Source organism: Rhizobium sophoriradicis, from assembly GCF_003939025.1.
In the GTDB taxonomy this organism is placed as follows: Bacteria; Pseudomonadota; Alphaproteobacteria; order Rhizobiales; family Rhizobiaceae; genus Rhizobium; species Rhizobium sophoriradicis.
The window spans coordinates 112,469-168,119 of the sequence record NZ_RQIH01000013.1 but is presented as its reverse complement, the minus strand read 5'-3'; the positions used below and the strand labels follow the sequence as shown (position 1 = coordinate 168,119).

Below are 55,651 nucleotides of genomic sequence, written 5' to 3'. Positions count from 1 at the left end.
AGCCGATGCTGCTGCGCGACGTCAAGGGTGATCACTTCGAACTCGGTACACCCGAGCGGATCGATCTTTCCACCATGGATGTGGTGCTGCTGCGCCAGGATCCGCCTTTTGACATGGCCTATATCACCTCGACGCATCTGCTCGAGCGCATCCACCCGAAGACGCTCGTCGTCAACGATCCCGCCTGGGTGCGCAATTCGCCGGAGAAGATCTTCGTCACCGAATTCTCCGACCTGATGCCGAAGACGCTCATCACCAAGGATCCGTCCGAAATCCGCCGCTTCCGCGACGAGATGGGCGATATCATCCTGAAGCCGCTCTACGGCAATGGCGGCGCCGGGGTCTTCCATTCGACCCGCGACGACCGCAATCTCTCCTCGCTGCTCGAAATGTTCGGCCAGATGTTCCGCGAGCCCTTCATCGCCCAGCAATATCTGCCCGACGTGCGCAAGGGCGACAAGCGCATCATCCTGGTCGACGGCGAATTCGCCGGCGCCATCAACCGCGTCCCGGCCGAGCACGACAGCCGCTCCAACATGCATGTCGGCGGCCGCGCCGAGGCGACCGAGCTGACGCCGCGCGAAAAGGAAATCTGCGAACGCATCGGCCCGGCGCTCAGGGAACGCGGCTTCCTGCTCGTCGGCATCGACGTGATCGGCGATTATATGACCGAGATCAACGTCACCTCGCCCACAGGCATCCGTGAGGTCAAAAAATTCGGCGGCGCCGATATTGCAGCCCTGCTATGGGATGCAATCGAGCGCAAGCGCGGCTGAAGCTGCGACTCCAGCCCCACCTCTGCTGTGATCGGCTACAACCCCGGTCACAGCCTATATCCAAATACGTTCCTTCATTGTTCTTGTTTTATTCACGCTTCCATGCCAGATTGCAACCGCTGGCCCTGAAGGGTTGCGGGCGGTATAAGAGTTTGGGGCAGGGGACGGGCATATGGTCGCGCGTGTCAGTACGGTGGCATTCCAGGGCATAGAAGGCGTGCCGGTCGAGGTTCAAGTCATGATCGCGCCCGGCAAGATCGGCATGCAGATCGTCGGCCTGCCCGACAAGGCGGTGGCCGAAAGCCGCGAGCGGGTGCAGGCCGCGCTTCACGCCTCCGGCCTGGCGCTGCCGGCCAAGCGGGTGACCGTCAATCTGGCGCCCGCCGATCTGCCGAAAGAAGGTTCGCATTTCGATCTGCCGATCGCACTCGCGCTGATGGCCGCGCTCGGCGCCATTCCCGCCGATGCGCTGTCGGAATATGTCGTGGTCGGCGAGCTCAACCTCGACGGCACGATCGCCGCCATCGCCGGCGCGCTGCCGGCTGCGATCGGCGCCAATGCGCTCGGCAAGGGGCTGATCTGCCCGGCCGAAAGCGGCGCCGAGGCCGCTTGGGCCGGCGCCGACGTCAATATCCTCGCCCCGCGCAGCCTGATTGCCCTTGCCAATCATTTCCGCGGCACCCAGGTGCTGTCGAGGCCGGAGGCGTCGATCCGCGCCAATGCCGCCAACCTGCCGGATCTTGCCGAGATCAAAGGCCAGGAAAGTGCCAAGCGCGCCCTCGAGGTCGCAGCCGCCGGCGGCCATAATCTCCTGATGGTCGGCCCTCCCGGCTCCGGCAAGTCGATGCTGGCGGCAAGGCTGCCGTCGATCCTGCCGCCGCTTTCGGCGGCCGAACTGCTTGAGGTCTCGATGGTGCATTCGATCGCCGGTGAGCTCTCCGGCGGCAAGCTTTCCGACCGCCGGCCCTTCCGCACCCCGCATCATTCCGCCACCATGGCCGCCCTCGTCGGCGGCGGCCTGCGCGCCCGTCCCGGCGAAGCCTCGCTTGCCCATCACGGCGTGCTCTTTCTCGACGAATTTCCGGAATTCACGCCGCAGGCGCTGGACGCGCTACGCCAGCCGCTCGAAGGCGGCGAATGCGTCATTGCCCGCGCCAATCACCGCGTCTCCTATCCCGCGAAATTCCAGCTGATCGCCGCGATGAACCCCTGCCGCTGCGGCATGGCCGGCGAGCCTGGCCACACCTGCGCCCGCGGTCCGCGCTGCATGAGCGATTACCAGGCCCGCATCTCCGGCCCGCTGATGGACCGCATCGATATCCGCATCGACGTGCCGGCCGTCTCCGCCGCTGACCTCATCCGGCCGATGGCGGCTGAGGCCAGCGCCGACGTCGCCCGCCGCGTCGCCCGCGCCCGCGAACGCCAGCAGGAACGCTTCGAGGCGGCCGGCGCCAAGGGCATCGGCACCAATGCCCGCTGCTCCACCGCGATGATCGAGAGGTTCGCCGAACCCGACACCGGCGGCCTGCAGCTGCTGCGCGACGCTGCCGAAAAAATGAAATTCTCCGCCCGCGGCTACCACCGCGTCCTCAAGGTCGCCCGCACGCTTGCCGATCTCGACGACAAACCGACGGTCGGCCGCCTGCATCTGGCTGAGGCAATCTCCTACAGGATCGCGGGGGAGAGGTTGACGGCGGCGGCATAGCCAAATAGGGGCGCCGAAAGGTCCTAGACTTTGTAGGATTGATGATCGGAAGGCTTCCGGTAGAGACAGCACGAAACCCTAGAACAGCGCCGTGGAAAGATAGCGTCTGGCCTTGCTGCTTCGGTGTTTGTGGGAGAATCTTGTGTTTTATAAGTTGCGCACCTTCAACTCGCGCATCTGAATGCCATAATCGTCCTAGTTGATTTTAGGTGCGCCGATGGCTGAAACTACTTTCCCTGATGAATTTCCGGAAGGCGCCAAGCACGGTAAGTTAACCCGCCGTGCCTTGAATTCCATAAGTGGGCTCATACCGCTTGCGGGCGGCTTGATCTCGGCTGCTGCCTCAGCGTGGGGTGAGCACGAACAAGGCCGAATGAATGATTTTTTTCGGCATTGGGTCGAAATGCTTCGTGCTGAGATGGAGGAAAAGCAAAAGACGATTGTTGAGATTATGCAGCGGCTTGATCTTCGTGATGAGCAGATCGCCGATCGAATTCAATCACCTGATTTCCAGTCGCTTCTTCGCAAATCCTTCCGAGAATGGGCTGGCGCTGAGAGCGATGAAAAGCGATCGATGGTGAGGAACTTACTCGCGAATGCTGCGTCTTCGACCGTGTGCAGCGATGACGTCGTTCGTCTATTTCTCGATTGGATTAAGAGCTTGTCCGACCTTCATCTCGCGGTGATTGGGAAGATCTACAATCAAAGCGGCATTACTCGAGGTGGCATATGGGAAAGTCTAGGAAGGGGTCCAGTAAGAGAGGATTCTCCCGAGGCCGACTTGTTTCGGCTGCTGATCCGAGATCTCTCGACCGGTGGGATCATCAGGCAACATCGCGAAACGGATTACGCTGGTAATTTCCTCAAGAGTACACGCCCCAAGAGCCGGCCGGGCACAGCTAGTAACTTACAGAAGTCGGCCTTTGACGACAGTGAGAGCTACGAACTTACCGCACTCGGCGATCAATTTGTGCACTATGCCATGACTGACTTACCTATCAAGCTCACTTACACGCCAGAGGATTCGGAGGAGGTTTAATGATACATTTTCATCTGGAGCGTTGAAAATGTGCCGGCTTCGCAGTCGGTAGATGCGGGATGGAACGCATTATTTCAGAGGGGGCGGACCTCCAATATCTCGAGGAGGATATAAAGAAAATTATTAATCGAGATAGGTCACAGTTTTTGTCCGTGATAGGCTTCGTCAATGGCACATCAACGGCGGTGGTTTGCAAAACCCTTCGCATCACAGAAGCTTGAGTAATCAGCCGCCTGATCCAATCTGGCGGCATCGAAAGTCGATCTTCGTTCGTAATTTTCAGACTTATGTGAGTTGTCCCGTCGTTTTTACGCAGACGTTGTCAGACGCTGGTTGGCTCAGGTCGCGCCCGAGTCCCCCATCGCAAATCCAGACGACAAAGCGATCGGAACCTCAGATGACCAAATCAGAGAACATCGGATCAGTATCCATATATTTTCACGGTGAGGATCTTAATCCAGAGAATCTGACGCAGTTTTTAGGTGTCGAACCTGACGCCCAGTGGAAAACTGGCGACGAAAGATTGTTGGCAAGTGGTGCGACGGCGCGAGCCCGAACCGGTATGTGGACGCTGTCCGCTCCGCTTAGGAGTTACGACGTGAGTGAAGCGCTTGCAAAACTGGTAGGCACCCTTGGAAAAAACTTCCAAAATGTCCTGTCAGTGCCCGGAGTGGAGAGCGGTTATGCTGATATTTTCATATGCATTAGCCGAGCACAGTCGGATGCAGGTTACACGTTGAAGCTTCTCAATTCCCATATGTCGTCAATTTCCCAAGCGGGACTAGACACGCAATTGACGGTATCGGTCGATGAGGATTGACCGCCTGGTCATAGAGCTCAGATCACTGAGTAAGGAAGGACTTGTGTACCCCGACGGTGTTCCGGTAACCTCGCTCTTCACTTGGCGTCCTCCTCGGCCTTGTGCCGAGGATCTGCTACGTTTGGCCGGCGCAGGTGCTCGGGCAGGGCAACGCTATCCGCTCCGCGCCCAATAATTGCCTCCTCACCCTCTCCCCGTTAAAAACGGCGCGAGGGACGTGCCATGCGAGACATTTGTGAGGACCGAGAGTCCGCAGCATGTCCCCTTCGCCCCCGCCAGCGGGGAGAGGTGCCGGCAGGCGGATGAAGGGGCTCTCACCGATCTCCGGTGGGGATCTTAGCTCCCGAGCCCCTCAAACAGCGCCGTCGACAGATACCGCTCCGCAAAGGACGGGATGATCACCACGATATTCTTCCCCGCATTCTCCGGCCGGCTGCCGACCTTGATCGCTGCGGTCAGTGCCGCACCCGAGGAGATGCCGACCGGCACACCTTCCAGCCTTGCGACCAAGCGGGCTTGTTCGAAGGCCTCGTCGTTGGTCACGGTGACGACTTCGTCGTAGATGCCGGTGTCGAGGATTTTCGGCGCGAAACCGGCGCCGATGCCCTGGATTTTGTGCGGGCCGGGATTGCCGCCGGAGAGGATCGGGGAATCGGCGGGCTCGACGGCGATGATCTGGATTTCGGGCTTATGGCTTTTCAGCACCTGGCCGACGCCGGTGATGGTGCCGCCGGTGCCGATGCCGCAGACGAGGATGTCGACTGTGCCGTCGGTGTCGTTCCAGATTTCCTCGGCGGTCGTCTTGCGGTGAATTTCGGGATTGGCGGGGTTTTCGAACTGCTGCGGAATGATGGCGTCGGGAAGCGACTCCGCCAGTTCCTCGGCCTTGGCAATCGCGCCCTTCATGCCCTTGGCGCCCTCGGTCAGCACCAGCTCGGCGCCGAGCAGCGCCAGCATCTTGCGGCGCTCGACCGACATGGTTTCCGGCATGGTGAGGATCAGCCGGTAGCCCTTGGCGGCGGCGGCAAAGGCGAGGGCGATGCCGGTGTTGCCGGAGGTCGGCTCGATCAGCACCGACTTGCCGGGAGTGATCCTGCCCTGCGCTTCCAGGCTTTCGATCATCGCCACGCCGATGCGGTCCTTGACCGAGGCGATCGGATTGAAGAATTCAAGCTTGCCGATCAGATTGGCCACCACGCCCTTTTCCCGCGCCAGCTTGTCGAAGCGCACGAGCGGCGTGTTGCCGATGGTCTCGGTGATCGAGGAGTAGATGCGGCCGCGGCCGGGCTTGTGCGACATGGGTGCCTCCCTTTGGACTTCGGTCCCTGAAATCGAAAGGAGAATAGGGGCAAAGGCCGAATGAGGCCAGCCCGCGTTGATGCCGGCGGAGCCGGACGCGGAGAAAAAAAGCTTTGAAAACCGTTTCTTGGCGGATGTTTATTTCAGGCCGCCCGCGTGGCAATGAAGGCGGCCGTGCCGGCCAGGATGCCGGCCGCAACCCGGTTCAGCGTCTGCAGGGCGCGCGGTTGTTTCAGCATCGTGCGGGCCCGCGAGGCGAGCAGCATATAGGGCACGAGCACGGCAAGCAGCACGACGAAGGTGACGGCAAGCAGCATCGCATAGTCGCTGAGGCTGATATTGCCGATATCGATCAGCGTCGGCGCCAGCGCGACATAGAAGAGCATGGTCTTCGGATTGCCGAGCGTTACCAGCAGGCCGGAAAGGAAGGACAGGCCGATATTGCTGGATTTCTTCGCGGCGATGTCCTGCGGCAGCAGCCCCGCCGTCCAGAGCTTCCAGGCGATATAGGCGAGATAGAGGGCACCGGCGATCTTGATGATGAGGAAGACCTCGGTGAAGGTCTGCGCCACGAAGGCAAGGCCGAGAATGACGGCGGTGAGATAGGTCATATCGCCGAGCACCAGGCCGAGACCCATGAAGAAGGTCTCGCGGAAATTCGAACCGAGCGCGCGGGCGACGATGGCGGTAATCCCGGGTCCGGGAATGGCGGCTGCGATGAACAGCGCTCCGGCATAGGCAAGCAAGGCGGCAAGGCTCATGGGTGGGCTCCTTCTTCCCAGCTGTTTTATATCCGCCAAGCCGTGCCAATCAATCGGCCGGCGTTGATGGGTCCATCACCAGAAGAAATGCCTGCCGCCCTGTGCCTGTCCCGCTGCCGTCAGCCTTGAAGTGCCCGCGGTCGCAGCCAGCGCGGCGTCCAGCCGAGGTTCATGCCGGCGGCAGCCAAAAGAATGATGGCGGCGCCCGCGATCTGCATCGGCTGCAGCGCGTGGCCGAAGGCCAGCCGGTCGACAAGGATCGCGGCGATTGGATAGAGGAAGGACAAGGCCCCGGTCAGATGGGTAGGCAGCCGCTGGATGGCGCCGTAGAGCAGAACATACATCAGCCCGGTATGGACGACGCCGATGGAAACGAGGATTGCCCAGCTTCCGGCATCCGCGGGCGGCTGCGAAAAATCCGTCATCGGCGCCAGCATCAGCATGCCGGTTGCGACCTGGATCAGCGCGATCAGATGCGGCGGCGTGCCCTTCAGCCACTTCGCGGCAAGCGCTGCGAGCGCGTAGAAGAAGGCGGCGCCCAGCGCCATCAGGATGCCGAGGCCGTAGCTTTCGAACGTATCGCCGCTTCCGCCCGGTTTTGCCTGGACGATCGCTATCATGCCGGCAAAGGCGAGCGTCAGCCAGAACAGCTTGGCGGCGGTGATCTTCTCGCCGAGAAACAGCGCGCCGAGCACCAGCAGCATGAAGGGCTGGGTGTTATAGACGGTGGTAGCGATCGAAATCGTCGCATGCGAGTAGGAGGCGAAGAGCAGCAACCAGTTCAACACGATGGCGATGCCGCCGAAGACGGCGAGGCCGAAGGCGCGCAGCGTAATGATCCGGGGCCGCAGCAGCCCGAGAACGCCGCAGATGACAAGGAGGGTGAGCGCCCCGAACAGGCAGCGCCAGAAAACCACGCTGCTGACCGGCTGGCCCGACATGACGACGAACCAGCCGATCGTCCCCGAGATCAGCATCGCTGCCGTCATTTCCGCCGTGCCTCTTTTGATGTCGCCGCTCATGATCGCCTCCGTTTTGGTGAAATGATAATATTGCGGCGGCAAGCAAAATTATATAAAGATAGGAATGAACTTCGGCGACTTAGCCTAATAATAAAAGGAAAAGTTAAGCTCATGCCTAACGATGCCCAGCCGCTTGATGAAATCGATCAGGCCATTCTCGAAGCGCTGGCCGGCAATGCCCGGATCTCGCTGAAGGAGCTGGCACAGCAGGTGGGACTTTCCTCGCCGAGTGCTGCCGAGCGTCTGCGCCGGCTGGAGGAGCGCGGCGTCATCAAGGCCTTCACCATCGATCTCGATCCCGCCGCCGTTGGTTATCCCCTGCAGGCGATCGTCCGCGTGCGGCCGCTGCCGGGGCAGCTGCATATCGTCGAGCGGCTCATCCAGGAGATTCCCGAAATCGTCGAATGCGACAAGGTGACCGGCGAGGATTGTTTTATCGCCCGCCTGGTCATCCGCTCGATGGCGGAACTCGACGGCCTCCTGGACAGGGTCGCCGAACGCGCCGAGACCAACACCGCGATGATCAAAGCCTCGCCGGTCAAGCGCCGCCTGCCGCCGCTGTCACGCGGAAAGTAGATCGCGAAATGGTTAGAAATCGGCCATCGGCGAGAGCATCGCCGGAAAATGCGGGGCGTCGTCGCCGAGCCCGCGCAGCATCAGCACCGTGCCGCTTCCAGACGGCTGCGGAGCGCCCGTCCAGTCGAGCTTGTCGGGACGGAAAAGCACCTCGACGGCGGCGGAAGCGATATCGAGTCCACCGAGGATTTCGGCAAGCGGCGGGATCTCCGTCGCCACGACATCGAGCAGGCTGAAGCAGCCCTCATCCATCTTCCACGCGATGATCGCCTGCTGGTCTTCCAGGAAGCTGACGCGGATATCGGGATCAAGCTGAGTATTGATAAGAAACATCGCCGCATTGGCCGTCACCGCAAGCGTCGTCGAAACCGGGCTTCGTCTTTCCAGTAGCGATCGCAGCAGGGCAAGATCATCCGTGTCGGTCGGCGCAAGCAACCGGGCGGGGCCGGCTGAAATCGAAGGGGCGGGTGCTCTTCCCCAGTATCGATGCTGCGCTATCGCGTGAAAACCGTACGGCTCATAAAGCGACGGCTTGTCGGTATAGAGGAGAATGGTTTCGAAGCCTTGCCGCTCGCACCAGTCGAGCGCCTTCACCGTCAGATCCCGATAAAGCCCGCGGCCGCGCCACTCAGGCCGCACCGCGCCCGATTGCAGCCCGGCGGCATGGACGATCCTGCCGTTGAGGACGAAGGGCAGCGCAAAGGCCGAGAGATTGGCCGCAAGCTCGCCGCCGGCGTCAAACCAGCCGAACGGCATGCTGCTCGGATCGGGGCCGCCAAGCTGTTGCAGCGGGCCGATATCGAGGCCGAAAATATCCTGGAGCAGACGAACCAACGCGGCCCAACCGGCGGGGTCGCCGAAATACTCCTGCCGGAAGGTGAGGCCTGCACTGTCGAGGCGCCTCGTCATCACACGCCGGTGGAGCCGAAGCCGCCGGCGCCGCGCGCGGTTTCGCTTGCCGCCGTGATCTCGGCCACCCGTGCCTGGGTCACCGGCGCGATCACCATCTGGGCGATGCGCATGCCGCGCTCGATGACAAAGGGTTCTTCGCCGAGATTGGCGAGCAGCACCTTCACCTCACCGCGATAGTCGCTGTCGACGGTGCCGGGTGAGTTGAGGCAGGTAATGCCGTGCTTGAAGGCAAGGCCGGAGCGTGGCCGCACCTGGCCCTCGAAACCCTCGGGGATCTCGAAAATGAAGCCGGTCGGCACCAGCGCCCGTTTGCCGGGGGCAAGCGTCAGCGGCGCATCGCCGTCGACGGCGGCGCGCAGGTCCATGCCGGCCGCCCCCTTGCTTTCATAGGCGGGCAGGTCAAGGCCTTCGCCACTGGCCAGGCGGATCAGGTTCAGCGTCGGGCTGATATCGTGATGAATGGTCATGGCCCATTAGTTTGCGCCCGCAGCGCCGAGGTCAATTGCAATGCCGGGCTTTAATCGTTAGATACGCGGCAATTCCACAGGATTCATAATATGGCCGAAAGTCTCGCCGAGGCGGTCTCCCGCCGCCGCACATTCGCTATTATCGCCCACCCGGACGCGGGCAAGACGACCCTCACCGAAAAGCTGCTGCTGTTCGGCGGCGCCATTCAGTTGGCTGGCGAAGTCAAGGCGAAGAAGGACCGCATGCAGACGCGCTCCGACTGGATGAAGATCGAGCGCGAGCGCGGCATCTCCGTCGTCACCTCGGTGATGACCTTCGAATATAACGACAATGTCTTCAACATCCTCGACACGCCCGGCCACGAGGATTTCGCCGACGACACCTATCGCACGCTGACGGCTGTCGATGCCGCCGTCATGGTCATCGACGCCGCCAAGGGCATCGAGCCGCGCACGCTCAAACTCTTCGAAGTCTGCCGCATGCGCGATATCCCGATCATCACCTTCATCAACAAGATGGACCGCGAAAGCCGCGATCCTTTCGAGATCCTCGACGAGGTGGAAGAGAAGCTGGCGCTGGATACGGCGCCGATCACCTGGCCGATCGGCCGCTCGAAAACCTTCTGCGGCTCCTATCATCTCGCCAACAGCACCGCCCGCGGTTCCGACACCGAAGTCGAGACGACGCCGGTCAACGGCCCGCGGACGGTCGCCGACAGGCTGCCGGAAAACGAGCGCCAGGCCTTCATCGATGAGACCGAGCTCGCCATCGAGGCCTGCCGTCCCTTCGACCGCGAATCCTTCCTGGAAGGGCATATGACGCCGGTCTTCTTCGGCTCGGCGCTGCGCAATTTCGGCGTTCGTGATCTCATCAACGCGCTCGGCGCGTTCGCGCCGCCGCCGCGTGACCAGGTCGCCGACACCAGGACCGTGCACGCGACCGACGACAAGATGACGGCCTTCGTCTTCAAGATCCAGGCCAATATGGATCCCAACCATCGTGACCGCATCGCCTTTGCCCGCATCTGCTCCGGCAAGCTCGAGCGCGGCATGAAGGCGAGGCTCGCCCGCACCGGCAAGCAACTCGGCCTGACGGCGCCGCAATTCTTCTTCGCCTCGCAGCGCCAGCTCGCCGACACCGCCTATGCCGGCGATGTCGTCGGCATTCCCAATCACGGGACGCTGCGCATCGGCGATACGCTGACCGAAGGCGAATCGCTGGTCTTCCAGGGCGTGCCGAACTTCTCGCCGGAAATTTTGCGCCGCGTGCGTCTTGAAGACGCGATGAAGGCAAAGAAGCTCAAGGAAGCCCTGCAGCAGATGGCCGAGGAAGGCGTCGTCCAGCTGTTCTCGCCGGAAGACGGCTCGCCGGCGATCGTCGGCGTCGTCGGCGCCCTGCAGCTCGACGTCCTGAAGGAGCGGCTGATGGCCGAATACGGCCTGCCGGTCTCCTTCGAAATGTCGCGTTTCTCCGTCTGCCGCTGGATCTCCGCCGATCAGCCGGCCGATCTCGAAAAATTCCTCACCGTCAAACGCGGCGATATCGCCCGCGATCTCGACGGCGATCCCGTCTTCCTCGCCCAGGATGCCTTCTCGCTGCGTTATGAGGCGGAGCGCTACCCGGCGATCAGGATGGTCGCCATCAAGGAATATCACGCCGCCAAGGCGGCGTGATCATCATCCGGTCAGCCGTTCCGCCAGGAAATCGACGACGGCGCGCACCGCCGGCAGCTGGCCGCGCCGATGCGGCATCAGGATCGTCGTCTCGATGCTGCCGGCCGTCCATTCCGGCAGCACCCGCACCAGCCGCCCTTCGGCCAGCGCCTTCCGGCAGACCGATGTCGGCAGGCAGGTAATGCCGAGCCCGGCCGCTGCCGCTTCCATCAGCACATAGGGCTCATCCGCCGCCATCACGGACTGCAGCGTGACGAGAGCCTCGTCGCCACCGTCGGAAAAGAGCCGCCACTGGTCTTCCGTCAGGCTGGTCATGATCGTGGCATGCTCCGCCAGCTCCTCGGGCCGGCGCGGTTGCCCATGGGCGCTGAGATAGTCCGGCGAGGCGAGGATATGGAATTGGTGGCTGGCGAGCCTGCGCTGCACCAGCGCCGAATCCGGCAGCGGCGCGCGATGACTGCGCAGCGCGATATCGAAACCTTCCTGCACGATGTCGACGAAACGGTCGGTCACATGCACCGAAAGCCGAAGCTTCGGATAGCGCGCCGTCAGCGCCGGCAGATGCTCCGTCAAGGTGAACTGCGCCGTCGGCACCGAGGCCGTCAGGCGAACGCTGCCGGCCGGTTCAGCCAGATGCCGCCGCACGATGCCCTCGGCCATCTCAGCCTCGATGATCGAGGCCTGGGCATGCTGAAAGAATTCGCGCCCGAGATCGGTCAGCGCGAAGCTGCGAGACGTGCGCTGGATCAGCCGCACGCCGAGGCGCCGCTCCAGCTCCGCGACCCGCTTGCTGACCGTCGATTTCGGCATGCCGAGATGTCTCGCGGCGGCGGTAAAACTGCCGCTGTCGACGGCCTGGACGAAGAGATGCAGATCGTTGAGGTTGAAAAGCGCCATTGCTATCTTCCAGATATGTGGACATTGCGACGCAATTATAGCCTCTACCGTATGATCGGCCACGTCTTCACATTGATCCTGTCTAAACAGGTTCAATTTTGAAAGGAACGACTGATGTCACCCATATTGTTTTACGGCGTCCCTCAGGGCTGCTCCTTCGGCTCGATCGTCGCGCTGGAATGGTCGGGCCTGCCTTATCGGCTCTGCCGCGTCGAGATGCCGGAGGTGGTCTCCACCGATGAATACAAGCAGATCAATACAGTCGGCGAGACGCCGTCGCTGCTGCTCGAGGATGGCAGGACGATCAGCGAAAGCATGGCGATCCTCAATCATATCGGCGCCCGTGCGATCGGCAGCGGTCTGGGCTTTGCCCAGGGGTCGGAGGATTTCGATCGTCAGAACCAGATGCTCGCCTTCCTCAACACCAGTTTCTTCGCAGCCTTCGGCCCGCTCTGGTATGCGTTGGAACATCCAATGGAGCCACAGGACGAGCAGGCGCTGACGGCCTACGGCACCGCCGCGGTCGAAAAGGCGCATCACACGCTGGAGCATCTGCTTGCTGGCCGCGAATGGCTTGTCGGCAACGGCCCGAGCCTGGCCGATGCCTATTTCGTCGGCATCGCCCGCTGGAACGATTTTCACAAGGTGGTCGACCGACGCCAGTTTCCCGGCCTACATCGCCTCCATGAGCGCATGCAGCAGGAGCCGGCCGTGCGTTTCGCCCATGCGATCGAGCATCGGCAGGAAGCGAAAAGCAGCGGCGCTTTCCTCGGTGAAGTCGATCTGGCCGAAGCTCTCGGCCTATTGAAGCAGGCGGCCTGAATCGTGTGGCCATCGCAGCTTCGGGTGCGATGGCCCTGGCCCTCAGCCGGCGGCGACGATCTCGATTTCGACGAGCCAGTCGTCGCGCAGCGTTTCGACGATGATCGCGGTGGTCGGCACGGCGCGGCCGCCAAGCGCCCGGAGGCGGGCGTTCTGGTTTGCCTCCATAAAGGCGCCGTCGCGGAGATAACTCGTCAGCCGCACGATATTGTCGACTGTCATTTCGGCGGAGGCGAGGATCGTGCGCAGGTTGGCCCAGACAAGCGCCAACTGACCGTCCAGATCGGCCGCCGCCATTCCCGCTTTATCGAGACCCATCGTACCGCTGACGAAGAGCAGCCGGCTGGGCTGCTTGACCTCCAGCGCATGGATGTAGTCAGGGCTTGCCGGATAGATCCCGGTCATTGGATTGCGCCCGATCATTTCCATGATCTCTATTCCTCCGAATAGTCTGTTGAAGAATGCCAGTATCGGTGATTATTCTTCGACAGAAAGGGGGATCTGCCGAATGAGGAAAAATACCGAGGATCTTCGGCAGAGGCGTGCTCAGCAGCCGGTCATCGACGTATTCGACCGAAGAATATTAGCCGCGCTCGCCGCCGACAGCAGCCAGAGCTACGCCAGGCTTGGCGAAGCGGTCGGCCTGTCGGCGCCGGCCGTGCACGAGCGTGTGCGCCGGCTCAAGCAATCGGGCGCCATCAAGGGTGTTCATGCTGCGCTGGATGGCGCAGCTTTGGGTAAGCCGTTGCTTGCCTTTGTGCATGTGGAGGCGGCCGGATGGGGCAAGAGCGAGCGCTTGATGCAGGTCCTGCGTTTCCCAGAGGTCGAGGAAATGCATTCGGTCGCCGGCGACGCCAGCGTTCTCTTCAAGGTCCGCACTGCCAGCCCGCAGGCATTGGAGGCATTTCTGGCGCAGATCCATGCCGTTCCAGGTGTCACCGGCACCCGCAGCTATATCGCCCTCTCCACCTATCTGGAGCGTCCAGTCCAGGCCGGCGTTACCGACAGCTGGCCAGATCTGCCGGCACAGGAATAGCTGGCGGCATTTCCCCGCCGGTGCCCCTCAATCCTCGCCTGCAGCTATTTTTCCCGCATCGCCCGGCGGAAGTTCTGGGTGATCGGCTCGGCCAGATAGGAAAGAACGGTGCGGGCACCCGTCCGGATCAATGCCTCGCTCGACATGCCGGGCATGAGCTTGCGGCCCTCCAGCTTGGTAAGTTCGCTCTTGTCGATCAGCACGGTTGCGGCGAAATAGGGCGCCCCGCTGCGTTCTTCCACCATCCGGTCGGCCGAGACGATCTCGACGACGCCCTCGAGGGGCGGCAGGTTGTAACGGGCAAAGGCCGGGAAGCTGACGCGTGCGCGCTGTCCGGGCGCAATCGTCTCGACATCCTCCGGCCGGACCATGGCCTCGACCACGAGCTGTTGTCCGAGCGGCACGACCGTCATCAACGTCTCACCGGGTTTGACGACGCCGCCTGTTGTGTGGACCTTCAGGTCCATGACGATGCCGTCAACGGGTGCGACGACATTGGTGCGGGCAAGCACGTCCTTGGCAGCCCGCTCTTCCTGCCTGAGATCGACCAGTTCCGCCTCGACCTTGCTCAGCTCTTCGACCGCCTCGTGCAGCCGTAAGGTGCTGAGATTGAGGATTTGCATGTCGATCTCGGCCATGGCGCTCCTGGCGCGGGCGATTGCCGCGACATTGGTCGCGCGTTCCCCCTCGACCTCCCGCTGCTGCCGTCTGAGCAGCAGCCACCGCTCGCGGGTGACAAGGCCGCGTTTGAGGAGACTTTCAAGGTCCTTGGTTTCCCCCTCGAACACCTCGATCTGCCTGTCCTCGGTGACGATCAGCTCCTGCAGTCCCGTGATCTCTTCCTGGGTCTGACGCCGGCGCTGGCTGAGGATTTCCCGCTCGTCCTGCAGATTGTGGTGCTTCGCCGCAAAGACATCGCGCTGGGCCGCCACCGCGTCCATTGCCGACTTGGTCGGGTTTGCCAGCAAGGCCGAATCGAACTCGATCTCGGCCTTGTCGTCCCGCTCGGCCCGCAGGCGCGCGGCCAGCGCCTCACGCGTTGCGATCCGGTTCTGGAGCAGGTCGAGCTTCGTCCTCGCCTGCGTGCCGTCGAGCTGGATGAGCACCTTGCCCGCCTTGACGATATCGCCATTGGCGGCGTTCAGATCGGCGATGATGCCGCCCTCCAGATGCTGGATAAGCTTGCGGTCGCCGGCCACCTTGATGACACCAGGCGCCACCGCGGCGCTGTCCAGCGGCGCGAGCATCGCCCAGCCCCCGGCCATGCCGAAGAACAGGAAGATGATCGCGAAGCCTGTGACCGTTACGCCTGTGAGACGCAGGGGGACTGGGGCAGCGGGCGGCGAAACCGGTAACGGGACGACCTTCATGTCCGTCATGGCTGTTTCGTTCCTTGCTGCTTCGCCACGATCGTCGGCATCTGTGCGACCTTGCGGACGCGTGCGGCGAGTTCATTGAAGACATGGTCGCGCGGACCGAACAGGTCCTGCTGGCCGCGGTTGAGGACCAGTATCTTGTCGACGGTTTCCATGATGTTCGGTCGGTGCGCGATCAGGATAACGGTCGTGCCCGCCGCTTTGACCGTGCCGAGCGCTGCGATCAAGGCCTCCTCACCCTCTCGGTCGAGGTTCGAGTTGGGCTCGTCCAGGATAATGAGCGCCGGATCGCCGTAGAGCGCTCGCGCCAGGCCGATGCGCTGGCGCTGTCCGCCCGACAGCACCGCGCCGGATTCGCCGATCTCGGTCAGATAACCCCTCGGCAGCCCTTTGATCAGATCGTGGACGCCCGCCAGCCGCGCTGCCTTGACCGCCTTGTCGAAGACCACGGGGCTGACCGTCGCGAAGCGGCAGATATTTTCGCAGACATTCCCGGCGAAAAGCTCGATGTCCTGGGGCAGGTAGCCGACATGATGACCGCGGTCCTCCGCCGCCCATTGGGCGACATCCATGCCATCGAGCAAGGCCCGCCCGCCGGAAGGGCGCCAGGCCCCGGCCAGTATGCGTGCCAGGCTGGTCTTGCCGGCCCCGCTCTGGCCGATCAAAGCCATGGATTCACCCGGCTCGAGACGGAAGTTGATCCCTTTCAGAATATGTTCGCCGCCCTGTCGGGCAAGCACGATATTGTCGGCCTCGAACCGGCCTGTCGGTCGCGGCAGTGCCAGAACCGGCGTGGCCTCGGGGTGCTGGCCGGCGACGGCGGTGAGACGCCGGTAGGCGGCACGCGCGCCGACCGTCGCCTTCCACGTGCCGATTGCCTGCTCGACCGGCGATAGCGCGCGGCCCATCAGGATGGAGGCGGAGACCATGATCCCCGGGGAAGCCTCGTTGCGCAGGACGAGATAGGCTCCGAGGCCTAATATCCCTATTTGCAGAGCCAGCCGGTGGCAACGGGCAATGGCCGAGATGATGCCGCCGCGGTTGGCGGCGATGACCTGGCCCCTGTTTGCCTCGTCCTGCTGCACCTTCCAGCCCTCGAGCAGCGGCTTCAGCATGCCCATTGCCTGCACGACCTCGGCGTTGCGGATCGCTGCCTCGGCCTGGGTGTAGGCCCGCGACTGTGCGCTGGTCGCCTCGGTCAACGGCTTGCGGGTCAGCCATTCGTTGAGCAGGGCCAGCGCAAACAGCACCGCCCCGCCCGACAGCGCCAGCCAGCCCAGCCAGGGATGCATGAAGAATATGGCGGCGAAAAACAGCGGCGCCCAAGGCGCATCGAGGATCGGGAAGATGCTCGGGCTGGTGAAGAAATTCCGGACCTGATCGAGGTCGCGCAGCGGGCGGGCATTGGCTTGGCCGGGCGCCGAGGCGGCGTATTCCACCGATGCCGTCAGCAGAACGGGCGCCAGCCGCGCGTTCATCCACGCTCCGACGGTTGCCAGAAGGCGACCGCGCACCACCTCCAGCCCCGCCATGGCCGCAAGTGCGCCTGCCGCCATCAGCGATAACATCAGCAGCGTCTCGAGGCTGTGGCTGGACAAGACGCGGTGATAAACCTGCAGCATGTAAAGCGCCCCGGTCAGCATCAGCACGTTGATGCCGCCGCTGAACCAGATAAGCGGCCGGATAGCCCGTCTAGCTTCTTTCATCACCACCTGAAGCGCCGGGGGCGGCTGGTTGTTCTTCATCTATTTTATCTCTGGTACTTGAGATGACGCGTCATGCGAAGGCGGGGGCAGCTTTGCTGCCCCCGCTGATCAGGTGTTACGTGACGTCGACGAGGATGTGTTGCATCACCGTCTGGTCGCCGTCCGCGTCGACCACCTGGAAGGCGAAGTCGAGGTTGGCATCCGGCGCCTGCGTCACAGTCGAGGTGAAGCCGAGGTCGGTGATCTTCAGCACGTCGTTGTCGGTAGCGTCGAAGTTCACCAGAGCGCCGGTCGCATTGCTGCCGCCGCCGGCGCCGGTCGTCCTCACCAGGTCGATAGCGGTATTGTTGCCGGTGATCCCGTTGCCCGACTGCATGATCTGCACGCCCTGCATCACGTAGTCTTCGCCGGCCGCGTTGTAGTCGTTCTGCTCGACGATCACCAGGCCGTCATTATTGTCGAGCGTGAACTCGCTGTTGTAGGGAGCCGGGACCTGGCCAGTCTTGTAGATGTCGGCGTTCGACACATACATGGCCCGCGTGATCGTGGCATTGTCGTCGCCGTTGCCGGCGATGTTGTCGGCGCCGTTCACATCGATGAGGTTGAGGATCAGCATCAGATCCTCGCTGTTGCCGATGCCGTCGAACTTGATGGCCATTGCCCCGGCAGTCGCCGTCGGTGTGGTGGCTTCGGTGGCGATGCCGACATTGCTGTTGAAGAACCGCAAGGTTAGCAGTTCGTCTTTCTGGATCGTGTCACCGGCGACACCGTTGGTGCTCTGTGTTGCAGAGACCCAGGTCTCATTATTGTTGCTCACCATGTCGTGAATGATGCCGGGGGTGAAGGTGGTGTCAGTGGACGAGCCCTCGCCATTGCTCGTCAGGCCGAACGGGTTGGCCTTGTTGACCAGGTTGCCGGTGAATTGCACGTAGAAGTCTTCATCGGCAGGCGTAGTCGAATCATCCGCCTGCAGCCGTTCCAGCACGACCTGCGGATGGCCGGTATTGCTCGTCGGCTCCTTGGAGAGGAGCTCGCTGGTGTGCAGAATGTCGAAGCTGAAGCCTTCCAGCGGGTCGGTCAAGTTGATGGTATAGGTGTCGGCGGCCTTGTCGAAGACGAGGGTGCCGCCCGCCGTGCCCGCCTGGACGCCGGCCGCCGGATCCCTGTCGTAGGTGAAAGTGAAGTTGAACGTCGCGGAGGTGAGGCTCTCCGACGCCAGCGTTACATTGGAAGTGAGGAGATTGCCTCCGCCGCCGCCGATGATTGTGCCCGTCAGTCCGATCTGAACGCCGCCCGTCACGCCATCCTGGTCGACAAAGTCGGACCCGCCACCAGTGTAGAATGCAGCCGGGTGGACATCCGCGCCGATATTATAGCCGAAGGCGCCGCTGGCCGAGGCGTTGAGCAGATTCGCCAGGGTCTCGTGCTGGATACCTGCGGCAACGGGGTCGCCGTCAAACGGCACCGAGATCGTCGGCCCGTCATCCTCGAAGTTGAGATTCTGGCCGATATTGCGGGTGGCCGAGGCGGGATCGCCGTCACCGTCGGTGATGGTTGCCGTCAGCGTGACGAGGTCGGCGGCTGCCAAGGTTCGGCTGTCGTCCGGATTGCTGGTATTGGCATGGACGACCGCCCGTGCCTGGTCGAGGCTGACGACGCCGGCAGCGCTGACGCTGACGGTGAAGACAACAGGCCCGCCGGCTCCGGCCCGCCCGACCACATTGCTGCCCTCCTTGAAGAGCAGTACGGACGCGCCGGTTTCGGTATCGGTAAGGCCGCTGACATTGGTGTTCACGTTGACGCCGAGCGCATAGGTGGTGGTGGCGCCGTCGGCCCCCGGAGTCGAGATGAAGGCGGTCGCGAAGTTGCCGGTGGCGTTGGTCGCCAGATCGGTCTCGTCGACTGTCACTTGCGGTGCAGTGCCGTTTGCGTTGATTGACGGTCCGTCATCCTCGAAGTTAAGGTTCTGGCCGATATTGCGGGTGGCCGAGGCGGGATCGCCGTCACCGTCCGTGATGGTTGCGGTCAGGGTGACAAGGTCGGCAGCTGCCAAGGTTCGGCTGTCGTCCGGATTGCTGGTATTGGCATGGACGACCGCCCGTGCCTGGTCGAGGGTGACGACGCCGGCAGTGCTGACGCTGACGGTGAAGACAACAGGTCCACCGGCTCCGGCGCGCCCGACCACATTGCCGCCTTCGAGGAAGAGCAGCACGGACTGGCCGGTTGCGGTATCGGTGAGGCCGCTGACATTGGTGACCTGGCTGATGCCGAGCGCATAGGTGAAGGTGGCTCCGTCAGCGCCGGGAGTCGGGGTGAAGGCGGTCGCGAAGTTGCCGGTGGCGTTGGTCGCCAGGTCGGTCTCGTCGACTGTCACCTGCGGTGCAGTGCCAACTGCCGTGATCGCCGGCCCGTCATCGTCGAAGTTGATGAAGGATCCGACTTCTTCATTGTAGGCGTTGGTGGTCTGCTGTGCGTAATGGATCTCGGTGATGTCGAGCCCTTCGGTCGCATCGATTGCCTCCACATGAAGCCGATCCATCTGGCTGCTCGTGGTGAAATCGACGGTGGTGATGTTGTCGAGCCCGGTGATGGTCACGACATTCCCGGTCCCGCTGAGCCCGGTTACGGTGACGTTGCCGCCTGCTGTGGCATAGGTGCCATCAGCGGTGATGGTGGTCAAGGCTGACGCACCCGTCAATGTGAGGCTGGTGATGTTCACGGGAGTGGTCGGGCTGCCGTTAAAAAAGTCCGAGCCCTGCTCGTTTCCCTGAACGTCAAAAGCGCTGATCTTGATGTCCACCCGTTCAGTCGGAGTAGACGGCGTGATCTGGTTGATGATGAAGCCGGCCTGCAGGATGTTGTCGAGGTGGCTGCCATATGCGATGTCGGCGCCATCACCGGCGCTGGGCGTGGTGCCGCCTGTCACAAAATCGACTTGCAGCACTTCACGTCCCAAAGGTTGATTTTGCCCATCGGTATCCGGGTTGATGCTCTGGTTATCGACACCAAAACCTTGCTCACTCACGTTGCACTCGCTGTTGACCAGCGCGCTGTTCGGGTCGAGTTGGCTCGATCTTACGAGCCCCGTCACCAGCAACTGTTTGGAAGCGTCATCAGGCGAACTGAGTAAGTTGAACTGATTGCTGCCGGAATGGGCATCGTCGCCGGTAAAGCTGATGTTGCTGGTCCCAGCGACCGACGCAAACACTTTATTGGTCAGATCGATGCGGTCGTCGGCACTGGTCGGATCGAGATGGAACAACGGCACGTACTGGACGGTGTACAGGTCGGCCTTGGTGGCGGTGGTGCCGATCAGCCCGAGCGAGAAGGCGAGAGCCCCGGTCTCGGCGGGCTCTGCACTCGGGTCGGAGGTCCCAATGACACCGATCACGACGTTTGCATGCGTCGGGTCCTGGAACAGCCAGACATAATTGCCATCGACCGTGCGAATGCCGCTGTTGACGCCGACCGTGGTGGAAAACGGGGTCCCGGACGCGCTCTGCGTGAGAATCACCTTCGTGATGGTCTCCCCTGCACTCGCCGAGGCGACTACGAAGTCGGACTGGTAGGCGACTTCAGGTGAGGCTAGCCCGCCTGAGCCATCGCGGCCCAACATATATTGCAGAGTTGTGTTGGTGCTATGCGGCGCAAGCGACGGATTGATATCGTCGTCCTGCGCATTGGGGGTCTCGTCGATGACGAGGTCCTGGGTTGTGATGTCGAGTGCCATGGAAATTCTCCCTCAAAATTGCATAGGGATACACGCCTGGGTGGCGAGACATTCCAGGTTTTCCCCTTGCGCGTTGAACCTGCCGGCTCTCGACTGGCGACCTATTTCGTCGCGGGAGCCCGGCGCTTCTCAATTGGGGGTAGTAGGGCTAAAGTCGCAACTGTACTCGGACCAAAGCCTATACATTGAGGCTGTCATACAACAACTCAAAGTTTATTTCCGAAGAGATGCAAGAATGAGTCATAGAAATTCGGAGAATCGCATCTTGCGTTCTTCACAAATCCCCCTCTATGCTGTATATACTACAAATTGATTTAAAGTGCACTTAGCCAGTTCGAGCTAAGGGAGGGAGTCTGCTTCGAATTTTGCCTTTTTCAGTTTCTTCGCCAGCGAATACATTCGCATTCCCTACCTCACTGAGTACAAGCGGCAGGCCCGCGGCGCCGGGATAGTCGCGCTCGGTACTGTTCTGGGCGAAAAACGAAAAGGACGAGCGTGCAGACTTGCGAACTGGCTCATCGTTGTGCCACACGTTCGGAGAACAGCGAGCGGCCGATGGAGCTCCTGCCGCTTCAGAAGGTTGAGGAGAATACATTTAGCCGCGCGTGAAGCCGGCTCTTTTGAAAGTCCGAATTGCGAGCCGGCAGCGCTTGCGGCCGGCTGCGCAGATCCATCCCGATCGCGCCCGGCACAAGCAGCTATATTGCCTTGTCCATTTAGCCGGAGTGCCGATACCGACCGGCGTTGCCGATCGCCAGCCGCAGAGTCTCCGAAGTAACCGGGCTTCCCCATTTTTTCTGCGTAAGACGAAAATGCTATCCCCTTTTGAATTCCGAACACAAACGCTGCGCACGAGTTGCTCTAGTCCTCGCCGTCGAACCGCGGCAGCGGCTCGATATTCCGCACCCAGGGCAGGGCCGATCGGCACCATATTTGTTTCTTGGGCGTCAGGTCCCGCCGCTGGTCGATGCTGCCGAGGCGGATGCCGATCGTGCTGTCTTCGCCGTCGGTGCGATAGAGCGGCGATCCGCAATTTGGACAGAAGAATTGCCGGCTGAGGCCGCCGCTGTCGCCATATTTCATGTAGCCGCGAGGTTCGCCCTTAATCAGCGCGAAGCTTTCCGACCGCGCCGGTGCGGTGACGCGATAGGCCGAGCCCGTCAGTCGTTGGCAATCGGTGCAATGGCAGATCGACACCCGCTCCGGATCGATTTCCGCCTGATAGCGGATCGCTCCGCAATGGCATCCTCCTGATATATGCATCGGCATTCCTCAATCGGCCGGCGGGCCAGCCGGGCGGGTGGCATAGAAAGCTTTCGCATCCGCCGTGAAGGCGGCCCGCTGGTCGGCTTTCGTATAGAACATGTGGCCGCCGCGATAGAGTTCCAGCCCGACGCGGCCATTGGCGAGCGAAGGCGGCAGATGATCGACGACATAGCGGCTGACGCTGTAAGGCGTCACCAGGTCGCTGTAGCCGTGCGCGATCAGCAGATGGAAGGCCGAGTTGGCGGCGAGCAATTGCCTGATGTCGTCGGTGGCGCTCGCCTGCAGGCGCGATCCGCCGCCGCGCCCGCTGCCCCATCCCCAGCGCCGGCTGATATCGCTGTCGAGCAGCGTGTAGGTCAGCTCCGTTTTGAAGCCGAGCTCGTTGCGGGCATAGTCGGCGAAGGCCCCGCCATAGGCGCGGGTGAAGCCGTCGAGAATGGCGTCGTCGCCGCGGTCGTAGTCCGATTCCGGGTAAGGATCGGGTGCCGCAAAGGAAGCGTCGTAGGGGCTCATCACTGCGCCGCTGCCTCCGTCGGAATGTTTGACGAAGGAATTGCCGAGGAAGCCGCGGTTGCGCGCGACGATATCCTCGGGAATGCCGGTCAGCTCGGCGATCCTGCCATAGAAGGCGGCCGCCTTGGCGCCTGTCGGCGGCGGCCCGGCCAGCGTCGTCAGGTAATCGCCGAGCGCGAAGGTCTCGGCCTCGCGCTGCGTCTCTTCGTCGAAGGCATTGTGCCGGTCGAGTTCGGCCGCCGCCAGCGACGGCAGCTCGAGTGCGGCGCCGAGCGCGAACTGATCGGCATCGAACATCAGCTGGCTTTCGAGGAGTGGTGAAAGCATCACCGCGCCGGCGACGATGATGCCCTGGCTTTCCTGCAGCACGGCGGCGACCTTGGCGGCGCGGAAGCCGCCATAGCTTTCGCCGAGAAGATATTTCGGCGAGTTCGAGCGGTTGTTGTGGGCGATATAGAGCGCGATCGCCTTGGCGATGCTCTGGGCGTCGGAATTGACGTTGTAATAGTTGGAAGCGTCGTCGGCCTTGACCGTCCGGCTCCAGCCGGTGCCGATCGGATCGATCAGTACGAGATCGGTGAAATCGAGCCAGCTTTGAGGGTTGTCGACCAGCTTCGCATTGGCGCCGTCGCGGCCCTCAGGCCCGAAATCGAGAACCTTGGGTCCGACCAGCCCAAGATGCAGGAAGGCTGAGGCGGCGCCTGGCCCGCCGTTGAAGGCAAAGGTGAGCGGCCGATCCGGTCCGCGATCCCTTGCGACATAGGCGGTGTAAAAGATCGCGCTGGTCGGCGCCCCGTCCTGGCCGAAGAGATCGAGCGTGCCGGCGGTCGCGGCATAGGCGATCTTCCGATCGCCGATCGTCAGCTCGTGTTCCGTGACCGAATCGGGCGGCAGCAGCTTCAGCACGCCGTCGCGCGCCTCGCTCTGGATATTGCCCCGGCCTTCACGGCTCTCCTGCGCCGGCGAAAGGCCAGGGGCGAGAAGCGCCGCAAGCGCGGCTAGCAGAAACAGGCTTCCTATGCGCACGGTCTCTCCTCCGCGGTGCCGAATGCAGGCTGAGAAATAGCGTAGCATCGGCGACCGGCGACCGGCATCAAGAGATGGTGATGGGCGAGTGAGCGGCTCGGCTCAGCCGGTATTCGCCACTGCGCGGACATTCACCTCGACTGACCGGCCGGCCATCCAGCCGTTGATTGCAGCCCCCAGGCCGAGCGCGACGAAAAGGACAGCGCACCAGGAAAAGCTGCCGGTCCAGCCGCGGATCAGGCCGACAATGAGCGGCCCGATGGCTGCGAGGAGGTAACCGACGCATTGCGCCATGCCGGAGAGATGGGCGGCGATATCGGGATCGCGCGAGCGCAGCACGATCGTCGTCATCGCCGCAGCGATCAGCCCGCCCTGGCCGATGCCCTGCAGCACCGCCCAGAGCCAGACGGTCGACAGCGGCGCGAAGAGCAGGCCGAGCAGGGCGGTGACGGCAACGCCGCAGAGGCTGGCATTGATCAGCCGCTGGTCTTTGCCGCGCACGGCGATATGCGGCACAACAAGGCAGGATGCGGCCTGCACCATTACCGAGAGCGAAACGATCGCCCCGGCAGTGACGCCGTCAAGCCCGCGTTCACGTAAGATGGGAACCAGCCAACCGAAGACGCAATAGGCAAGCGCCGATTGCAGGCCCATGAACAGCGTCACCTGCCAGGCAAGCCGGTCCCGCCAGAGGCCTTCGACACGAAAGCCGTTTCGCCTTGCATGGCGGCTGCTGCGCAGCACCTGCGGCAGCCAGATCAGCCCGACGGCGAGCGCCGGCAGCGCCCAGACCGCGAGCGCGCCGGCAAGCGAGCCGCCGAGAGCGTGCTCGACCGGCAGCGTCAGCCCGGCGGCACCTGCCGCACCTGCGCAGAGCGCCATTGTATAGAAGCCGGTCATCAGCGCGGCGCGCCCGGCGAAATCCCGTTTCACCAAGCCCGGCAGCAGCACGTTGCCGACGGCGATGCAGGCGCCGGCCAGCGCCGTGCCGATGAAGAGCAGCGGCACGGAGGAAAGCCCGCGCAATGCGGTGCCAAGAGCCAGAAGCAGCACAACGCCGAGCAGCGTACGCTCCGAGCCGAAGCGCTGGGCAAGGCGCGGCGCCAGCGGCGAGAAGGCCCCGAGGCAGACGACCGGCAGCGTCGTCAGCAGGCTGGCGCCGAGCGCTGTGAGACCAAGTTCCGAGCGGATTTCGGGCAGAAGCGCCGAGGCGCTCGAGAAGACCGGCCGCAGGTTGAAGGCGATCAGCACGAGGCTGGCGCCGAGCAGGAAACGATCTGCGGCACCGCCCACCGGTGTCGCCTGCGGCGGCGGCAGGCTGCCGGCTTCGGCGTCTACGAGCAGTTCGTCGGCCGGGTCGAGCGTGGCGGCGAGATCGTTGGAAGGCGCATTCATGACAGGATCATCCGGTCGAGGGCGGCAAGAACCGGCGCCATGAAGCGGCGGACCGCTGCGTCCGCCGTGTCGGGATTGCCGGTTGCGATGGCGTCGACGATATCGGCATGCGCCTGCATATCCGGTTCGGGAATATCCGTCCCCAGCGTCGCCGCGATGGTTTCGGCGATCGAGGCCGAGAAGAAATCATAGATCTCGACCATCGCCCGGTTGCCCGACGCGGCAATGACAGCCTTATGGAAGGCGAGGTCGCGCTCGATGAAGCCAGCCTTGTCGCCGCCGTCGTAGGTGCCGCGCTCGGAAAGCAGCCGGCGAAGCTCCGCTACCGTCTCCGGCGTCTTGCGGATCGCCGTCAGCCGGGCCGCCTCGACGTCGAGCGCCAGGCGCGCCTCGAACTGGTCTCGCAGGCTGGCGCGCCGGGCCATCGTCAGCGGCCGGCCGGCATCGCGGGTCGAGCGGACATAGGTGCCCGAACCCTGCCGCGTTTCGAGATAACCCTGGGAGACGAGAACGCGTACCGCTTCGCGCACCGTGCCGCGGCTGACGGAGAGCATGGCCGACAGTGAGGCTTCATTCGGCAATTTATCGCCGACCGCCCAGCGTTTGCTGAGGATGTCACTGCGGATCGCCTCGATCGCCTCATCGGCGAGAGTTGTCCTGCTGATCGCACGCATGTTGTTACTCATAAAGTCATCGGATGACTTTATGAGTAACAACATTTATCCATATCGTCAAAGCGATCGGGCAATAAAAAAGGGCCGCCTCAGCGACCCTTTCCATGAGTTTGGCCTCGAACTGGCCGGGACTGTCAAAGCAGCCCCAGGAAGGCGGGTTTTAGAGCGAGGGCTGCCTCGCTTTCATCACCTCTTCCATGCCCGTTACGAGGTCCGAAATCTCATTAGACATTGGATCACCTTCCTTTCGTTCTGTTGCTGATAGACCCAAGGTAGGCCGATTCTTTCGAGATGCAAGCAGAAATCCCGTCTATTCCCGGCCTCGGCGGATCCGACCGTTCACAAAAGAACACAGAGCTTTGCTGAATTTGAACGCGCCTGATGCCACGAAACCGTCATCTTGCGCTTGCAAACCGGCCGCGCGTTAAGCTGTTATTAGCCTTGACGTTCGACAATTTCAGCATTCCCGCCGAAGCGGCGGCGGGTCCCGGAGCAAAAGCCATGTGTCGCTGGGCAGCCTATCGCGGAGACCCTCTCTATCTCGAGGAGCTGGTGTCCTCGCCCGCCCATTCGCTGATTGAGCAGTCCCATTGCGCCACCCGCGCCAAGACGGCGACCAATGGTGATGGCTTCGGCATCGCCTGGTATGGCGACAGGCCCGAGCCCGGCCGCTACCGCGATATCCTGCCGGCATGGTCGGACTGCAATCTGAAGAGCCTGGCGCGGCAGATCCGTTCGCCGCTCTTCCTCGCCCATGTCCGCGCCGCGACCGGCGGCGGCACGCGCCGCGACAACTGCCACCCTTTTACACACGATACCTGGTCCTTCATGCATAACGGTCAGATTTCAGGCTTCGAGCGCCTGCGCCGGCCGATGGAGACGATGCTCGACGACGAACTGTTCAATGTCCGCAGCGGCACGACCGATTCCGAGCTGATGTTCCTGCTGGCGCTGCAATTCGGCCTGCGCGAGGCGCCGATCGCCGCGATGTCTGCTATGGTCGGCTTCGTCGAAAACCTGGCCGAGAACATCATCGGCTCGATCCTGCTGCGCTTCACTGCCGCCTTCTCCGACGGCAATACGCTCTATGCGATCCGCTACGCCACCGATCGCAAGGCGCCGACGCTCTATGCCTCGCCGGTCGGCGCCGGCTATTGCCTCGTCTCCGAGCCGTTGAACGACGATGTCGACGCCTGGGCGGAAATTCCCGATGGCAGCGCCGTCACCGTCGGCAAGAACGGCATCGACGTCGCGGATTTCCGGCCGGAAAACCGGAGCGTCGCCAAGTTGCAGCCTTTGGCCGCCTCCGCATAATCCTCGTCGAAAATCGAAGCGATATTCAACCTATCCGCGGAATCGCTCGGCGATCAGCGCTGCCAGCCGTTTGGCGACCTCTTCCTTGGTCAGGTCGGGCCATTGCTCGACACTGTCGTGGCGAATGAGTTTGACGCTGTTGCGGCTGCCGCCCATGATGCCGGTCGCGGGAGAAACGTCATTGGCGACGATCAGGTCGGCGCCCTTGCGCTCGAGCTTCGCCTTGGCATTGCCTTCCACGTCCTGGGTCTCGGCGGCAAAGCCGATCACCAGCTTCGGCCGCATCGTGTGATGGCCGACGGTTTTCAAAATGTCGGGATTTTCAGTCAGCGCCAGCGTCGGAATGGATTCGCCCGGATGTTTCTTCAGCTTCTGGTCGGCGGCCGAGGCGACGCGCCAGTCCGCCACCGCCGCCACCATCACGGCAATATCGGCCGGCAGCGCCGCCAGCACCGCATCACGCATTTCTTCCGCCCGCTCGACATGGATGGTGTGGACGCCAACCGGGTCGGCGATCGCTACCGGCCCGGAGACGAGCGTCACCTCGGCCCCGAGCTTGGCAAGGGCTGCGGCGATCACATGGCCCTGCCGGCCGGAGGAACGGTTGGCGATGTAGCGCACCGGATCGATCGGCTCATGCGTCGGTCCTGATGTGACGATCGCCTTGCGGCCTTTCAGCGGCTTTTCACCGTCGTCGAGCATGGTTTCGGCGGCAGCGACGATGTCAAGCGGCTCTGCCATCCGGCCGAGCCCGGCCTCGTGGCTTTCCGCCATCTCGCCAACCATCGGCCCGACAAAGCGAACACCATCGTCCCTCAGCCTTGCCGCATTGCGCCGGGTGGCCGGATGTGCCCACATTCTGGGGTTCATCGCCGGAGCCGCAAGCACCGGCCTCGCCGTTGCGAGCAGCACCGTCGAGGCAAGATCGTCGGCAAGGCCGTTCGCCATCTTCGCCATCAGGTCGGCACTGGCGGGCGCAATCAGCACGAGATCGCAGTCGCGCGCCAGCCTGATATGGCCGACATCCTGTTCGTCCTGGCGCGAAAACAGATCGACGAAGACGTGGTCCGCCGCCAGCGCGCCGACGGCAAGCGGCGTGACGAATTCCTGCGCGCCCCTGGTCATGATGGGACGGACGCTTGCACCGCGCTCGCGCAGCCGGCGGATCAGATCCAGGCTCTTATAGGCGGCAATGCCGCCTGAGATGATGAGGAGGATACGTTTGCCGCTGAGAGCCATGGCTTTCTACCCGTCGCCTTTTTTTGCCCGGCCTCGACCCTAAGCCTTTGGCGCAGAACATGCAATCGAGTACGGACGTTCCTGTTCTGCCTTGCGAAATCATTCATCACTGAGCAGGCTCATCAGGTTCTCTGTAACCGGCGAGCGATGCGTCCTCAGCATCGCCAGCGCCAGGCGCGCGATGGCCGGCGGCCCCTCGATCGGCGTGTAGACAACACCCTGAAGTTTGATCTGCGAGATCGACGCCGGCACGATCGACACGCCGAGATCGGCCGCCACCAGATTAACGACGGAGGAAATCTGCGGCGCCTCCTGCGCCACGGTGAGCTCGAATCCCGCCTTGCGGCAGGCAAGCACGACATCGTCGTAAAGGCTCAATCCGACGAGCCTGGGAAAGAGGATGAAAGGTTCGTCCGCCAGGGCCTCAAGCGGCAGGCTGCGATGCCCTGCCAGCCGGTGGCTGGCGGGCAGGGCGATCACCATCGGCTCATCTTCAAGCCGCCGCAGCCGGATGCCGGCGGGGTCTTCGAGGCTCGGGCGCATGAAGGCGGCGTCCAACTCGCCGCGTTCCAGCTTCTGCATCAGCGCCAGCGTGTTCATCTCCGTCAGCGACAGCTGCACCTCCGGCCAGCGCGCTCGGAAGCGGCGGATCGTGGTGCTGACCACGGGATTGAAGGCGGAGGATGCGGTGAAGCCGAGCGACAGCCGACCGGTCTCGCCGCGATTGGCGCTTTGCGCGGCAAGCTTCGCCTTCTCCGCTGCCGCGAGCGCCGCTTTTGCCTCACCCAGAAATGCTGCACCTGCCGCGGTCAGCTCTGCGCCATGCGGCACGCGGTGGAACAGCGCCGCACCCACTTCCGTTTCTAGGTCGCGGATTTGTTGGCTGAGCGGTGGCTGCCCGATGCCAAGTTTGCCTGCGGCGCGGGTGAAATTGCCTTCCTCCGCCACCGCAAGGAAATATCTCAGGTGCCGCAGCTCCATGACCATCTCCAAAACATATTGAAATCGTCGTTTCCATATATTGGACAAATGAAATGGCGCTGACTAGATCGGAGGCTGGAAGGATGGATCCATGCCGAAACCAGCCTATGCAGCAAAGCGCCCTGAGGAGACCGCGATCGCGGGACAGAGGTCCTATCTGACCCGCGGCAGCGGCGCCTATCGCCGCGCCAGCCTGGCCCTTTTCCTCTCCGGTTTTTCCACCTTCTCGCTGCTTTATTGCGTGCAGCCGCTGCTGCCGATCTTTTCCCAGGAATTTTCCGTCAGCCCGGCCGAAAGCTCACTGTCGCTGTCGCTCTCTACCGGTTTCCTCGCACTCGCCATCATCTGCGCCGCCGCCGTCTCGGAAGGGCTTGGCCGCCGCAGCCTGATGTCGATATCGCTGCTCGGTGCAGCATTGCTGACGATCGCCACCACCTTTGCGCCGAACTGGCAGCTGCTGCTCGTCATCCGCGCCCTGCAGGGCTTCGTTCTCGGCGGCGTGCCCGCCGTCGCCATGGCCTATCTCGCCGAGGAAATCGATCCGCGCGGCCTTGGCGCCAGCATGGGACTCTATGTCGGCGGCACCGCCTTCGGCGGCATGTCCGGCCGCGTTCTCACCGGCGTCTTCGCCGAATATCTCAGCTGGCGCCCGGCGCTTTTCCTGATCGGCGCCATCGGCCTTGCCGCCGCGCTCGGCTTCATCGCCCTGCTGCCGCCGTCGAAGAATTTCGTTCGCCGGCCGGGCTTCGACCCGAGTTTCCATGCCAGGGCTTGGTTCGGCCATCTCGCCAATCCGGCGCTGCCCTTCATCTTCGCCATCGCCTTCCTGGCGATGGGCTCCTTCGTGACGATCTACAATTATGCTGGCTTCCGTCTCGTGGCGCCGCCCTATAGCCTCAACCAGACCGAACTCGGCCTGATCTTCACCGTCTATCTCTTCGGCATCGGCGCCGCCTCGATCGGCGGCCTCATCGGAGACCGGATCGGGCACTTCTCTGTGCTGCTCTTCGGTCTGGCGCTGACCGCCGCCGGCAGCGCGCTGACGCTCTCCGCCGCGCTGCCATCGATCATCCTCGGCATTATCGTGTTGACGGCCGGCTTCTTCATGAGCCATTCCATCGCCAGCGGCCTCGTCGGCAGGCTGGCGCATGGCACCAAGGGCCACGCCTCGTCGCTCTATATGCTGGCCTATTATGTCGGCTCCAGCCTCATGGGCTCGGCGGGTGGCTGGTTCTTCGCAATCGACGGCTGGCCCGCCGTCGTCGCCTTCACCCTTGTCCTGCTGACGCTCGCCTTTATCTCCGCCTGTGCCGCGCAGCGTCTCGCAAGGAAAAAAACATGATCCGCATCGACCGTCTCGATCATCTCGTGCTGACCGTCGCCGATATCACAGCCACCTGCGATTTCTATTCCCGCATCCTCGGCATGTCGGTCGAAACCTTCGCGGAGGGCCGCAAGGCACTGAAATTCGGCCGCCAGAAGATCAATCTGCATCAGGCCGGCCACGAATTCGAACCCAAGGCCAGACATCCAATCCCCGGCTCCGGCGATCTCTGCTTCATCGCCGAAACGCCGATTGTCGACGTCATCGCCCATCTGCGGGCATCGGGCGTTGTGATTGAGGAAGGTCCGGTCGAACGCACCGGCGCCACCGGACGGTTGCGTTCGGTTTATGTCAGAGACCCCGACGGCAATCTCATCGAAGTCTCGAATCTGATCGATTGATGTACCGCCTGGATAAACCGGTCAGGGCGAGCCTTCCCAATTCTCTACCTGCAGGTCCGCCACGCGCTCGAACTCCCTCAGATTGCGGGTGATCAGGACGAGGCCGCGCGCAGCGGCCTGCCCGGCAATCAGGACGTCATAGGGGCCGATGGGCGTTCCCGATGCTCGCAGCGCTGCGCGAACTTCTCCGGCCCTGCGCGCGTCGTTCCGGTCAAATTCCAGTATGGCGAATTGTAGCGCATCGATCCGCGCCAGATTCTCATCGATATGCAAACTTTTGTAAGCGCCGTAAAAGAGTTCATGCGCGACGATCGCCGGCATGGCGAAATCCGTTGGTGTGTGCTTGCGCAGTTCGGCGATGAGGCGGTCATTGCCCTTTATCAAGGCAATGACGGCATTAGTATCGAGCAGGTACTTCATTTGAAGAAGTCGAGGTCAGGTCGTTCCTGTTGCGCAGGCTGCTCTTCTGCTGCTGTCGCGAAGTCGGGATCGACCGGACCGATCACGTCAGCCAGCCAATCCCAATTGTCGGAAATCGGTTCGAGAACGATCGCACGCCCTTGGCGCCGGATGGTGACACTATCGCCATCAAAGCGGAATTCCTTCGGCAAGCGGACGGCTTGCGAACGCCCTGACCAGAAGATTTTTGCGGTTTCCATGTCACGGCCCTCGGTAAGATACGACAATGATATATAGCAACTCGACTTACATTTCAACCAAGCCGGATATAGGGCACGTCCTTCTTCATCACCTCATCCAGCGCCTCTTCGTAGCCCGCGTCAGCATACCGCATGACGCCCAAGGCGGTGTCGTTGGTCAGCGCGTGGTCGAGCCGCTCGTCGGCGGCTTCGGTGCCGTCGGCGATGACGGTGACGCCGCAGCTCGTCATGTAGCCGGCATAGCCGCCGCCGCCGGAATGGACGACGACGAGATCGGCCATCGACGAGCAGAGCATCATCGCGTCGATCAGCGGCCAGTCGGCGATCGCGTCGGAGCCGTCCTTCATCCGCTCGGTCATGATATTGGGATGCGCCATGGCGCCGGCATCGAGATGGTCGCGCGAAAAGGCGACGGGACCCTTCATTTCGCCGGTCACTACCAGCGCATTGACGCGCCGCGCCAGCATCGTGCGTTCGCCATGACCGAGCCAGGCAATGCGCGCCGGCAGCCCCTCGAAGGGCACATGCTCGCGCGCCAGCCGGATCCAGTTGGTGATGATCTTGTTATCGGGAAACATTTCGAGCAGAAGATCGTCGATGCGGGCGATATCGCTCTCCTCGCCGGACAGCGCCATCCAGCGGAAGGGCCCGATCGCCCGGGCAAACAGCGGCCTCAGATAGGCTTCGGTAAAGATAGGAATGTCGAACGCATTGCTGACGCCGCCTTCTTTCGCCTGGGTGCGGATCAGGTTGCCGTTGTCGAAGACCTCGGAGCCGCGTTTCTGGAAATCCAGCATCGCCGTGACATGATCGACGATCGAGGCGCGGCTTGCCGCCATCAACTGCCCCTGGCCATCCTCGCGCAGTTCTCTTACCTGATCGAGGCTCATGCCCTTCGGCACATAGCCATAGACGAGGTCATGCGCCGAGGTCTGGTCGGTGACGATGTCGGGCACGATGCCGCGCCTTGCGATTTCGGGATAGACTTCCGCCGCATTGCCGACGAGTCCGACGGAGAGCGCCCGCTTGTCCTTCACCGCCGCATCGATCATCTCAAGGGCGGTATCGAGATCGGGCGCGATCTCCTGGAGATAGCCGATCTGCTGGCGCTTGCGGGCGCGCTCCGGATCGATGTCGACGCAGAGGATGGCAGCCCCCGCCATGCGGCCGGCGAGCGGCTGCGCCCCGCCCATGCCGCCGAGACCGGCCGTCAGCACGAAGCGGCCGGCGAGATCGCCGCCGAAGCGCCGCTCGGCAATGCGCATGAAGATCTCGTAGGTTCCCTGGATGACGCCCTGGCTGCCGATATATTGCCAGGCGCCGGCCGTCAGTCCGCCCCAGCAGATCAGTCCCTTGCGCTGCAGCTCGTAAAACACCTCGGCTTTCGCCCATTGCCCGACGATATTGCAGTTCGCCATGATGACCAGGGGCGCCTTGGCGTGCGTCTTCACCAGCCCGATCGGCTTGCCGGACTGGATCAGCAGCGTCTGGTCTTCTTCCATCTCGGTCAGCGCCTTGACGATGCCGTTATGCGCCGCCCAGCTGCGGGCCGCCTTGCCGAGAGCGGCGTAGACGATCAGGTTTCCGGGATCCTCGCCGACCGACAGAACGTTTTCGAGCAGGCGCAACAGCGCTTCCTGCCGCCAGCCTCTGGCGCGCAGCTCTGGCCCGCCGGGAATCGGAAATTTCGGATGACGCGGATTGGCCTTCGGCATGGTGATTTCCTCGCTTGGTCTCTGGTTTCCCTTCTCCCCGGCGGGGGTCCGAAGGACGGGTCGAGACCTGTGGCTCGACCCCGGTCGGTGGCCCAAGGGTCGGATGAGGGGGCGGCACGGCAGGACCGATATGTTGCCCTTCGCTTGCGCTCAAGGCATTCGCGGCTCTGCCGCTCACCCCCTCATCGGTCCTTCGGACATCTTCCCCCCGCTGGGGAGAAGGGGGAATAGCTGCGTTACTTACCTGGCAACGATCGCACATAGGCGAGCGCGCCATCCAGCAAACGCCGTCTCAGCCCATCGTCGCCATAAACCTCGGCCGTCGCCCGCACCCAGCCCTGCATTACCCGCTCACCGGACAGCATCTGGATCACGCCGGGCAGCGCCAGCGCCCAGCCGTCATTGCCCTTGCCGAGGCGGATCAGCATGCCGTCGCTGCGCGCGCCGCAAAGCAGATTGCCGTTCAGCAGGAAGGCCCGGCCGCCGAACATGGATTTTTCCGTCAGCCCCGGCCGGTCGCCGAGTTCCTCGCGCAGCAGTTCTTCGAGGCCGGGATCGCGCGTCATGGCTCAGGCCTTCGTTTCCAGCGCATAGCGGGCGATCTCGATCCCCATCGCCTTTTCGACGACGGGATAGACGGTGGGATCGAGCACGCTTGCCGACAGCGGGATGATATCCTTCGGCACATGCAGGATGAAAACCTGCATGCCTTCCCTGAGCTGGCCGACGCTGAGCGGCTCACCCTCCTGAGACAGCGTGGTGATCACTGCTGGGAAGGTCGCAAGCCGCCCGCCATCGGCATCATCCACCGCCATATACTCGTTCATCACATGCAGCGTCACCGATTTTGCCCCCGAACCGACGATGACCGTGCCGATGTCGAAGGCTTCCCTGGTGTAGACGACGTCCTTTCGAGATATGACGCCCTCGGCGAGGATATGCCCGCCCGTCGTCTTGCAGATCGCATCGATAACAGCGGGCCCGCCGCGTTTCTCTGCCGCGATGATCGCCTCTCCGAGCGCAAGCGCCCTCGAGATGCCGCCAAGTGCCGCATGGCTGCGGACATAGGAGGCTCTGAGCGGGTTGCGGCAGCTGGCGATGAAGCCGCCGGATTGATCGGCGGCGGCACGCAGCACCGGCGAGATCTTCGCCGTCGCCCCCTTCACCACCAGCTCGATATACCGGTTTTCGGCGCGATTGCCGCCGACGGCGGTCTGGATCATCGGCTCGGGTGAGCCGGCCATGCCGATCGAGCCCATGTCGCCTGTAGGATGGGCGCGGATATCGCCGACGGCGTCGACCACCTTGGTGCCGAGGATCGCCGACGGCAGCCAGCCGTTCAGCGTCGAGGATTTGCCGTTCTGGCCGATGATCAGCCCGGAAAGCTTCTCGCCCAGCGCCTCCTGCAGGAGCTGCACGGCCTTGACGTAATCGATGCCCTGCATTTCCCAGGGGGTGGTGGAGGCCGGCGCGCCGATGGCGGCGGCCGTCGCGATCCAGTCATCGTCCCGCAGTTCGTCGATCGACACCAGCTCCGGCTTGCCCGCATTGACTGCCGCAAGCCCGAGCATCCGCCCGTGATCGGCCCAACCGCCACCGCCGGCGGCATAGACGGAGCCGCCCTTGACGGCGGCTTCGACGTCCTTCTCAACCAGTATGCGTCCCATCGGCCTTCTCCCGCTTCGAATCCGTGTCCATCTCGCGCACCGCCTCGAACAGCACGGCGGCGCCGAGCGCGATATCGTCATTGTCGGCCCACTCGTCCTCGCAATGGCTGCGGCCTCCCCGGCAGGGCACGAAGATCATGGCCGCCGGCGCCACCTTGGCGATCCAGGCCGTGTCGTGCCCGGCGCCCGAGGCCATGCGCCGATATTTCGCGCCGACGCGTTCGCAGGCGGCCTCGAGCGCCGAAAGCAGCCCGGCATCGCCCGGCGTCGGCAGATTGTCGGATACCCGGTTCGGCGCTTCGATCCTCACGCCATAGGCGGTCGCCAGCTTTTCGACATGGCCTTCGAGCCAGCGGCAGAAGGCCTCCATATCGGCGCGAATTTCAGCGCGGCCGTCGATCAGCAGCACGACTTTCGACGGCACGACATTGGCGGCATTCGGCTCGACTCTGAATTCGCCGACCGTCGCGGCAAAATGCCCCGGCGTCTTGGCCAGCTCGGCGGCGGCGTTACGGATGTCGAGCACCAGCTGGGATGCCGCCACCAGCGCATCGGCCCGCCGGTCCATCGGCGTCGTGCCGGCATGGTCAGCCCGTCCTTCGACAGTGATTTCGATGCGGGTAATACCTGCAATCGCGGTGACGATCCCGACATCCTCCCGTTCGGCTTCGAGCACCGGTCCCTGCTCGATATGCAGCTCGAGAAAGCCGGCAATATCCGGCCTCTTCTGCTGCGCCAGGACGCCAGGCTCGCCGCCCACCTGGGCAATGCCTCCGGCAAGATCGAGATCGCCGCTGACGCGCGAAAGCCAGGACTCCGGCAGTTGCCCGGTCATGCCGCGGCTGCCGATGCAGGAGACGCCGAAGATGCTGACTTCTTCGGCGAGGAAATCGACAATCTCTAGATCGTGGTCGAGCTCGATGCTCTGGTCGCCGAGCGCCCGCGCCACCTCAAGCGCTGCGATCACGCCGGCGATGCCGTCGAAGCGGCCGCCGTCCGGCACCGTGTCGGAATGCGAACCGAGCATGATCGTGCCGAGCCACGGTTTGCGGCCGGTGCGCCGGCCGATCAGATTGCCGGCCGCGTCGATCCGCGTTTCCAGTCCGGCCGCCTTCATCCGCGCTTCGAGATAGCTCCGGCCTTCGCGAAAGATCGGCGAGAACGCCCGCCGCGTCCAGGGATGCCCCGGCTCGGTGATCGCGGCCAGCGCCTCGATATCCTCAGCTATCCTGTTGGCATTGACGGGAAGATTGCGGCTCATGCACCGCCTCCCGCCATGACGTGGCGCAGTGGCGGCCGGACGAACCGGCCGGTGCCGGGTTTGGCCAGCACCTTGCCACCCTCGGCGATCTTTTCGCCGCGCAGGTAGGTGGCCGCCACTGTCCAGGGCAGGGCAATGCCGTTATAGGGGCTCCAGCCGACGACATTGTTGCCGCTTGCCGATGCATCATAGATGGCGTCCCGCGGTTCCAGCACGGCGATATCGGCATCTTTGCCCGGCGTCAGCGCCCCCTTAATATGGTCGAGCCGGAAATGTTTCGCCGGATTCTCCGCCATCAGCCTGGCAGCCCAAGTCAGCGGAATGCCGCGCTCGATGGCGCCTTTGACGAAAAGCGGCATCATCACCTCGAGGCCCGGCACGCCGGATGCGTTTGCGAGCATGTCGGGATTGGTCTTGCGGTTCTCCGACCAGCTGACGTGATCGGTCGAGACCAGCCAGACATCGCCTTCCGCCACCTTCCGCCAGAGCTTCTCCACCTCGGCCCGCGGCCGCAGCGGCGGATTGATCTTCGCCTTGCCGCCGAGGCGCTTGACGTCGCTCTCTTCGTCGAGCGTCAGATAATGGATGCAGCATTCGACGGTCGCTGCAAAGCCGTCACGCCGGTAGGCGCGGGCGATATCGTAGCCGCGCCCGAGCGAGCAATGCACGACATGCGCGGGGCAGCCGGTGGCTGCACCCGTCTCGAAGATCGTGTGCATGGCCAGGAGTTCGGTGATTGGTGGCCGCGACAGGCCGTGCGCCCGCCAGTCGGTGATGCCGCGCGCCTTCACCTGCTCGATATAGCTGCGCACCGCCTCGTCGTCTTCGTTGTGCACGCCTGCCGTCAGTCCGGTCGGAGCGATCGCCGCAAAGCAGGCGTCGAGCAGGGCCGGCGGGATGCGCGGAAAACGCTTGGGATCGGTGCCGAAAGTCGAGAATTTGAAGGCCGCGACGCCCGCCTCGACCATCTCGCCGATCCGCGCCGGGCCTTCTTCCGGATCGACGGTGCCGTAAAGCGCGAAGTCGACACGCGCCTGCTGCCCGGCATGGTCGATCTTGCGTTTCACCGCCGCTGCCGAGCAGACGAGATCGCCCTCGTCATAGGGCATGTCGACGATTGTTGTCACGCCGCCGGCCGCTGCCGAGCGCGTCGACCAGATGAAGTCTTCCTGGTTCTTCTGGGAAAGCGAATGCACCTGGGCGTCGATGGCACCGGGCAGGATCAGCGCTCTGCCGAGCAGATGCCGTTCACGCGCCGCCGGCGGGACGCCGAGGCCGACCTCGGCGATCTTGCCGTTGCTGGCGGCGACATAGCCCGCTTCGAGGATGCGGTCCGGCAGCACCACCGTGCCCTGCAGAACGAGATCGAAGTCCATGTCGCTTCCTCCCTGGGCTGAAATCAGACCGTTGCCGGCTGGAGCGTGATGCCAAAAGCGTGACGTCTGTCGGATGGCATCATCTGGTTAATGTAGAACAGGATCCAGATTTTCAGTCTTTGGCCCGGAATCATCCTGTTCGGCTCGCCAGCCGCTCCTCGATGGGCTCCGGCGAGCCGAGTGCGAAGAAATCGTCGAAGGAGGCGATCGGCACCTGTTCGGTCAGTTTTGTCAGAAAGTCGTCCGATCCGAGCTCTTCCTCGATCGCCTCCACCTCGGCCGAAAGCGGCCGGTCGACGGTATAAAAGGCCGCATGTTTGCGCACGACCTGATAAAGCATGCCGGCGACGCCCTTCGGTTCGTCTCCGAGAATGTCGATTGCCTGGGCCGAGAGCAGCGCCTCGAGTGCCGCAAGCCGCTTCAGCGCCTGCATCTGCCGCTCGAAGCGCTCGATGACCAGCGGCAGGAAGGCCGCCTCATCCTCCAGGCCGGCCGCAACGACCAGCGACTGCGCCGAAACGGGGCCGGACATCGACAGGACGCGCGAGAAGATCTCGCCGGCAAGCTTGATGATCGGCCCGAAGCCGGTGGCGATCCGACCCGGCGGCACCAGATTGACCGGCAGGTCGCGCCGCTGGCCGTTGCCGAGAATGACGCAGCGGTTGAAGGCGTTGCGTGCCGCATGAGCCATGCACAGCGCCGCCGATTCGAGCAGAATCGTCACATCGAGCGGCAGCGATCCACCCGAGGTCATCACCCTGCCTTCCACCACCACGGGATTGTCGTCCGAGCGGCCGGTGGCGGCAAGGATCTTATGGCCTGTCGACAGGAGGTTTTCGATGACCGCACCGAACACCTGGGCGATCATGCGCAGGCTGAGGGGATCCTGCACATGCGTTGCAACCGGCCAGTTCCATTCCTCCGACGCATTGCAGAGCCAGGCGCCGATCAGCGCCTCGCGCGCCGTGCCGACATGGCGGACGGCCTTCCAGGGGTCGCGGGAGGCGCCGAGCGCGCCGGCCGCCATCATCGCCGTCGCCAGCAGGACGCGGATCGAGGCCGCCGCATTGCGTGTCGTTTCCGCCGCCGCGGCAAAGCTCACCGCATTGACGCTCAGCGAGGCGAGGCTGTCGCGGGGCGCCATCCGCACCGGTTGCAGTCCCGCGGCCCGGAAGGCGTCGGCTGCCTGCATCCGATTGCCGCGGTAGACCGCTTCGCCGACGCCGGTCAGCACCGCGCCGATCTGCCCCATCAGGCCGATATCGGCGCAGCCGATCGAGCCGGTGCGGCGCACGACCGGAATGAGATCGGCCTCGAGCATCCTGATATAGGCCTCGATCAGCTCCGGCGTGCAGCCGACCTGGCCGGTCAGCGCCGTATTGACGCGGATAGCCATGGCGTTGCGCACGACGTTGCAGGAAAACGGCGTGCCGGTGCCGAAATGATGGGCGCGCACCAGGCCGAGATTGAAGGTGTCGAGTTCGTCGGCTGACCACTCCACATCCTTCATGGCCCCGACACCGGTTGTCGAGCCGTAGACCGGCATGCCCGAAGCAATCGCATCCTCGACGATCTCGCGGGCGATGGCGATGCGGGCCATGCCGGTTGCCGAAGCAGAAATCGTCGCCTTGCCCGCACCGATGGTCACCATCTCGGCAAAACCGAGCGGTCGTCCGGAAAGTTCGATGCCGGGGCGTTCGTGCTGCATGTGCCAGATCTCCTAAACGGTGAGACTAAGCGAGCCCTCCGTTACATGGGATATCCTAAATGCCGAACACAGCATGTTATCGGGAGGCGGTCAGCTCAGCATCCAGGCAATATAGAGAAGCGTCAATGCGATGACCCACAGCGCGATCCTGGCCGAGCGGTTGTGCCGTGCTTCCGCCTTGCCGATCGCCTCGGCTGTCTCCTCGTCGAAGCGCAGGCCGTGCTCGCTCATATGCAGGAGCTGATGGTGGAATTTTTCGGTCTTCGCCGCAATTTCCGGCACGGCCTCGGCAAGCTTGACCGCCGCCTTCAGCCCGTCCTTGAGATCAGTCGCGATCCGCTTCGGCCCGAGATTGGTGCGAATCCAGTCGCCTACGACAGGTTCGGAGGCCTTCCACATGTTGAAACGCGGGTTGAGCATGCGCGACACCCCTTCGACGACGACCATGGTCTTCTGCAGCATCACCAGTTCCGGCCGTGTCGCCATGTCGAAGAGTTCGGTCACTTCGAACAGCAGCGTCAGCAGCTTGCCCATCGAGATCGTCTCGGCCGGCTGTCCATGGATCGGCTCGCCGATCGCCCGGATTGCCTGGGCGAAGCTCTCGACATTGTGGTGGCCGGGCACATAGCCGGCCTCGAAATGCACCTCGGCGACGCGGACGTAATCACGGGTGATGAAGCCGTAGAGGATTTCGGCGAGGAACCGCCGCTCCTTCTTGCCGAGCCGCCCGACAATGCCCATGTCGACGGCGACGATCATGCCACCGGCATCGACGAAGAGATTGCCCGGGTGCATGTCGGCATGGAAGAAGCCGTCGCGCAGCGTATGGCGCAGGAACGACTGGATCAGCGTGTCGGCGAGCAGGTTGAGATCGTGGCCGGCCGCGCGCAGCCCCTCGACGTCAGACATTCTCGTGCCGTCGATCCACTCCATGGTGATGACGTCGCGGCCCGTGCGCTCCCAGTCGACCTTCGGTACGCGGAAGCCGGGATCGCTGTCGGTGTTTTCGGCAATCTCCGAAAGCGCTGCCGCCTCCAGGCGAAGATCCATCTCCACCTTCGTCGTCTGTTCGAGCGTCTTCGTCACCTCGACCGGCCGCAACCGCCGGCTCGACGGCATGAAACGCTCCTGCATATGGGCGACGAGGTACATGGCCTCGATGTCGTGCGCAAAACGCTGGCGCACGCCGGGTCGCACGATCTTGACGGCGACCTTCTTTCGGCCTTGCGGTGTCTCCACTTCGGCCGGGTGCACCTGTGCGATCGAGGCGGCGGCGATCGGCTCGCCGAAGCTCGCATAGAGTTCGCCGATCGGCCGCCCGAGCGAGCCTTCGATATTCGCCTTGGCGGCAGCCGAGGGAAAGAAGGCCATGCGGTCCTGCAGCTGCGACAGGTCGTTGGCGAATTCGACGCCGACCACGTCAGGCCGCGTCGCCAGGAACTGCCCGATCTTCACATAGGAGGGACCAAGCCGCTCGACGGCCTGCGCCAACCGGTCGCTGCGCTTCTGATGCTTTGCCTTGCTTCGCTCGAAAATCGTGACGACGGATTTGGCGAGCGCGACCGAAGGCGGCAGGCCTTCGGAAGGAAGCGCCGAGACGACGCCCTCACGCACGAGCACCCAGCCGACGCGCCAAAGGCGGAAATAGGCTCCGAAAGTGCTCATGCCGAAATGCTCCGCCGAGGGAGGTTTGTCTTTATTTCCCTCATTCCCTCAGAGCTTCCAGCCGGAATGCAGTGCGGCGATGCCGCCGGTATAATTGGTGTAGCTGACGCGCGAAAAGCCGGCCTGGCGGATCATCGCCGCGAAATTCTCTTGGTTCGGGAATTTGCGGATCGATTCCACCAGATACTGGTAGGGTTCGGCATCGCCGGTGATCGCCTTGCCGAATTGCGGAATGGCGTTGAACGACCAGGCGTCATAGATCTTGTCGAGCAGCGGCATGTCGACTTCGGAAAATTCCAGCACCAGCAGCCGGCCGCCGCGCTTCAGCACACGATAGGCCTCAGAGAGCGCGATATCGATCCGCGGCACGTTGCGGATGCCGAAGGCGATCGTATAGGCGTCGAAGCTGGCAGGCTCGAAGGGCAGCTCTTCGGCATTCGCCTCGACGAAGGTCAGATTGCCGGAAAGCTTCTTCTTTTCCGCCCGTTCGGCGCCGACGCCGAGCATCGAGCCGTTGATGTCGAGCACGGTCGCATGCGCCTGCCGGCCCGAAGCCTCGACGATGCGGAAGGCGATGTCGCCGGTGCCGCCGGCAACGTCGAGCACCTTGTAGCCCGGTTCCTTGCGCGGATTGAGCGCGGCGATCATCGCATCCTTCCAGGCGCGGTGCATGCCCATCGACATGACGTCGTTCATGATGTCGTAGCGTTTGGCGACCTTGTGGAACACCTGGTTGACCAAGCCCTGCTTCTCGCCGCCGGGCACTTCGCGAAAGCCGTAGGAGGTCTCCATGCCGCCATCGGCGGAAGTGCGGCTTTCTGACATCAGGCTGCTCCGTTCCTTCAAGATTCGGGCACGGCGGCCATAGCGAAAGACCGCGCGCGACGTTATCACTGGGCCGCGCTCTCCGCGGCTCACTGGCGCTATAGCGCACATCGTCCTCGGTTGAAACACGTTCGATATAGATGGGTTAAGATGCCGGAATTGCCAGAAGTCGAAACGGTCAAGCGCGGCCTGGCGCCGGCAATGGAGGGGGCTCGCGTCGCGAGGCTGGAGCTGCGCCGAAGGGATTTGCGTTTCCCCTTTCCCGATGCCCTGGCGGACAGGGTTTCCGGCCGCACCATCGTCGGACTTGGCCGCCGCGCCAAATATCTGCTGGTCGATCTCGACGACGGCAATACGCTGATTTCCCATCTCGGCATGTCCGGTTCCTTCCGGATCGAGGAGGATGCGGCCTCGGCGATGCCGGGCGAATTCCACCATGCCCGCTCTAAAGACGAGAAGCACGATCACGTCATCTTCCACCTCGAAGGTGGCGGCGGCCCGCGCCGCGTCGTCTATAACGATCCCCGCCGCTTCGGCTTTATGGATATTGTCGGGCGTGCCGATCTTGCTGCTCATCCCTTCTTCCGCGATCTCGGCCCGGAGCCGACGGGAAACGAGCTCGGCGCCACCTATCTCGCCGAACGTTTCCGCGACAAGGCGCAGCCCCTGAAGAGCGCGTTGCTCGACCAGAAGAATATTGCCGGTCTCGGCAATATATATGTCTGCGAAGCGCTATGGCGTTCGCATCTTTCGCCCATCCGCGCCGCCGGCACCCTGGTGACACCGGGCGGCAAGCCGAAGGAAAAGCTCAGCCTGCTCGTCGCCTCGATCCGCGACGTCATCGCCGATGCCATCGCCGCCGGCGGATCGTCGCTGCGCGACCATATCCAGACGGATGGATCGCTCGGCTATTTCCAGCATTCCTTCTCCGTCTATGATCGCGAAGGCCAGGCTTGCGGCACGCCCGGCTGCGGCGGTACGGTCGCCCGTATCGTCCAGGCGGGTCGCTCCACCTTCTATTGCGCCGCCTGCCAGAAATGAGAGAAAACGGGAGACCAGCATGGCTTACGAGACCCTGATCGTCGAAACCCGAGGCAATGTCGGCCTCGTCACGCTGAACCGCCCGCAGGCGCTGAATGCGTTGAACTCCACCGTCCTCAAGGAGTTGAAGGCGGCCTACGCCTCCTTCCATGCCGACGAGGCGATCGGCGCCATCGTCATCACCGGCTCCGAACGCGCCTTTGCCGCCGGCGCCGACATCAAGGAAATGCAGTCGCTCCAGTTCGCCGACATCTATAAGAGTGATTTCATCAGCGGCTGGGACGACGTCGCCAAGGCCCGCAAGCCTGTCATCGCCGCCGTCAGCGGTTTTGCTCTCGGCGGCGGCTGCGAGCTCGCCATGATGTGCGATTTCATCATCGCCTCGGAGACGGCGAAATTCGGCCAGCCGGAAATCACCCTCGGCGTCATCCCCGGCATGGGCGGCTCGCAGCGGCTGACGCGCGCCGTCGGCAAGGCGAAGGCGATGGATCTTGTCCTGACCGGCCGGATGATGGATGCGGCGGAAGCCGAACGATCGGGACTCGTTTCGCGTGTGGTGGCGCCCGAGCGTCTGCTCGACGAGGCGCTTGCCGCGGCGGAAAAGATCGCCTCCCTTTCGCAGCCCTCGGTGATGATGGCCAAGGAGGCGGTCAACCGTGCCTTCGAAACGACGCTGGAGGAGGGGCTCCGCTTCGAGCGCCGCCTGTTCCACAGTCTCTTTGCCACCGATGATCAGAAAGAAGGCATGGCGGCCTTTGTCGAGAAGCGCAAACCTGCCTTTAAGCACCGTTGAATGCTTTTCGGCGCTTCCGGCTGGAAAGCTTGAAAATCCGCGTTGACGTGGGCAGGCTTTAGGGTTATATGCCCGCCCACGGTTCGGAAAGCCGCTCTGGTTTTCCGCGATTGCTCCCGCATTGCTGGATTTGGTGGCCGCAGGGCCCGCGGTAATGGCGGAGTTTGTTCGAATTCTTGAGAGAGGCATCCATGGCCAATACAACTTCGGCGAAAAAAGCGACCCGCAAGATCGCCCGCCGTACCGACGTCAATAAGGCTCGTCGCTCGCGCGTTCGTACTTTCGTTCGCCAGGTCGAAGAGGCTATCGCATCCGGTGACGCCGACAAGGCGAAGGCCGCTTTCCTGGCCGCTCAGCCGGAGCTTGCCCGCGCTGCCAGCAAGGGCGTGCTGCACTCCAACACGGCATCCCGCAAGGTCTCGCGCCTGGCCGCTCGTGTGAAGGCTCTTTCGGTCTCCGCGACCGCGTAATCTTCCATTAACGACCTCCTCGTTATGATTAGCCCGGTAATTTTACCGGGCTTTTTCGATTCCGCTGTTTGGCCTCTTCATGGTTAATCGCACGACTGTTTCGTGTCACCGCCATGACAGGAAAAGTTCATAAAAAACAATGGCTTGCGATAGGATGCTTCGGCGCCGCGCGACTCTGGCCTGCGCTCCGGTGACCCTGGGCGAGTCAAGAAGATTTTTATTTTTTTTCTTTCATTGCGTGTCAAAATAGCCCGAACGGGGAATCTCCTTGATTCAAAAGCGATTCTTTTTTGACGGTGGTGTGACGCCCGAAAAGGGCGGGCGGAGTCAATGGCCGCATCTTAATTTTGCGTAAAATTCATCGTTGATCTTGCCATTTGATCCTGCCTAAATGGCTTCCAACAAAGGGCGCGGACATCACCTGCAGAGGCTCGGTCTTAACTGCCACGTCGGCAGGGCGATAGGTTTGTACCATTTGTTACGGAGCCTTGCGCTTCCGTTTTTTCAAGCACTCGACGGATTTGAGCCGTAACGTGGCTGTTACGGGGCAGGGATGTTTTGTGCCTATGGCAACCACACGTTAAACGTGAGGCTGCGGGATAGGGGATAGTAATATTGCGTTCGGGCTGGTCGGCCGAAAACGAGGTTTGACCGCCAGCCTGGCATGGAAAGCCGATGAAGGTACCGCATGAACGCGGTCCCTGCACCGGAGTTCTGTGCCGTGTTTGAGTGAACCGGCAGGCGAGCGGCTTCATGAGGATGCCGCTAGCCCGTCAAAGGCGGGGAATGCTCGGGCGGCTGTTTTAGCGGAGGCCGGCCGGTGGAATTGAAAGGCGGCACTATGCAGATGAATACGATGACGGCAGGCGGGCACGACAATGGGGATGCGGCACCGCAGGCGTTCGGCTCCATTCGCCTTGAAATGGGAGAAGTAAAGGCGGAAATGAAGCAGAGCATATTGTTTGAGCGCGTCAGCGCGCGCTTGAAGGCCCAGGTCGGTCCTGACGTCTATGCCAGCTGGTTTGCCAGGTTGAAACTGCATTCGGTATCGAAGAGCGTCGTTCGCCTTTCGGTTCCCACGACCTTCCTGAAGTCGTGGATCAACAATCGTTATCTCGATCTCATCACCGGTCTGTTCCAGGCCGAAGATCCGGAAATCTTGAAGATCGAAATCCTGGTGCGCACGGCAACGCGCAGCGGCATGAAGGGCGCCGACGAGGCGGTCCAGCCCGAGCCGGCCGCTCCCGCGCAGATGCGCCGCCCGGCAAGCGCCCAGCCGGCCAGCCAGGCCGTGCAGCAGGCGGTTTCGGCTGCTGCCGCCGCAAGGCCGGCAAGCCTGGGTTCGCCGCTCTTCGGTTCGCCGCTCGATAGCCGTTTCACCTTCGATACCTTCGTGGAAGGCAGCTCGAACCGCGTTGCGCTTGCAGCTGCCAAGACGATCGCGGAAGCCGGTTCCGGCGCCGTGCGCTTCAATCCGCTCTTTGTCCATTCGACGGTGGGGCTCGGCAAGACCCACCTGCTGCAGGCGATCGCCAATGCGGCGGTGCAGAACCCGCGGGCTCTGCGCGTCGTCTATCTGACGGCGGAATATTTCATGTGGCGCTTCGCCACCGCAATCCGCGACAACGACGCGCTGACGCTGAAGGATTCGCTGCGCAACATCGACCTCTTGATCATCGACGACATGCAGTTCCTGCAGGGCAAGATGATCCAGCATGAATTCTGCCATCTCCTCAACATGCTGCTCGACAGCGCCAAGCAGGTCGTCGTCGCCGCCGACCGCGCGCCTTGGGAGCTGGAATCGCTCGATCCCCGCGTCCGCTCGCGCCTGCAGGGCGGTGTGGCGATCGAACTCGACGCGCCGGATTACGAAATGCGTCTCGAAATCCTCAAGCGGCGCCTTGCGGCTGCCCGCCAGGAGGATCCGTCGCTCGAAATTCCGGCCGATCTGCTCCAGCACGTCGCCCGCAACATCACGGCCAGCGGCCGCGAACTCGAAGGCGCCTTCAACCAGCTGATCTTCCGCCGCTCCTTCGAGCCGAACCTGTCGATCGAGCGCGTCGACGAACTGCTTGCTCATCTCGTCGGCTCCGGCGAACCGCGCCGTGTCCGCATCGAGGATATCCAGCGCATCGTCGCCCGGCATTACAATGTCTCGCGTCAGGAACTGGTCTCCAATCGCCGCACCCGCGTCATCGTCAAGCCGCGCCAGATCGCCATGTATCTTTCGAAAACGCTGACGCCGCGCTCCTTCCCCGAGATCGGCCGCCGTTTCGGCGGGCGCGATCACACGACCGTGCTGCATGCCGTGCGCAAGATCGAGGAGCTGATATCGGGAGACACCAAGCTTTCCCACGAAATCGAGCTGCTGAAGCGGCTGATCAACGAATAATTGGTGGATTTTCCAGGACATTCGGCGGCCGGAAGCGATTCCGGCCGTTTTCCTTTATAAGCTTTTTATTCTATACCTCCGGCCATTCCGTGCCCGTCCGATCTGAAGCGGCGCGCATCGGACAAAATGAATGCGCTGAAGCGGGCGCGTGGGAGGATATGCATGAGTTTCAAAAGGATCGCCGTTCTCGGCCTGGGCAAGGTCGGACGGCTGGCGGCGACGCTGTTGCATGAAGGCGGCTTCGAGGTCATCGGCGTCGATGCACAATTGCCGCTGGGCGATTTGCCCTTCAAGTGCCGCGCCGGCGATATTTCCGACGCTGAGGTGATCGGCGAACTGCTCTCCACCGTCGAGGCGGTGCTCTCCTGCCTTCCCTACCATCTGAACATCGAACTGGCCCGCGCCGCCCATCTTGCCGGCATCCATTATTTCGATCTTACCGAAGACGTTCCCACCACCAATTTCATCATCGAACTGTCGAAGACAGCGCGCGGCCTGATGGCGCCGCAATGCGGCCTGGCGCCGGGGTTCGTCGGCATCGTCGGGGCAAGCCTTGCCGACGGTTTCGAGCGCTGCCGCTCGATCCGCATGCGTGTGGGCGCCCTGCCGCAGCATCCCACAGGCCTCCTCGGGTATGCCTTCAACTGGTCGCCGGAGGGCGTCGTCAACGAATATCTGAACGATTGCGAGGTCATCGAGGGCGGTGTGCGCAAGCTGGTCTCGCCGATGGAATGGCATGAGACGGTCTATGTCGGCGGCGTCAAGCTCGAAGCCTTCACCACCTCGGGCGGGCTTGGCACCATGTGCGACACCATGCTCGGTAAGATCGACAATCTCGACTACAAGACGATGCGTTACCCCGGCCATATGGAGCTGATGAACTTCTTCTTCCATGAGCTGTTGATGCGCGACAAGCGCAAGCTCGCCGGCGAGATCCTGACCAATGCAAAGCCGCCTGTTGAAGACGATGTCGTCTATGTCCATGTCGCCGCCGAGGGGACGGAGAATGGCAGCCTGCGCCGCAAGGAATTCGTGCGCGCCTATTATCCGATCGAGATTGCCGGCGCGCGCCGCACGGCGATCGCCTGGACGACATCGGCTTCGGTCGTCGCCGTCATCGAGATGGTCCGTGACGGGCTGTTGCCGGCGACCGGCTTCCTGCACCAGGAGCATATTCCGCTGGAGATGTTCCTGAAGACGCCGACCGGCAGCCTGTTCAAGGCGGGCGCTACTACAGCGCCGCGCGTCTCTTCAGGCGCGCAAAGGACGCTGTAGCAATTTGAATTGCTGCATAATTCCTTAAATCGATTTCGATTTAAGGAATTATGCAGCGGCCACGGCTGAAAATGATATCGGCGCGGCGGTAAGGTTATCGCCGCGCTGGAAACAATCCGTTGTCCGATATCAACAGGCGAGGTCGGCGACCACGGAATCGAGGATCAGCATGCCGGCCGGTGTGCAGCGCAGCCGTGAATTGCCGATCCGCTCGATGAATTTATGCTCAAGCAGGAATTCTTCGCGCTTCGGGTCGAGCTCGCGGCCGGAAAGCTGCTGCCAGCGGGCGAGATCGACACCTTCCCGGAGCCGCAGTCCCATCAGCAGCAATTCGTCGGACTGCTCCTCATAACCCAGCCGCTCCTCATCGAGAATGCCGTGGCCGTCCTGCTCGACCATGTCGAGCCAGGCTTCCGGCTTGCGCTCGGTCGCCGTCGCGATCTTCTCGCGGCCGCGCGTCAGCCGGCCGTGCGCGCCCGGCCCGATGCCGGCATAATCGCCGTAACGCCAGTAGGTCAGATTGTGCCGGCTTTCCGCACCCGGCCTGGCGTGGTTGGAGACCTCATAGGCGGGCATGCCCTCACGCGCGGTGATCTCCTGCGTCGCCTCATAGAGCACAGCCGATTGCTCGCCATCCGGCACGATCAGCTTGCCCGCCTTGTGCAGACCGTAGAAGGGCGTGCCTTCCTCGATGGTCAGCTGATAAAGCGAAAGATGGTCGACCGCATAGGATATTGCCTCTTTCAGCTCGCGTTCCCATTCCTCGACCGTCTGGTTCGGCCGGGCATAGATGAGGTCGAAGGACATGCGCGGAAAAATGTCGCGCGCTAGCCGGATCGCCTTCAGCGCATCGGCGACATCATGCAGCCGGCCGAGAAATTTCAGATCCCGATCATCAAGCGCCTGCACGCCGAGCGAGACGCGATTGACGCCGGCTGCCCGGTAGCCCCGGAAGCGTTCGGCCTCGACGCTTGATGGATTGGCCTCCATGGTGATCTCGATACCGTCAGGCACGTGCCAGTGCCGGGCAATGCCGTCGAGAATGGCGGAAACCGTTTCCGGATGCATCAGCGAGGGCGTGCCGCCGCCGAGGAAGATGCTCGTCACCGTCTTCGGCCCGCTCATCGCCCGCACCGCCGCCGTCTCCTTCAGGAAGGCGGCGGCAAAGCGCTCCTGATCCACCGGCTGGTGGCGCACATGGCTGTTGAAGTCGCAATAGGGACACTTCGCCGCGCAGAAGGGCCAATGGACATAGACGCCGAAGCCGGGCTCGCCGGTATCGGGCAGCAGCGCTGCATCGCGCGGGGAGCCTGGCGTATCGAAATTGTCCACGTGGTGACCTTATGCCTCCAGGCAGGTTTCGACGAAGAGTTTGAAGGCGCGCGCCCGGTGCGACAGCGCCTGCGGCTTGCCGATATTCCAGCCGTGTTTTTCCTCGCCGCTCATCTCACCGAAGGTAACGCCGTAACCCTCCGGCTGGAAGACCGGATCGTAGCCGAAGCCCTGCGTGCCGCGCGGCGGCCAGACGACATTGCCTTCCACTTCGCCGCGGAAGAGTTCGGTATGCCCGTCCGGCCAGGCGAGGCAGAGCACGCTGACAAAACGCGCGGTGCGCTGTTCAGGCGTCGTGGCGCCGGCATCCTGCAGCGCCTTTTCCACCTTCGCCATCGCCATGTCGAAATCGCGGGTGCCGTCGGCTCTTTCCGCCCAATTGGCGGTGTAGACGCCGGGATCGCCGCCGAGCGCATCGACCACCAGCCCGGAATCGTCCGACAGCGCCGGCATGCCGGCGGCATGGGCGGAGGCGACCGCCTTGATCGTCGCATTTTCCTCAAAGCTGGTGCCGGTTTCGTCGGGCTCGACGAAATTCAGCTCGGCTGCCGATTTTGCGGTGAAGCCGAGCGGCCCGATCAGTTCCTGGATCTCGCGGATCTTGCCGGCATTGTGGCTGGCGACAACGATGGTCTTCGTTTCAAGCTTGCGCATTCAGATATCCTGTTCGATGCCCCAGATTTTCGCCTCCGCGCATTCCAGGCTGTTGCCGGCCGGATCGCGGAAATAGATCGAGCGGCCGCCATTCGGCCAATGCACCTCGGATTCGATCGCCACACCTGCCGCTTTCAGCCGTTCGGCCATCGCATCGATATTGCGGCCGGCGACCCGGAAGCAGGCATGGCCCTGGCCGCTCGTGCCGTGCGGCGGCACCTGCAGCGCATTGGGCGCCGGCGGCTTGACCGTTTCCTCGGGGTTGAAGATCAGCAGCACGCCGGGGCCGCAGCGGAAGAAGACATGCCGGTTGGCCGCACGGGTGATCTTTTCAAGTCCGAGAACGTCTTCGTAGAAGACCTCGGCCGCATCGAGATCCCGCGCATAAAGCGCCGTTTCCAGCATGCCTTCCAGCATGGGGTTCATCCCGCAATCGCCTGTTTCTGCAGGGCGACGAGTTCGCCGATGCCGTTCTTGGCAAGACCCATCAGCGAGGTGAATTCCTCTTCGGTAAACGGCGTGCCTTCGGCCGTGCCCTGGATCTCGACGATGCCGCCGGCGCCGGTCATGACGAAATTGGCATCGGTCTCAGCCGAGGAATCCTCGAGGTAGTCGAGGTCGATCACCGCCTGGCTGGCGAAGACGCCGCAGGAGATGGCGGCAACATGATCCTTCAGGACCCGGTCAACCTTGATCATGTTGCGGCTTTCCATCCACTTCAGGCAATCGTAAAGCGCGATCCAGCCACCGGTGATCGACGCGGTCCGCGTGCCGCCATCGGCCTGGATGACATCGCAATCGAGGGTGATCTGCCGTTCGCCGAGCGCCTGCAGATCGACGACGGCGCGCAGGGACCGGCCGATCAGCCGCTGGATTTCCTGGGTGCGGCCACCCTGCTTGCCGGCGGCCGCCTCGCGCTTCATGCGTTCGCCAGTCGCCCGCGGCAGCATGCCGTATTCGGCCGTCACCCAGCCCTTGCCGGTATTGCGCAGCCACGGCGGCGTCTTTTCCTCGAGGCTTGCGGTACACAGCACATGCGTATCGCCGAACTTCACCAGGCAGGAGCCTTCCGCATGCTTGGAAAAGTTGCGCTCGAACGAGACCTTGCGCATCTGGTCGGTTTTTCTGCCTGAAGGCCGCATTCTTATCTCCTGGAGTTGCTGACCGCTTCTACGATTGGCGGCGCCCATTTGCAAATTCCCTTTTGCCACGGGGCTGAGTTTGACTATATTTTCGGGAAGCATCATCAGTGTGGGTTCGAGAGCTTCATGGGCATCAGGTCGACGTCGGTTTCAGATGCCGTTGCCGTGCTGGACGAGCGCTCCCGGGAAATCTTTCGCCGCATCGTCGAAGGGTATCTGGAAAGCGGTGAACCACTCGGCTCGCGCAATCTATCCCGCCTCCTGCCGATGTCGCTGTCGCCGGCCTCGGTGCGCAACGTCATGAGCGATCTCGAAGAACTCGGCCTGATCTATTCGCCGCATGTCAGCGCCGGCCGGCTGCCGACCCAGATCGGCCTGCGCTTCTTCGTCGATGCCTTCATGCAAATCGGCGATCTCTCCGCCGAGGAGCGCGCAAATATCGACCGTCAGGTGCGGGCCGAAAGCGGCGGCAATCCGGTCGAATCGATGATGAATGAGGCGAGCCGCATGCTGTCGGGCATTTCGCGCGGCGCCGGCCTCGTCATCACCTCGAAGAGCGATCCGGTGCTGAAACATGTCGAGTTCATCCGGCTGGAGCCGACAAAGGCGCTCGCCGTGCTTGTCGGCGATCACGACCAGGTGGAAAACCGCATCATCGAGCTGCCGGCCGGTGTCACCTCCTCGCAGCTGACGGAGGCGGCAAATTTCCTCAATGCACACATGTCCGGCCAGACCCTGCCGGAGCTGCGCAAACAATTGAGCCGGTTGAAGGACGATGTCCGCCACGAGCTCGATGCGCTCTCGCGCGATCTCGTCGAGCGCGGCATCGCCGTCTGGGCCGGCAGCCCGGACGAAGGAAAGCCCGCCCAGCTGATCATTCGCGGCCGCGCCAACCTGCTCGAAGGGCTCGGTGGCGCCGAGGATCTCGACCGGCTGCGCATGCTGTTCGACGATCTCGAAAAGAAGGACAGCCTGATCGAGATCCTCAATCTGGCCGAGAGCGGCTCGGGCGTGCGCATCTTCATCGGCTCGGAAAACAAGCTCTTCTCGCTGTCGGGCTCATCGCTGATCGTCGCCCCCTATCGTGACGATGACGATCGGATCGTCGGCGCTGTCGGCGTCATCGGCCCGACGCGGCTCAATTATTCCCGCATCGTGCCGATGGTGGATTACACCGCCCAGCTCGTCTCCCGCCTTTCGCGCAATTCGCTTTGACGCGCTTTAGCTCTTTGTTTTGATGCATGTCGTTATCCCGGAACCGCGGCACACTTCCGGGCGACATGCATTAGCGCTCAAGTCCGCGGAATTTTCGCTTCTTTGTCACGCAGACTTGATTTTTTTCGGTCAAACCTCGATATCGGGCGCATCTGAAGACACCAACCGGAGACCGTCATGATCGATGAAACGACGAAAAACGGACCTGACGCAACTGCGGCCGATTCCGCAGCCGACGCTGCCGCCTACGTCGAGAACGATATCGTGCAGGAAGAGACCGCCCAGCCAGACCCGCTTGAGCTTCTGAAAGCCGAAAACAGCGAACTGCGCGACCGCTACCTGCGCCTTGCCGCCGAGATGGACAATCTGCGCCGCCGCACCGAGCGCGAGGTCAAGGACGCCAAGTCCTATTCGGTCGCCGGTTTTGCCCGCGACATGCTCGCCGTCTCCGATAATCTGCGCCGGGCGCTGGATGCCATCTCTCCGGAGGCCAAGGCCACGGCCGATGCCGGCCTGACCACGCTGATCGAGGGTGTGGAGATGACCGAGCGTGCCATGCTGTCGGCGCTCGAGCGCCATGGTGTGCGCAAACTCGAGCCCGTCGGCCAGAAGTTCGATCCCAATTTCCATCAGGCGATGTTCGAGGTGCCGAACCCGGAGGTGCCGAACAACACGGTCGTCCAGGTCGTGCAGGCAGGCTTCACCATCGGCGAGCGCGTGCTGCGCCCGGCCATGGTCGGTGTCGCCAAGGGCGGGCCGAAGCCGGCCGAAGCCGAAACCAACTCCGTCTTCGACGAGAAGGACGCCTGAGATCGCTTCCTTCTCTTTTGTTGGAGAAGGAAGACAAAATCAGATGCGGGCGAAGCGTTCGATCAGCAGATCGAAGAAGCCGTCCGCATCGACATGGCGCATCACCTTCGCATTGCGCTTGCGCTCCGTCACATGCCACCAGTCGACCACGGTCATGCCGACGGTAAGCTCGGACTGCACCTCGATTTCGACATTGCAGTCCCGGCCCTGGAAAAGCTCCGGCTTCAGGAGGTAGGCGATAACCGTGGGGTCGTGCAGCGGCCCCCCGTCGGAGCCGTATTTCTCGATATCGAAGCGCTCGAAGAATTCCAGCATCTCGACCATCGCCTTTGCCGGCGCCGTGCCGATCTCGGCCATGCGCTTTACCCGGTCCTTGCGGGTCAGCAACTGGTGCGTCACGTCAAGCGGCATCATCACGATCGAAATACCGGAGCGGAAGACGATGTCGGCGGCTTCCGGATCGACATAGATGTTGAACTCGGCCGCGGGCGTGATGTTGCCGCCCTCGAAGAAGCCGCCGCCCATCATCACCAATTCGCGAATGCGCGGGATGATATCGGGCGCCTTCTGAAAGGCCATGCCGATATTGGTGAGCGGCCCGAGCGTGCAGAGCGTCACGGTTCCTTCCGGCTCGCGGCGCAGCGTCTCGATGATGAAGTCGACGGAATGGGCCGGCTGCAGCGCCATCGTCGGCTCTGCGAGCTCGGGACCGTCGAGGCCGGTCTTGCCGTGCACGTGCTCCGCCGTCACCAGCTTGCGGGCGATCGGCGCATCGGCGCCGGCGAAAACCTTCGTCTCCGGCCGGCCGCAGAGCTCGCAGACGATGCGCGCATTGCGGCTGGTGAGGGTTAGCGGCACATTGCCGGCGACGGTGGTGATCCCCAGCACCTCCAGCTCGTCGGGGCTGCCGAAGGCCAGCATGATGGCGGCCGCGTCGTCCTGGCCGGGATCCGTGTCGATGATGATTTTTCTTGCGCTTGCCATGCGATCGTCCCGTCCTTGCCATGCCCGTTGCTGCGGCATGCACCACTTCTTCATTTCCCGTCACAAATCAGCACATGTCGCCACGGGCATGTTTTGATGCGAGGCGATAGCCGCTTTGTCAAGCAAGGAGACCGGTGCCGGTCATCTTAGGCTTGAGACGACTTAAATTCGGGAGGCGTCGCCGATGGACCGCCTGTGCCTTGCAGCGCCGGGGTCCTGTCCCCATATTAGCGGCATCCGGATGCTGCGCTTGAGGTCCGGGATGGTCGCTTGCATCAAGGACTTGAAAAGAGATGAGCCGCATTACCCCTTTCGCCAGCCCGCTGCTTCTGGGCTTCGATGCCATGGAAAAGACGCTGGAGCGCATTTCCAAGGCGAGCGACGGATATCCGCCCTACAATATCGAACGCATCGCCGCTGACAGCGGCGCGCCGGAACGTCTGCGCATCACCCTTGCGGTTGCCGGCTTCAGCGAGGAGGAACTCGACGTTTCTACCGAAGAGAACCAGCTTGTCATCCGCGGCCGCCAGGTGGAACATGGCGAGCGGGACTTTCTCTATCGCGGCATCGCCGCCCGCCAGTTCCAGCGCACCTTCGTTCTTGCCGACGGCATGCAGGTGCTCGGCGCCGGCCTGAAGAACGGCCTGCTCTCCGTCGATCTAATTCGGCCGGAACCCGCGCGCATGGTCAAGAAAATTAACATTTCGGTTTCACAGTAGCACAACGGTTTGTCGAACCGTTGGTCCCTTCTTCCGGAGGAACAGGAATGTTGATGAAAGAAGCCACGTCTCACTTGACCAAATCCGAGCTTGCCCACATCGGCAACGGCGAGGTCGCCTATATCAGAAAAATGCGCACCGAAGAGGTCGCCAAGTGTTTCCCCGAGGCGCCGGATATCGATCCGAACGTCGATCTCTGGGCGCTCTTCGGCGCCGACGGCACGCCGATCCTGTTGACAGACAACCGCTCCAGCACCTTCTTCAAGGCTGCCGAGGACGAACTGAAGACGGTAAGCCTGCACTGACCGTCAGATAGTGCCTGACGCGTTGTTCTGCTCTTGCAGCGCACTATCGCGTATTCGATTTCGCTGCGGAGACTGCGTCAGATAGGCCAATCGTCGTTGGTGTCGTGCCTGTGGCCCCCTCATCCGACCCTTCGGGCCACCTTCTCCCCGAGGGGAGAAGAGGGAGCAAGCTGTGCCGACACTGCCTAAAACGAACCCGTCTGGTTAAAGGCACTCCGTTCAAATGGGGCAGATGCCGAAGCGGCATTCTCCTTCTTCTCCCCAGCGGGGAGAAGGTGGCCCGAAGGGTCGGATGAGGGGGCCGCAGGGCACGCCCGTCACTATTACCCTTTAGCTGCCGTCGAAACTCAAATTTTCCGAAACGTCAGATAGGCCGAAGACCGGCCCTCGCGCCGCGCCTTGGCCTCGTAGCGGGTACTCGGCCAACCCTCGTAAGGCGTCAGCCAGTCGGCTGCATTGTCGGCGAGCCAGTCGAAGCCGCTATGGTCGCGGCATTTGAGCAGCGTCCAGTTCACATAGGTGTCGATGTCGGAGGCGAAGCAGAACAGGCCGCCGGGCTTCAGCACGCGATGGAAGCGGTCGAGATTGGTCTTCGAGACGAAGCGGCGTTTCCAGTGCTTCCGCTTCGGCCAGGGGTCGGGATAGAGCAGATCGATCTGGTCGAGCGACGCGTCCGGCAGCCAGTCGAGCAGCTGCGTCGCATCGTCGTTATAGACGCGGATGTTGCGCGCGCCCGTCTCGCCGATGCGCGACAACAGCTTCTGCATGGAATTGACGAAGGGTTCGACGCCGATGAAGCCGGTCGCAGGCCGTTCCAAGGCGCGGTGCATCAAATGCTCGCCGCCGCCGAAACCGATTTCCAGCCGCAATGTTTTGACGGGAACCGGAAAGA

The 55,651-nt window shown here is 62.8% G+C and carries 52 protein-coding genes (2 of these 52 cut by a window edge); 20 read left to right on the top strand and 32 right to left on the bottom strand.

From position 1 onward, the window contains the following. From gshB to EFR00_RS22265, 4 genes are all read left to right on the top strand, one after another. Positions 1 to 776, top strand: partial view of a glutathione synthase gene (gene gshB, locus EFR00_RS22280; protein ID WP_009994659.1) — the 3' portion only. 172 nt of this gene lie to the left of the window's left edge; 776 of the gene's 948 nt are visible here — the last part of the coding sequence; its start codon lies off the left edge, out of view; its stop codon occupies positions 774 to 776. Between the two features lie 172 nt (positions 777 to 948). Beyond that, positions 949 to 2,481: a YifB family Mg chelatase-like AAA ATPase gene (locus tag EFR00_RS22275; protein WP_077991253.1), complete on the top strand. Its 1,533-nt coding sequence runs from the start codon at positions 949 to 951 to the stop codon at positions 2,479 to 2,481. A gap of 217 nt (positions 2,482 to 2,698) precedes the next feature. Further along, a complete protein-coding gene (locus EFR00_RS22270) occupies positions 2,699 to 3,520 on the top strand; it encodes a hypothetical protein (protein WP_077991252.1) in 822 nt (273 codons plus the stop codon). Between the two features lie 397 nt (positions 3,521 to 3,917). Then, complete coding sequence (locus tag EFR00_RS22265) at positions 3,918 to 4,340, top strand: DUF4279 domain-containing protein (protein WP_009996819.1); 423 nt, start codon at positions 3,918 to 3,920, stop codon at positions 4,338 to 4,340. Positions 4,341 to 4,676: 336 nt separating this feature from the next. Here the strand turns inward: EFR00_RS22265 and cysK are convergent, their stop codons facing one another. The 3 genes from cysK to EFR00_RS22250 all read right to left on the bottom strand — a co-directional run bounded on the left by cysK (position 4,677) and on the right by EFR00_RS22250 (position 7,422). Beyond that, the gene (gene cysK / locus EFR00_RS22260) at positions 4,677 to 5,639 is read right to left on the bottom strand and encodes a cysteine synthase A (RefSeq protein ID WP_009996820.1); all 963 of its coding nucleotides are present in this window, start codon (positions 5,637 to 5,639) and stop codon (positions 4,677 to 4,679) included. A 143-nt stretch (positions 5,640 to 5,782) separates the two neighbouring features. Beyond that, positions 5,783 to 6,400, bottom strand: coding sequence for a LysE family translocator (locus EFR00_RS22255; protein WP_009996821.1), 618 nt, complete (start codon positions 6,398 to 6,400; stop codon positions 5,783 to 5,785). A 119-nt stretch (positions 6,401 to 6,519) separates the two neighbouring features. Next, positions 6,520 to 7,422 (bottom strand): DMT family transporter, encoded by a 903-nt coding sequence (locus EFR00_RS22250; protein WP_009996822.1) that lies wholly within the window; start codon positions 7,420 to 7,422, stop codon positions 6,520 to 6,522. Positions 7,423 to 7,533: 111 nt separating this feature from the next. Between EFR00_RS22250 and EFR00_RS22245 the strand changes: the two genes are divergently transcribed. Further along, positions 7,534 to 7,998: an Lrp/AsnC family transcriptional regulator gene (locus EFR00_RS22245; RefSeq protein ID WP_009996823.1), complete on the top strand. Its 465-nt coding sequence runs from the start codon at positions 7,534 to 7,536 to the stop codon at positions 7,996 to 7,998. Positions 7,999 to 8,010: 12 nt separating this feature from the next. Here EFR00_RS22245 and EFR00_RS22240 read toward each other — a convergent pair whose 3' ends face one another. Both EFR00_RS22240 and dut read right to left on the bottom strand, forming a co-directional pair. Next, positions 8,011 to 8,907 carry a GNAT family N-acetyltransferase gene (locus EFR00_RS22240; RefSeq protein ID WP_077991251.1) on the bottom strand — a complete coding sequence of 299 codons (897 nt, stop codon included), beginning with the start codon at positions 8,905 to 8,907 and terminating at the stop codon, positions 8,011 to 8,013. After that, complete coding sequence (dut, locus tag EFR00_RS22235; protein ID WP_009994943.1) at positions 8,907 to 9,377, bottom strand: dUTP diphosphatase; 471 nt, start codon at positions 9,375 to 9,377, stop codon at positions 8,907 to 8,909. Before dut ends, EFR00_RS22240 begins: the two co-directional genes overlap by 1 nt. Before the next feature lie 90 nt (positions 9,378 to 9,467). Here dut and EFR00_RS22230 point away from each other — a divergent pair, with 90 nt between their 5' ends. Next, positions 9,468 to 11,051: a peptide chain release factor 3 gene (locus tag EFR00_RS22230; RefSeq protein WP_009994942.1), complete on the top strand. Its 1,584-nt coding sequence runs from the start codon at positions 9,468 to 9,470 to the stop codon at positions 11,049 to 11,051. Between the two features lie 3 nt (positions 11,052 to 11,054). On the opposite strand, the gene EFR00_RS22225 is transcribed toward EFR00_RS22230, so the two are convergent. Continuing rightward, on the bottom strand, positions 11,055 to 11,948 hold the full coding sequence (locus EFR00_RS22225; RefSeq protein WP_077991250.1) for a LysR substrate-binding domain-containing protein: 894 nt from the start codon (positions 11,946 to 11,948) through the stop codon (positions 11,055 to 11,057). A 114-nt stretch (positions 11,949 to 12,062) separates the two neighbouring features. On the opposite strand from EFR00_RS22225, the gene EFR00_RS22220 reads away from it, so the two are divergent. Continuing rightward, complete coding sequence (locus tag EFR00_RS22220) at positions 12,063 to 12,770, top strand: glutathione S-transferase family protein (RefSeq protein ID WP_077991249.1); 708 nt, start codon at positions 12,063 to 12,065, stop codon at positions 12,768 to 12,770. 42 nt (positions 12,771 to 12,812) lie between these two features. Here EFR00_RS22220 and EFR00_RS22215 read toward each other — a convergent pair whose 3' ends face one another. Then, positions 12,813 to 13,199: a RidA family protein gene (locus EFR00_RS22215; RefSeq protein ID WP_077991248.1), complete on the bottom strand. Its 387-nt coding sequence runs from the start codon at positions 13,197 to 13,199 to the stop codon at positions 12,813 to 12,815. A gap of 25 nt (positions 13,200 to 13,224) precedes the next feature. On the opposite strand from EFR00_RS22215, the gene EFR00_RS22210 reads away from it, so the two are divergent. Then, a complete protein-coding gene (locus EFR00_RS22210; protein ID WP_039622992.1) occupies positions 13,225 to 13,806 on the top strand; it encodes an Lrp/AsnC family transcriptional regulator in 582 nt (193 codons plus the stop codon). A gap of 44 nt (positions 13,807 to 13,850) precedes the next feature. On the opposite strand, the gene EFR00_RS22205 is transcribed toward EFR00_RS22210, so the two are convergent. From EFR00_RS22205 to EFR00_RS22175, 7 genes are all read right to left on the bottom strand, one after another. Beyond that, on the bottom strand, positions 13,851 to 15,185 hold the full coding sequence (locus EFR00_RS22205; RefSeq protein WP_077991246.1) for an HlyD family type I secretion periplasmic adaptor subunit: 1,335 nt from the start codon (positions 15,183 to 15,185) through the stop codon (positions 13,851 to 13,853). Further along, positions 15,182 to 16,927, bottom strand: coding sequence for a type I secretion system permease/ATPase (locus EFR00_RS22200; protein ID WP_077991245.1), 1,746 nt, complete (start codon positions 16,925 to 16,927; stop codon positions 15,182 to 15,184). Before EFR00_RS22200 ends, EFR00_RS22205 begins: the two co-directional genes overlap by 4 nt. A gap of 76 nt (positions 16,928 to 17,003) precedes the next feature. Then, a complete protein-coding gene (locus EFR00_RS22195) occupies positions 17,004 to 20,618 on the bottom strand; it encodes a DUF5801 repeats-in-toxin domain-containing protein (RefSeq protein WP_077991244.1) in 3,615 nt (1,204 codons plus the stop codon). Between the two features lie 861 nt (positions 20,619 to 21,479). Next, entirely contained in the window at positions 21,480 to 21,881 is a 402-nt protein-coding gene (locus tag EFR00_RS22190; protein ID WP_009987135.1) for a GFA family protein, read from the bottom strand. Positions 21,882 to 21,890: 9 nt separating this feature from the next. Continuing rightward, on the bottom strand, positions 21,891 to 23,423 hold the full coding sequence (locus tag EFR00_RS22185; protein WP_077991243.1) for a S10 family peptidase: 1,533 nt from the start codon (positions 23,421 to 23,423) through the stop codon (positions 21,891 to 21,893). Between the two features lie 102 nt (positions 23,424 to 23,525). After that, the gene (locus EFR00_RS22180) at positions 23,526 to 24,818 is read right to left on the bottom strand and encodes a CynX/NimT family MFS transporter (protein ID WP_077991238.1); all 1,293 of its coding nucleotides are present in this window, start codon (positions 24,816 to 24,818) and stop codon (positions 23,526 to 23,528) included. Further along, positions 24,815 to 25,492: a FadR/GntR family transcriptional regulator gene (locus EFR00_RS22175; RefSeq protein ID WP_009989661.1), complete on the bottom strand. Its 678-nt coding sequence runs from the start codon at positions 25,490 to 25,492 to the stop codon at positions 24,815 to 24,817. The genes EFR00_RS22180 and EFR00_RS22175 overlap by 4 nt, the downstream gene beginning before the upstream one ends. Positions 25,493 to 25,993: 501 nt before the next feature. Between EFR00_RS22175 and EFR00_RS22170 the strand changes: the two genes are divergently transcribed. Beyond that, positions 25,994 to 26,806, top strand: coding sequence for a class II glutamine amidotransferase (locus EFR00_RS22170; protein WP_077991234.1), 813 nt, complete (start codon positions 25,994 to 25,996; stop codon positions 26,804 to 26,806). Between the two features lie 30 nt (positions 26,807 to 26,836). On the opposite strand, the gene coaBC is transcribed toward EFR00_RS22170, so the two are convergent. Together coaBC and EFR00_RS22160 are read right to left on the bottom strand one after the other, a co-directional pair. Further along, entirely contained in the window at positions 26,837 to 28,045 is a 1,209-nt protein-coding gene (coaBC, locus tag EFR00_RS22165; protein ID WP_077991233.1) for a bifunctional phosphopantothenoylcysteine decarboxylase/phosphopantothenate--cysteine ligase CoaBC, read from the bottom strand. Between the two features lie 99 nt (positions 28,046 to 28,144). Further along, on the bottom strand, positions 28,145 to 29,026 hold the full coding sequence (locus EFR00_RS22160; protein WP_009992620.1) for a LysR family transcriptional regulator: 882 nt from the start codon (positions 29,024 to 29,026) through the stop codon (positions 28,145 to 28,147). Between the two features lie 91 nt (positions 29,027 to 29,117). Between EFR00_RS22160 and EFR00_RS22155 the strand changes: the two genes are divergently transcribed. Together EFR00_RS22155 and EFR00_RS22150 are read left to right on the top strand one after the other, a co-directional pair. After that, positions 29,118 to 30,368 (top strand): MFS transporter, encoded by a 1,251-nt coding sequence (locus EFR00_RS22155; protein ID WP_077991231.1) that lies wholly within the window; start codon positions 29,118 to 29,120, stop codon positions 30,366 to 30,368. Further along, the gene (locus tag EFR00_RS22150) at positions 30,365 to 30,751 is read left to right on the top strand and encodes a VOC family protein (RefSeq protein ID WP_009988872.1); all 387 of its coding nucleotides are present in this window, start codon (positions 30,365 to 30,367) and stop codon (positions 30,749 to 30,751) included. Before EFR00_RS22155 ends, EFR00_RS22150 begins: the two co-directional genes overlap by 4 nt. A 21-nt stretch (positions 30,752 to 30,772) precedes the next feature. Here EFR00_RS22150 and EFR00_RS22145 read toward each other — a convergent pair whose 3' ends face one another. From EFR00_RS22145 to ubiE, 10 genes are all read right to left on the bottom strand, one after another. Next, positions 30,773 to 31,171: a type II toxin-antitoxin system VapC family toxin gene (locus EFR00_RS22145; RefSeq protein ID WP_010047998.1), complete on the bottom strand. Its 399-nt coding sequence runs from the start codon at positions 31,169 to 31,171 to the stop codon at positions 30,773 to 30,775. Continuing rightward, a complete protein-coding gene (locus EFR00_RS22140) occupies positions 31,168 to 31,410 on the bottom strand; it encodes an AbrB/MazE/SpoVT family DNA-binding domain-containing protein (RefSeq protein WP_038686430.1) in 243 nt (80 codons plus the stop codon). Before EFR00_RS22140 ends, EFR00_RS22145 begins: the two co-directional genes overlap by 4 nt. Before the next feature lie 53 nt (positions 31,411 to 31,463). Further along, on the bottom strand, positions 31,464 to 33,125 hold the full coding sequence (locus EFR00_RS22135; RefSeq protein WP_077991230.1) for a thiourocanate hydratase: 1,662 nt from the start codon (positions 33,123 to 33,125) through the stop codon (positions 31,464 to 31,466). Positions 33,126 to 33,361: 236 nt separating this feature from the next. Beyond that, the gene (locus EFR00_RS22130) at positions 33,362 to 33,691 is read right to left on the bottom strand and encodes a TfoX/Sxy family protein (RefSeq protein WP_009994542.1); all 330 of its coding nucleotides are present in this window, start codon (positions 33,689 to 33,691) and stop codon (positions 33,362 to 33,364) included. A gap of 3 nt (positions 33,692 to 33,694) precedes the next feature. Continuing rightward, positions 33,695 to 34,792, bottom strand: a complete 1,098-nt coding sequence (locus EFR00_RS22125; RefSeq protein WP_077991229.1) for a thiohydantoin desulfurase — start codon at positions 34,790 to 34,792, stop codon at positions 33,695 to 33,697. Beyond that, entirely contained in the window at positions 34,773 to 36,053 is a 1,281-nt protein-coding gene (locus EFR00_RS22120) for a Zn-dependent hydrolase (RefSeq protein ID WP_077991228.1), read from the bottom strand. The genes EFR00_RS22125 and EFR00_RS22120 overlap by 20 nt, the downstream gene beginning before the upstream one ends. Next, positions 36,050 to 37,429, bottom strand: coding sequence for a dihydroorotase (locus EFR00_RS22115; protein ID WP_077991227.1), 1,380 nt, complete (start codon positions 37,427 to 37,429; stop codon positions 36,050 to 36,052). Before EFR00_RS22115 ends, EFR00_RS22120 begins: the two co-directional genes overlap by 4 nt. 130 nt (positions 37,430 to 37,559) lie before the next feature. Then, positions 37,560 to 39,137: an aromatic amino acid lyase gene (locus EFR00_RS22110; protein ID WP_077991226.1), complete on the bottom strand. Its 1,578-nt coding sequence runs from the start codon at positions 39,135 to 39,137 to the stop codon at positions 37,560 to 37,562. A gap of 90 nt (positions 39,138 to 39,227) precedes the next feature. Beyond that, the gene (ubiB, locus tag EFR00_RS22105; RefSeq protein ID WP_077991225.1) at positions 39,228 to 40,802 is read right to left on the bottom strand and encodes a 2-polyprenylphenol 6-hydroxylase; all 1,575 of its coding nucleotides are present in this window, start codon (positions 40,800 to 40,802) and stop codon (positions 39,228 to 39,230) included. Positions 40,803 to 40,850: 48 nt separating this feature from the next. Next, on the bottom strand, positions 40,851 to 41,627 hold the full coding sequence (gene ubiE, locus EFR00_RS22100) for a bifunctional demethylmenaquinone methyltransferase/2-methoxy-6-polyprenyl-1,4-benzoquinol methylase UbiE (RefSeq protein ID WP_077991224.1): 777 nt from the start codon (positions 41,625 to 41,627) through the stop codon (positions 40,851 to 40,853). Positions 41,628 to 41,777: 150 nt separating this feature from the next. On the opposite strand from ubiE, the gene mutM reads away from it, so the two are divergent. The 5 genes from mutM to EFR00_RS22075 all read left to right on the top strand — a co-directional run bounded on the left by mutM (position 41,778) and on the right by EFR00_RS22075 (position 47,598). Next, on the top strand, positions 41,778 to 42,668 hold the full coding sequence (mutM, locus tag EFR00_RS22095) for a bifunctional DNA-formamidopyrimidine glycosylase/DNA-(apurinic or apyrimidinic site) lyase (RefSeq protein ID WP_077991223.1): 891 nt from the start codon (positions 41,778 to 41,780) through the stop codon (positions 42,666 to 42,668). Between the two features lie 19 nt (positions 42,669 to 42,687). Further along, a complete protein-coding gene (locus EFR00_RS22090; RefSeq protein WP_039617502.1) occupies positions 42,688 to 43,461 on the top strand; it encodes an enoyl-CoA hydratase in 774 nt (257 codons plus the stop codon). Between the two features lie 191 nt (positions 43,462 to 43,652). Continuing rightward, positions 43,653 to 43,931, top strand: coding sequence for a 30S ribosomal protein S20 (gene rpsT / locus EFR00_RS22085; protein ID WP_008524652.1), 279 nt, complete (start codon positions 43,653 to 43,655; stop codon positions 43,929 to 43,931). An 841-nt stretch (positions 43,932 to 44,772) separates the two neighbouring features. Then, positions 44,773 to 46,323, top strand: coding sequence for a chromosomal replication initiator protein DnaA (dnaA, locus tag EFR00_RS22080; RefSeq protein WP_038686450.1), 1,551 nt, complete (start codon positions 44,773 to 44,775; stop codon positions 46,321 to 46,323). 162 nt (positions 46,324 to 46,485) lie between these two features. Next, positions 46,486 to 47,598, top strand: coding sequence for a saccharopine dehydrogenase family protein (locus EFR00_RS22075; protein WP_077991222.1), 1,113 nt, complete (start codon positions 46,486 to 46,488; stop codon positions 47,596 to 47,598). 129 nt (positions 47,599 to 47,727) lie between these two features. Here the strand turns inward: EFR00_RS22075 and hemW are convergent, their stop codons facing one another. Genes hemW through rph form a run of 4 tightly spaced genes read right to left on the bottom strand, consistent with a single transcriptional unit; the run spans position 47,728 to position 50,726 of the window. Beyond that, entirely contained in the window at positions 47,728 to 48,930 is a 1,203-nt protein-coding gene (gene hemW, locus EFR00_RS22070; protein WP_077991220.1) for a radical SAM family heme chaperone HemW, read from the bottom strand. Between the two features lie 9 nt (positions 48,931 to 48,939). Next, on the bottom strand, positions 48,940 to 49,584 hold the full coding sequence (rdgB, locus tag EFR00_RS22065; protein ID WP_009988396.1) for an RdgB/HAM1 family non-canonical purine NTP pyrophosphatase: 645 nt from the start codon (positions 49,582 to 49,584) through the stop codon (positions 48,940 to 48,942). Beyond that, positions 49,585 to 50,010 (bottom strand): VOC family protein, encoded by a 426-nt coding sequence (locus tag EFR00_RS22060; protein ID WP_039617511.1) that lies wholly within the window; start codon positions 50,008 to 50,010, stop codon positions 49,585 to 49,587. Further along, positions 50,007 to 50,726, bottom strand: coding sequence for a ribonuclease PH (gene rph, locus EFR00_RS22055; protein ID WP_038686459.1), 720 nt, complete (start codon positions 50,724 to 50,726; stop codon positions 50,007 to 50,009). The genes EFR00_RS22060 and rph overlap by 4 nt, the downstream gene beginning before the upstream one ends. Positions 50,727 to 50,852: 126 nt before the next feature. On the opposite strand from rph, the gene hrcA reads away from it, so the two are divergent. Both hrcA and grpE read left to right on the top strand, forming a co-directional pair. Next, on the top strand, positions 50,853 to 51,941 hold the full coding sequence (hrcA, locus tag EFR00_RS22050; RefSeq protein WP_039617515.1) for a heat-inducible transcriptional repressor HrcA: 1,089 nt from the start codon (positions 50,853 to 50,855) through the stop codon (positions 51,939 to 51,941). 177 nt (positions 51,942 to 52,118) lie between these two features. Next, positions 52,119 to 52,751, top strand: coding sequence for a nucleotide exchange factor GrpE (gene grpE, locus EFR00_RS22045; RefSeq protein WP_077991219.1), 633 nt, complete (start codon positions 52,119 to 52,121; stop codon positions 52,749 to 52,751). Between the two features lie 39 nt (positions 52,752 to 52,790). On the opposite strand, the gene EFR00_RS22040 is transcribed toward grpE, so the two are convergent. Continuing rightward, the gene (locus EFR00_RS22040; RefSeq protein WP_009995205.1) at positions 52,791 to 53,735 is read right to left on the bottom strand and encodes a nucleoside hydrolase; all 945 of its coding nucleotides are present in this window, start codon (positions 53,733 to 53,735) and stop codon (positions 52,791 to 52,793) included. A 293-nt stretch (positions 53,736 to 54,028) separates the two neighbouring features. Here EFR00_RS22040 and EFR00_RS22035 point away from each other — a divergent pair, with 293 nt between their 5' ends. Then, a complete protein-coding gene (locus EFR00_RS22035; protein ID WP_009995207.1) occupies positions 54,029 to 54,454 on the top strand; it encodes an Hsp20 family protein in 426 nt (141 codons plus the stop codon). A gap of 47 nt (positions 54,455 to 54,501) precedes the next feature. Next, positions 54,502 to 54,759, top strand: coding sequence for a BQ00720 family protein (locus tag EFR00_RS22030; RefSeq protein ID WP_008524631.1), 258 nt, complete (start codon positions 54,502 to 54,504; stop codon positions 54,757 to 54,759). A gap of 347 nt (positions 54,760 to 55,106) precedes the next feature. Here the strand turns inward: EFR00_RS22030 and trmB are convergent, their stop codons facing one another. Further along, positions 55,107 to 55,651: the 3' portion of a tRNA (guanine(46)-N(7))-methyltransferase TrmB gene (gene trmB, locus EFR00_RS22025; RefSeq protein WP_009991540.1), read on the bottom strand. It continues 157 nt past the right edge of the window; only the last 545 of its 702 coding nucleotides appear in the window; its start codon lies off the right edge, out of view; the stop codon is at positions 55,107 to 55,109.

Excerpts from the sequence above, each read along its gene's own strand:
- EFR00_RS22275 (WP_077991253.1), top strand. The coding sequence starts at position 949 with ATGGTCGCGCGTGTCAGTACGGTGGCATTCCAGGGCATAGAAGGCGTG.
- EFR00_RS22270 (WP_077991252.1), top strand. The coding sequence starts at position 2,699 with ATGGCTGAAACTACTTTCCCTGATGAATTTCCGGAAGGCGCCAAGCAC.
- EFR00_RS22265 (WP_009996819.1), top strand. The coding sequence starts at position 3,918 with ATGACCAAATCAGAGAACATCGGATCAGTATCCATATATTTTCACGGT.
- cysK (WP_009996820.1), bottom strand. The coding sequence starts at position 5,639 with ATGTCGCACAAGCCCGGCCGCGGCCGCATCTACTCCTCGATCACCGAG.
- EFR00_RS22255 (WP_009996821.1), bottom strand. The coding sequence starts at position 6,400 with ATGAGCCTTGCCGCCTTGCTTGCCTATGCCGGAGCGCTGTTCATCGCA.
- EFR00_RS22250 (WP_009996822.1), bottom strand. The coding sequence starts at position 7,422 with ATGAGCGGCGACATCAAAAGAGGCACGGCGGAAATGACGGCAGCGATG.
- EFR00_RS22245 (WP_009996823.1), top strand. The coding sequence starts at position 7,534 with ATGCCTAACGATGCCCAGCCGCTTGATGAAATCGATCAGGCCATTCTC.
- EFR00_RS22240 (WP_077991251.1), bottom strand. The coding sequence starts at position 8,907 with ATGACGAGGCGCCTCGACAGTGCAGGCCTCACCTTCCGGCAGGAGTAT.
- dut (WP_009994943.1), bottom strand. The coding sequence starts at position 9,377 with ATGACCATTCATCACGATATCAGCCCGACGCTGAACCTGATCCGCCTG.
- EFR00_RS22230 (WP_009994942.1), top strand. The coding sequence starts at position 9,468 with ATGGCCGAAAGTCTCGCCGAGGCGGTCTCCCGCCGCCGCACATTCGCT.
- EFR00_RS22225 (WP_077991250.1), bottom strand. The coding sequence starts at position 11,948 with ATGGCGCTTTTCAACCTCAACGATCTGCATCTCTTCGTCCAGGCCGTC.
- EFR00_RS22220 (WP_077991249.1), top strand. The coding sequence starts at position 12,063 with ATGTCACCCATATTGTTTTACGGCGTCCCTCAGGGCTGCTCCTTCGGC.
- EFR00_RS22215 (WP_077991248.1), bottom strand. The coding sequence starts at position 13,199 with ATGGAAATGATCGGGCGCAATCCAATGACCGGGATCTATCCGGCAAGC.
- EFR00_RS22205 (WP_077991246.1), bottom strand. The coding sequence starts at position 15,185 with ATGACGGACATGAAGGTCGTCCCGTTACCGGTTTCGCCGCCCGCTGCC.
- EFR00_RS22200 (WP_077991245.1), bottom strand. The coding sequence starts at position 16,927 with ATGAAGAACAACCAGCCGCCCCCGGCGCTTCAGGTGGTGATGAAAGAA.
- EFR00_RS22195 (WP_077991244.1), bottom strand. The coding sequence starts at position 20,618 with ATGGCACTCGACATCACAACCCAGGACCTCGTCATCGACGAGACCCCC.
- EFR00_RS22190 (WP_009987135.1), bottom strand. The coding sequence starts at position 21,881 with ATGCATATATCAGGAGGATGCCATTGCGGAGCGATCCGCTATCAGGCG.
- EFR00_RS22180 (WP_077991238.1), bottom strand. The coding sequence starts at position 24,818 with ATGAATGCGCCTTCCAACGATCTCGCCGCCACGCTCGACCCGGCCGAC.
- EFR00_RS22175 (WP_009989661.1), bottom strand. The coding sequence starts at position 25,492 with ATGCGTGCGATCAGCAGGACAACTCTCGCCGATGAGGCGATCGAGGCG.
- EFR00_RS22170 (WP_077991234.1), top strand. The coding sequence starts at position 25,994 with ATGTGTCGCTGGGCAGCCTATCGCGGAGACCCTCTCTATCTCGAGGAG.
- coaBC (WP_077991233.1), bottom strand. The coding sequence starts at position 28,045 with ATGGCTCTCAGCGGCAAACGTATCCTCCTCATCATCTCAGGCGGCATT.
- EFR00_RS22160 (WP_009992620.1), bottom strand. The coding sequence starts at position 29,026 with ATGGAGCTGCGGCACCTGAGATATTTCCTTGCGGTGGCGGAGGAAGGC.
- EFR00_RS22155 (WP_077991231.1), top strand. The coding sequence starts at position 29,118 with ATGCCGAAACCAGCCTATGCAGCAAAGCGCCCTGAGGAGACCGCGATC.
- EFR00_RS22150 (WP_009988872.1), top strand. The coding sequence starts at position 30,365 with ATGATCCGCATCGACCGTCTCGATCATCTCGTGCTGACCGTCGCCGAT.
- EFR00_RS22145 (WP_010047998.1), bottom strand. The coding sequence starts at position 31,171 with ATGAAGTACCTGCTCGATACTAATGCCGTCATTGCCTTGATAAAGGGC.
- EFR00_RS22140 (WP_038686430.1), bottom strand. The coding sequence starts at position 31,410 with ATGGAAACCGCAAAAATCTTCTGGTCAGGGCGTTCGCAAGCCGTCCGC.
- EFR00_RS22135 (WP_077991230.1), bottom strand. The coding sequence starts at position 33,125 with ATGCCGAAGGCCAATCCGCGTCATCCGAAATTTCCGATTCCCGGCGGG.
- EFR00_RS22130 (WP_009994542.1), bottom strand. The coding sequence starts at position 33,691 with ATGACGCGCGATCCCGGCCTCGAAGAACTGCTGCGCGAGGAACTCGGC.
- EFR00_RS22125 (WP_077991229.1), bottom strand. The coding sequence starts at position 34,792 with ATGGGACGCATACTGGTTGAGAAGGACGTCGAAGCCGCCGTCAAGGGC.
- EFR00_RS22120 (WP_077991228.1), bottom strand. The coding sequence starts at position 36,053 with ATGAGCCGCAATCTTCCCGTCAATGCCAACAGGATAGCTGAGGATATC.
- EFR00_RS22115 (WP_077991227.1), bottom strand. The coding sequence starts at position 37,429 with ATGGACTTCGATCTCGTTCTGCAGGGCACGGTGGTGCTGCCGGACCGC.
- EFR00_RS22110 (WP_077991226.1), bottom strand. The coding sequence starts at position 39,137 with ATGCAGCACGAACGCCCCGGCATCGAACTTTCCGGACGACCGCTCGGT.
- ubiB (WP_077991225.1), bottom strand. The coding sequence starts at position 40,802 with ATGAGCACTTTCGGAGCCTATTTCCGCCTTTGGCGCGTCGGCTGGGTG.
- ubiE (WP_077991224.1), bottom strand. The coding sequence starts at position 41,627 with ATGTCAGAAAGCCGCACTTCCGCCGATGGCGGCATGGAGACCTCCTAC.
- mutM (WP_077991223.1), top strand. The coding sequence starts at position 41,778 with ATGCCGGAATTGCCAGAAGTCGAAACGGTCAAGCGCGGCCTGGCGCCG.
- EFR00_RS22090 (WP_039617502.1), top strand. The coding sequence starts at position 42,688 with ATGGCTTACGAGACCCTGATCGTCGAAACCCGAGGCAATGTCGGCCTC.
- rpsT (WP_008524652.1), top strand. The coding sequence starts at position 43,653 with ATGGCCAATACAACTTCGGCGAAAAAAGCGACCCGCAAGATCGCCCGC.
- dnaA (WP_038686450.1), top strand. The coding sequence starts at position 44,773 with ATGCAGATGAATACGATGACGGCAGGCGGGCACGACAATGGGGATGCG.
- EFR00_RS22075 (WP_077991222.1), top strand. The coding sequence starts at position 46,486 with ATGAGTTTCAAAAGGATCGCCGTTCTCGGCCTGGGCAAGGTCGGACGG.
- rdgB (WP_009988396.1), bottom strand. The coding sequence starts at position 49,584 with ATGCGCAAGCTTGAAACGAAGACCATCGTTGTCGCCAGCCACAATGCC.
- EFR00_RS22060 (WP_039617511.1), bottom strand. The coding sequence starts at position 50,010 with ATGAACCCCATGCTGGAAGGCATGCTGGAAACGGCGCTTTATGCGCGG.
- rph (WP_038686459.1), bottom strand. The coding sequence starts at position 50,726 with ATGCGGCCTTCAGGCAGAAAAACCGACCAGATGCGCAAGGTCTCGTTC.
- hrcA (WP_039617515.1), top strand. The coding sequence starts at position 50,853 with ATGGGCATCAGGTCGACGTCGGTTTCAGATGCCGTTGCCGTGCTGGAC.
- grpE (WP_077991219.1), top strand. The coding sequence starts at position 52,119 with ATGATCGATGAAACGACGAAAAACGGACCTGACGCAACTGCGGCCGAT.
- EFR00_RS22040 (WP_009995205.1), bottom strand. The coding sequence starts at position 53,735 with ATGGCAAGCGCAAGAAAAATCATCATCGACACGGATCCCGGCCAGGAC.
- EFR00_RS22035 (WP_009995207.1), top strand. The coding sequence starts at position 54,029 with ATGAGCCGCATTACCCCTTTCGCCAGCCCGCTGCTTCTGGGCTTCGAT.
- EFR00_RS22030 (WP_008524631.1), top strand. The coding sequence starts at position 54,502 with ATGTTGATGAAAGAAGCCACGTCTCACTTGACCAAATCCGAGCTTGCC.